Annotated in this window: 41 protein-coding genes and 2 rRNA genes (2 of these 43 running past the window's edge); 19 read left to right on the forward strand and 24 right to left on the reverse strand. The window is 45.6% G+C overall.

Translation table 11 applies throughout. From position 1 onward, the window contains the following. Both ACO6V5_RS19970 and rrf read left to right on the forward strand, forming a co-directional pair. Nucleotides 1-1,725, forward strand: a 23S ribosomal RNA gene (locus ACO6V5_RS19970) (it extends 1,742 nt beyond the left edge of the window). 185 nt (nucleotides 1,726-1,910) lie between these two features. Next, nucleotides 1,911-2,026, forward strand: a 5S ribosomal RNA gene (rrf, locus tag ACO6V5_RS19975). A gap of 403 nt (nucleotides 2,027-2,429) precedes the next feature. Here the strand turns inward: rrf and ACO6V5_RS19980 are convergent. Further along, entirely contained in the window at nucleotides 2,430-3,200 is a 771-nt protein-coding gene (locus ACO6V5_RS19980) for a siderophore-interacting protein (RefSeq protein WP_422136028.1), read from the reverse strand. Between the two features lie 244 nt (nucleotides 3,201-3,444). Between ACO6V5_RS19980 and ACO6V5_RS19985 the strand changes: the two genes are divergently transcribed. The 6 genes from ACO6V5_RS19985 (at nucleotide 3,445) to ACO6V5_RS20010 (ending at nucleotide 9,516) form a co-directional block, all read left to right on the forward strand. Then, a complete protein-coding gene (locus ACO6V5_RS19985; protein WP_422136027.1) occupies nucleotides 3,445-4,122 on the forward strand; it encodes a hypothetical protein in 678 nt (225 codons plus the stop codon). 153 nt (nucleotides 4,123-4,275) lie between these two features. Further along, on the forward strand, nucleotides 4,276-5,499 hold the full coding sequence (locus ACO6V5_RS19990) for an NAD(P)/FAD-dependent oxidoreductase (protein WP_422136026.1): 1,224 nt from the start codon (nucleotides 4,276-4,278) through the stop codon (nucleotides 5,497-5,499). Nucleotides 5,500-5,663: 164 nt separating this feature from the next. Continuing rightward, on the forward strand, nucleotides 5,664-6,014 hold the full coding sequence (locus ACO6V5_RS19995; RefSeq protein WP_422136025.1) for a hypothetical protein: 351 nt from the start codon (nucleotides 5,664-5,666) through the stop codon (nucleotides 6,012-6,014). A gap of 109 nt (nucleotides 6,015-6,123) precedes the next feature. Then, complete coding sequence (locus tag ACO6V5_RS20000; RefSeq protein WP_422136024.1) at nucleotides 6,124-6,996, forward strand: SdiA-regulated domain-containing protein; 873 nt, start codon at nucleotides 6,124-6,126, stop codon at nucleotides 6,994-6,996. Nucleotides 6,997-7,035: 39 nt separating this feature from the next. Beyond that, nucleotides 7,036-7,794: a tRNA pseudouridine(65) synthase TruC gene (gene truC / locus ACO6V5_RS20005; RefSeq protein WP_422136023.1), complete on the forward strand. Its 759-nt coding sequence runs from the start codon at nucleotides 7,036-7,038 to the stop codon at nucleotides 7,792-7,794. Nucleotides 7,795-7,866: 72 nt separating this feature from the next. Beyond that, nucleotides 7,867-9,516, forward strand: coding sequence for a hypothetical protein (locus ACO6V5_RS20010; protein ID WP_422411245.1), 1,650 nt, complete (start codon nucleotides 7,867-7,869; stop codon nucleotides 9,514-9,516). Nucleotides 9,517-9,571: 55 nt separating this feature from the next. Here the strand turns inward: ACO6V5_RS20010 and ACO6V5_RS20015 are convergent, their stop codons facing one another. Further along, nucleotides 9,572-10,102 carry a cytochrome b gene (locus ACO6V5_RS20015; protein ID WP_422136021.1) on the reverse strand — a complete coding sequence of 177 codons (531 nt, stop codon included), beginning with the start codon at nucleotides 10,100-10,102 and terminating at the stop codon, nucleotides 9,572-9,574. Between the two features lie 394 nt (nucleotides 10,103-10,496). Between ACO6V5_RS20015 and ACO6V5_RS20020 the strand changes: the two genes are divergently transcribed. After that, nucleotides 10,497-10,808, forward strand: coding sequence for an RING finger protein (locus ACO6V5_RS20020; protein WP_422442036.1), 312 nt, complete (start codon nucleotides 10,497-10,499; stop codon nucleotides 10,806-10,808). A gap of 195 nt (nucleotides 10,809-11,003) precedes the next feature. Here the strand turns inward: ACO6V5_RS20020 and can are convergent, their stop codons facing one another. Next, complete coding sequence (can, locus tag ACO6V5_RS20025; protein ID WP_422136019.1) at nucleotides 11,004-11,663, reverse strand: carbonate dehydratase; 660 nt, start codon at nucleotides 11,661-11,663, stop codon at nucleotides 11,004-11,006. A gap of 341 nt (nucleotides 11,664-12,004) precedes the next feature. Continuing rightward, nucleotides 12,005-12,511, reverse strand: coding sequence for a DUF29 domain-containing protein (locus tag ACO6V5_RS20030; RefSeq protein ID WP_422136018.1), 507 nt, complete (start codon nucleotides 12,509-12,511; stop codon nucleotides 12,005-12,007). Between the two features lie 93 nt (nucleotides 12,512-12,604). Here ACO6V5_RS20030 and ACO6V5_RS20035 point away from each other — a divergent pair, with 93 nt between their 5' ends. Then, entirely contained in the window at nucleotides 12,605-12,784 is a 180-nt protein-coding gene (locus ACO6V5_RS20035) for a hypothetical protein (RefSeq protein ID WP_422442035.1), read from the forward strand. A 47-nt stretch (nucleotides 12,785-12,831) separates the two neighbouring features. Here ACO6V5_RS20035 and pyrF read toward each other — a convergent pair whose 3' ends face one another. Both pyrF and ACO6V5_RS20045 read right to left on the reverse strand, forming a co-directional pair. Next, the gene (gene pyrF, locus ACO6V5_RS20040) at nucleotides 12,832-13,644 is read right to left on the reverse strand and encodes an orotidine-5'-phosphate decarboxylase (RefSeq protein WP_422442033.1); all 813 of its coding nucleotides are present in this window, start codon (nucleotides 13,642-13,644) and stop codon (nucleotides 12,832-12,834) included. A 183-nt stretch (nucleotides 13,645-13,827) separates the two neighbouring features. After that, nucleotides 13,828-14,331: a hypothetical protein gene (locus tag ACO6V5_RS20045; RefSeq protein WP_422136016.1), complete on the reverse strand. Its 504-nt coding sequence runs from the start codon at nucleotides 14,329-14,331 to the stop codon at nucleotides 13,828-13,830. Nucleotides 14,332-14,504: 173 nt separating this feature from the next. On the opposite strand from ACO6V5_RS20045, the gene ACO6V5_RS20050 reads away from it, so the two are divergent. From ACO6V5_RS20050 to ACO6V5_RS20060, 3 genes are all read left to right on the forward strand, one after another. Next, nucleotides 14,505-15,008, forward strand: a complete 504-nt coding sequence (locus ACO6V5_RS20050) for a YbjN domain-containing protein (protein ID WP_422492142.1) — start codon at nucleotides 14,505-14,507, stop codon at nucleotides 15,006-15,008. 107 nt (nucleotides 15,009-15,115) lie between these two features. Beyond that, nucleotides 15,116-16,015: a DMT family transporter gene (locus ACO6V5_RS20055; RefSeq protein WP_422136014.1), complete on the forward strand. Its 900-nt coding sequence runs from the start codon at nucleotides 15,116-15,118 to the stop codon at nucleotides 16,013-16,015. 38 nt (nucleotides 16,016-16,053) lie between these two features. After that, complete coding sequence (locus ACO6V5_RS20060; protein WP_422136013.1) at nucleotides 16,054-16,515, forward strand: nucleoside deaminase; 462 nt, start codon at nucleotides 16,054-16,056, stop codon at nucleotides 16,513-16,515. 63 nt (nucleotides 16,516-16,578) lie between these two features. Here ACO6V5_RS20060 and ACO6V5_RS20065 read toward each other — a convergent pair whose 3' ends face one another. Then, nucleotides 16,579-17,529 carry a LysR substrate-binding domain-containing protein gene (locus tag ACO6V5_RS20065; protein ID WP_422136012.1) on the reverse strand — a complete coding sequence of 317 codons (951 nt, stop codon included), beginning with the start codon at nucleotides 17,527-17,529 and terminating at the stop codon, nucleotides 16,579-16,581. Between the two features lie 527 nt (nucleotides 17,530-18,056). Between ACO6V5_RS20065 and deoC the strand changes: the two genes are divergently transcribed. Continuing rightward, nucleotides 18,057-18,815: a deoxyribose-phosphate aldolase gene (deoC, locus tag ACO6V5_RS20070; protein ID WP_422411252.1), complete on the forward strand. Its 759-nt coding sequence runs from the start codon at nucleotides 18,057-18,059 to the stop codon at nucleotides 18,813-18,815. A 43-nt stretch (nucleotides 18,816-18,858) separates the two neighbouring features. Here the strand turns inward: deoC and ACO6V5_RS20075 are convergent, their stop codons facing one another. The 7 genes from ACO6V5_RS20075 to ACO6V5_RS20105 all read right to left on the reverse strand — a co-directional run bounded on the left by ACO6V5_RS20075 (nucleotide 18,859) and on the right by ACO6V5_RS20105 (nucleotide 31,359). Next, the gene (locus ACO6V5_RS20075; protein WP_422411254.1) at nucleotides 18,859-20,826 is read right to left on the reverse strand and encodes a hypothetical protein; all 1,968 of its coding nucleotides are present in this window, start codon (nucleotides 20,824-20,826) and stop codon (nucleotides 18,859-18,861) included. Nucleotides 20,827-20,989: 163 nt separating this feature from the next. Further along, nucleotides 20,990-22,891, reverse strand: a complete 1,902-nt coding sequence (locus tag ACO6V5_RS20080; protein WP_422411256.1) for a hypothetical protein — start codon at nucleotides 22,889-22,891, stop codon at nucleotides 20,990-20,992. Between the two features lie 301 nt (nucleotides 22,892-23,192). Next, nucleotides 23,193-25,013 carry a hypothetical protein gene (locus ACO6V5_RS20085; protein WP_422411258.1) on the reverse strand — a complete coding sequence of 607 codons (1,821 nt, stop codon included), beginning with the start codon at nucleotides 25,011-25,013 and terminating at the stop codon, nucleotides 23,193-23,195. 341 nt (nucleotides 25,014-25,354) lie between these two features. After that, the gene (locus tag ACO6V5_RS20090; protein WP_422442031.1) at nucleotides 25,355-27,133 is read right to left on the reverse strand and encodes a hypothetical protein; all 1,779 of its coding nucleotides are present in this window, start codon (nucleotides 27,131-27,133) and stop codon (nucleotides 25,355-25,357) included. Further along, complete coding sequence (locus tag ACO6V5_RS20095) at nucleotides 27,099-27,320, reverse strand: hypothetical protein (RefSeq protein ID WP_422136005.1); 222 nt, start codon at nucleotides 27,318-27,320, stop codon at nucleotides 27,099-27,101. Before ACO6V5_RS20095 ends, ACO6V5_RS20090 begins: the two co-directional genes overlap by 35 nt. A gap of 32 nt (nucleotides 27,321-27,352) precedes the next feature. Then, nucleotides 27,353-28,861: a hypothetical protein gene (locus ACO6V5_RS20100; protein ID WP_422492144.1), complete on the reverse strand. Its 1,509-nt coding sequence runs from the start codon at nucleotides 28,859-28,861 to the stop codon at nucleotides 27,353-27,355. Nucleotides 28,862-29,514: 653 nt separating this feature from the next. After that, complete coding sequence (locus ACO6V5_RS20105) at nucleotides 29,515-31,359, reverse strand: hypothetical protein (RefSeq protein ID WP_422411264.1); 1,845 nt, start codon at nucleotides 31,357-31,359, stop codon at nucleotides 29,515-29,517. Between the two features lie 415 nt (nucleotides 31,360-31,774). Between ACO6V5_RS20105 and ACO6V5_RS20110 the strand changes: the two genes are divergently transcribed. Then, a complete protein-coding gene (locus tag ACO6V5_RS20110) occupies nucleotides 31,775-32,992 on the forward strand; it encodes a phosphopentomutase (protein WP_422136002.1) in 1,218 nt (405 codons plus the stop codon). A gap of 72 nt (nucleotides 32,993-33,064) precedes the next feature. Further along, nucleotides 33,065-33,775, forward strand: coding sequence for a purine-nucleoside phosphorylase (deoD, locus tag ACO6V5_RS20115; protein ID WP_422411267.1), 711 nt, complete (start codon nucleotides 33,065-33,067; stop codon nucleotides 33,773-33,775). A 114-nt stretch (nucleotides 33,776-33,889) separates the two neighbouring features. Here deoD and ACO6V5_RS20120 read toward each other — a convergent pair whose 3' ends face one another. Together ACO6V5_RS20120 and ACO6V5_RS20125 are read right to left on the reverse strand one after the other, a co-directional pair. After that, nucleotides 33,890-34,291 carry a hypothetical protein gene (locus ACO6V5_RS20120; RefSeq protein WP_422136000.1) on the reverse strand — a complete coding sequence of 134 codons (402 nt, stop codon included), beginning with the start codon at nucleotides 34,289-34,291 and terminating at the stop codon, nucleotides 33,890-33,892. A gap of 165 nt (nucleotides 34,292-34,456) precedes the next feature. Beyond that, nucleotides 34,457-35,197, reverse strand: coding sequence for a TrmB family transcriptional regulator (locus tag ACO6V5_RS20125; RefSeq protein WP_422135999.1), 741 nt, complete (start codon nucleotides 35,195-35,197; stop codon nucleotides 34,457-34,459). Nucleotides 35,198-35,526: 329 nt separating this feature from the next. On the opposite strand from ACO6V5_RS20125, the gene glmU reads away from it, so the two are divergent. After that, nucleotides 35,527-36,903 (forward strand): bifunctional UDP-N-acetylglucosamine diphosphorylase/glucosamine-1-phosphate N-acetyltransferase GlmU, encoded by a 1,377-nt coding sequence (gene glmU / locus ACO6V5_RS20130; RefSeq protein ID WP_422135998.1) that lies wholly within the window; start codon nucleotides 35,527-35,529, stop codon nucleotides 36,901-36,903. 35 nt (nucleotides 36,904-36,938) lie between these two features. Further along, nucleotides 36,939-38,771 (forward strand): glutamine--fructose-6-phosphate transaminase (isomerizing), encoded by a 1,833-nt coding sequence (gene glmS, locus ACO6V5_RS20135; protein ID WP_422411270.1) that lies wholly within the window; start codon nucleotides 36,939-36,941, stop codon nucleotides 38,769-38,771. Nucleotides 38,772-39,071: 300 nt separating this feature from the next. Here glmS and ACO6V5_RS20140 read toward each other — a convergent pair whose 3' ends face one another. Both ACO6V5_RS20140 and ACO6V5_RS20145 read right to left on the reverse strand, forming a co-directional pair. Beyond that, nucleotides 39,072-41,912: a hypothetical protein gene (locus ACO6V5_RS20140; protein ID WP_422442027.1), complete on the reverse strand. Its 2,841-nt coding sequence runs from the start codon at nucleotides 41,910-41,912 to the stop codon at nucleotides 39,072-39,074. Between the two features lie 624 nt (nucleotides 41,913-42,536). Beyond that, entirely contained in the window at nucleotides 42,537-45,380 is a 2,844-nt protein-coding gene (locus ACO6V5_RS20145) for a hypothetical protein (RefSeq protein ID WP_422412590.1), read from the reverse strand. A gap of 1,306 nt (nucleotides 45,381-46,686) precedes the next feature. Here ACO6V5_RS20145 and ACO6V5_RS20150 point away from each other — a divergent pair. Further along, nucleotides 46,687-48,846, forward strand: a complete 2,160-nt coding sequence (locus ACO6V5_RS20150; protein WP_422412588.1) for a hypothetical protein — start codon at nucleotides 46,687-46,689, stop codon at nucleotides 48,844-48,846. Nucleotides 48,847-48,958: 112 nt separating this feature from the next. On the opposite strand, the gene ACO6V5_RS20155 is transcribed toward ACO6V5_RS20150, so the two are convergent. The 6 genes from ACO6V5_RS20155 to ACO6V5_RS20180 all read right to left on the reverse strand — a co-directional run. Next, a complete protein-coding gene (locus ACO6V5_RS20155; protein WP_422139357.1) occupies nucleotides 48,959-50,623 on the reverse strand; it encodes an F-box/WD repeat-containing protein in 1,665 nt (554 codons plus the stop codon). 116 nt (nucleotides 50,624-50,739) lie between these two features. Beyond that, nucleotides 50,740-52,401, reverse strand: a complete 1,662-nt coding sequence (locus tag ACO6V5_RS20160) for an F-box/WD repeat-containing protein (RefSeq protein WP_422135991.1) — start codon at nucleotides 52,399-52,401, stop codon at nucleotides 50,740-50,742. 293 nt (nucleotides 52,402-52,694) lie between these two features. Further along, nucleotides 52,695-53,444, reverse strand: coding sequence for an SDR family NAD(P)-dependent oxidoreductase (locus ACO6V5_RS20165; protein ID WP_422412586.1), 750 nt, complete (start codon nucleotides 53,442-53,444; stop codon nucleotides 52,695-52,697). A 72-nt stretch (nucleotides 53,445-53,516) separates the two neighbouring features. Then, nucleotides 53,517-55,178, reverse strand: a complete 1,662-nt coding sequence (locus ACO6V5_RS20170; protein ID WP_422412584.1) for an F-box/WD repeat-containing protein — start codon at nucleotides 55,176-55,178, stop codon at nucleotides 53,517-53,519. Nucleotides 55,179-55,403: 225 nt separating this feature from the next. Further along, the gene (locus ACO6V5_RS20175) at nucleotides 55,404-57,152 is read right to left on the reverse strand and encodes an F-box/WD repeat-containing protein (RefSeq protein WP_422412582.1); all 1,749 of its coding nucleotides are present in this window, start codon (nucleotides 57,150-57,152) and stop codon (nucleotides 55,404-55,406) included. Nucleotides 57,153-57,435: 283 nt separating this feature from the next. Further along, nucleotides 57,436-57,671: the final stretch of an F-box-like domain-containing protein gene (locus ACO6V5_RS20180; protein WP_422412580.1), read on the reverse strand. Its footprint extends 1,555 nt past the window's final position; 236 of the gene's 1,791 nt are visible here — the last part of the coding sequence; its start codon lies off the right edge, out of view; its stop codon occupies nucleotides 57,436-57,438.

Genomic DNA, 57,671 nt, shown 5'->3' on the forward strand with positions numbered 1-57,671 from the left:
CAACTGAACCGGTAGAGGAGCGTTGTGTAAGCGGTTGAAGGTTCACCGGGAGGTGGGCTGGACGTATCACAAGTGCGAATGCTGACATGAGTAACGATAAAGGGAGTGAGAGGCTCCCTCGCCGGAAGACCAAGGGTTCCTGCGCAACGCTAATCGGCGCAGGGTGAGTCGGCCCCTAAGGTGAGGTCGAAAGACGTAATCGATGGGAAACAGGTTAATATTCCTGTACCCCTTTTGACTGCGATGGAGTGACGGAGAAGGCTAGGCCAGCAGGGCGATGGTTGTCCCTGTTTAAGGTCGTAGGCTGTGGACTCAGGCAAATCCGGGTTCATAAAGCCGAGAACTGATGACGAACCCACCAAGGTGGGGAAGTGGTTGATGCCAGGCTTCCAGGAAAAACTTCTAAGCTTCAGGTCAAGAGGGACCGTACCCGAAACCGACACAGGTGGTCAGGTAGAGAATACCAAGGCGCTTGAGAGAACCTGGGTGAAGGAACTAGGCAAAATGGCACCGTAACTTCGGGAGAAGGTGCGCCGGCTTTGGTGATCGGGCTTGCCCCGTAAGCTGAGGCTGGTCGAAGATACCAGGTGGCTGCGACTGTTTATTAAAAACACAGCACTGTGCTAACACGTAAGTGGACGTATACGGTGTGACGCCTGCCCGGTGCCGGAAGGTTAATTGATGCTGTTATCGCAAGAGAAGCGGTTGATCGAAGCCCCGGTAAACGGCGGCCGTAACTATAACGGTCCTAAGGTAGCGAAATTCCTTGTCGGGTAAGTTCCGACCTGCACGAATGGCGTAACGATGGCCACGCTGTCTCCACCCAGGACTCAGTGAAATTGAAATCGCTGTTAAGATGCAGTGTATCCGCGGCTAGACGGAAAGACCCCGTGAACCTTTACTACAGCTTCACAGTGGATCTTGATGTTGCTTGTGTAGGATAGGTGGGAGGCTTTGAAGTGTGGACGCCAGTCTGCATGGAGCCAACCTTGAAATACCACCCTGGCAATATTGAGGTTCTAACCCAGGTCCTTTAGCAGGATCGGGGACATTGTGTGGTGGGTAGTTTGACTGGGGCGGTCTCCTCCCAAAGAGTAACGGAGGAGCACGAAGGTTGGCTAAGCACGGTCGGACATCGTGCGGTTAGTGTAATGGTACAAGCCAGCTTGACTGCGAGAGGTACATCTCGAGCAGGTACGAAAGTAGGTCATAGTGATCCGGTGGTTCTGAATGGAAGGGCCATCGCTCAACGGATAAAAGGTACTCCGGGGATAACAGGCTGATACCGCCCAAGAGTTCACATCGACGGCGGTGTTTGGCACCTCGATGTCGGCTCATCACATCCTGGGGCTGAAGCCGGTCCCAAGGGTATGGCTGTTCGCCATTTAAAGTGGTACGCGAGCTGGGTTTAGAACGTCGTGAGACAGTTCGGTCCCTATCTGCCGTGGACGTTGGAAGTTTGAGGAGAGCTGCTCCTAGTACGAGAGGACCGGAGTGGACGAACCACTGGTGTTCGGGTTGTGTCGCCAGACGCATTGCCCGGTAGCTAAGTTCGGACGGGATAACCGCTGAAAGCATCTAAGCGGGAAGCCCCCTTCAAGATGAGACTTCCCTGGCCGCAAGGCCCATAAGAGACGTTAAAGACTATGACGTTGATAGGCGGGGTGTGTAAGCGTTGTGAGGCGTTGAGCTAACCCGTACTAATGACTCGAGAGGCTTGACCATATAACGCCAAAGCGATCTAGCAAGCTTGAAGCTTGAAGCCGTACACAGTGAACGAGAGTGTTGAGCAAGAATAGACGACACAGCTTAAAAGAGATTTGGATTCCAGAGCCTTAGTTTTCGAGAAACAGCTTCAAGCCTCCAGCTTAAAGCTTCCAGCTCGAGAGCCAACGGCTCGACCAGTTTTGCCTGGTGACCATAGAGCGTTGGAACCACCCGATCCCATCCCGAACTCGGAAGTGAAACGACACATCGCCGATGGTAGTGTGGGGCTTCCCCATGTGAGAGTAGGTCATCGCCAGGCATTGAATAAAGCAAAACCCCGGTTGAGAGATTGACCGGGGTTTTTGTTTTGTGGGCAAAGGAGTGTGGCAGAACAGAAGTGAAACGACACATGCCTGGGCGGCCCCACCTGGGCGGCCCCACCTAGGCGGCCCCACCTAGGCGGCCCCACCTAGGCGGCCCCACCGATGATAGTTTGGGGCTTACCCATGTGAGAGTAGTTCATCGCCAGGCATTGAATAAAGCAAAACCCCGGTTGAGAGATCGACTGGGGTTTTTGTATTGTGGCAAAAAAGCGGCAAGAGCACAGGTGTTGATAGTTCTCGGGCGAATTGTCTTCCAGTGCATTCAGACTTTCCTATCCATCAAAGACTGTCCATTAAAGAAAGTGGCTGAACGACAGATCTCTGGCGTGGAGGCCCTTGTCACTCAGTCAGTCTCTCTCTCTTTTGTACCTTATGAGCTTCATCTGGAAGGCCAAGCTGCCAGTAACTGCTGATATAACGTGAAGAGCGGGGGGCCAGGGATTCTCGATTCACCCAGTTTCTGATCTCCAGCACAGAGTTCAGTTCACTGGCAGCCCATAGATAGGGATTTCCTGGCTGGCGAGGCAGGTTGGCCAGAGCGTCTCTTAAAAGCTCCTTTTGTTGGCCTGGATGAGGGTTTATAACCCAGATAATTTCCATGCCTTCAGGGATCGACGATGCTTCAAGGGCCATGGCTTGCTGGTCATCCTGGTGAGGAATTTCCACAACGACGAAGCCTTTTGCATCGGCAGGTAGAATCTCTATGTTTGCACGAATGGCTGGAAGTGCGGTCAGGTCTCCGGTCATAACAAACCAGTCCGCTTCGAGGTCGACCAGTTTGGTAGGTCCCGGTCCAGATACTAAAACTGGATCGCCAATATTGGCACCCTCCAGCCAGCGTGCGGCAGGCCCCTGATCGCGGTCATGGGAATGCACTGCGAAATCAATCGTCAAATGTCGTGCAAGCTGATCAGAGGAAACCACGGTGTAACTTCTCTGGAGTGGCTTCTCGGGCATTGCAGGGTTATCAAATACCAGCTTTACGTAGGCGCTGGCTTGATCCGATGGAAAATCAGAAAGAGATTCTCCGGTCAGGATAACCCGCGTCATATGAGGGCTCAGGGATTCAATACTCTTTACAGATAGCTCTCTTGCAGGAGATCTTGCCATATAACTGTTCAACTGATTTTAGGTTTTTAGTTGAGAATCATTATCAACTCAGCATGGGGTAATTTCAAGTAATGCTCAGCGACTTCTTATATTGCTTGTTTTCAGGTTGAAATGAGCGGGTAAGAGGCGAAGTCGGTACTTAACCTCTGCGCTCAGAAGAAAAAGCATAAAGATCCGCAAATATAAGGATTGATAATTTGTCATTTCCTGAAAAAATAGCTGGATTTTTCTAGAGGTTAAACAATTGATCACCCAAGATTTGTTCCTGAAGGCCCTTAACAATAATAAAGCGGTTCGTCCTCAAGATATTGAACTGCTGGCAGCATGGTTTTCTCTGCCCGGACGCGCTGCCAGTGCTGAGCAGGTGATTACATTGACGGGGGCCAAACGTGCGTCCATGATCGTTAACAACCTGGGCAAGCGTATTGCCGGGTTTCTGGAAGTAGATGCTGGCTCTGGTGCTTCCGTTATTGCCCTGGATGAGGAAAACGGAGCGGGCAAAGCTGTATGGGTTATGCGAGAAGAGCTGTCTCAAGCTTTGGTGGCTCAAGGTTTTGTCACTTCTGAAGACGTTCATGCAGAAGTTGCTGTTGAGTCTGTAAGAACCAAAGAGGCAGTTAAGGTTGAAGTCAAAGTGGCTCCGGTGTTATCAGAGCCAGAAGTGGTTGTTGAAGTGGCCGATAGTCCGTTGGCTGAAGCTCTGGTTGAATTTGATGTTCAATCTATCCGTAAAGCCTACCCAAGTACTCCTGCAAGCCAGCGTTTGCTCAAGCCTGCTATGGTGAATGCTCTGGTGGCTACTCGTCCAGTCAATACCCGCGCGTACCAGCGTATGATTCCTGCTGAGTTGCGTAAGAGTGTCAGTAGCCAGGAAGCCAAAATGTTTCTTAATAATGTGTTGGCCATTCTGAAAACTCATTGAAGCTGTGTCTCAGGCCCGGATTAAAGAAACGAAGGAAAGGGCAAACCGTTGCAGGCAGTCGGTTTATGCTCTCTGGTTTCTTACGGGCCTGTTTAGCTCCCGGCAGGAGCAACGCTAAAGGCTTCCCCTATCTGTTTTTGGGATCTAATAAATATGCCCCTGACCAGAGCTCTGCAGTCTGACTATGATGCCATTATTATCGGTGCCGGTGCATCGGGTCTTATGTGTGCGCTCACAGCTGGCTATCGTGGTCGTAATGTTCTTGTATTGGATCACGCCAACAAAATTGGCAAGAAAATTATTATTTCAGGAGGTGGACGTTGTAATTTCACCAACCTCTATATCGAACCTGCCCATTATCTTTCGCATAACTCGCACTTCTGTAAGTCAGCACTGGCACGCTACACCCAGTGGGATTTTCAGGCGCTTGTAGATAAGTATCAGGTGGCCTGGCATGAAAAAACGCTGGGGCAGCTTTTCTGTGACAATCGTTCAAAGGATATCGTCGATCTTTTGGTCAGCGAGTGTCAGGATGCAGGCGTCACCATTCGAGCCAAAGCCCGTGTTGAATCCATAAAGTCCAATAAAGCTTCGGGTTTCGTGTTGGCAACCAACATCGGCGAACTCTCCTGTCAGTCACTGGTAGTGGCAACCGGTGGTTTATCATTTCCGACAATGGGAGCCACAGGGTTTGGTTACCAGATAGCGGAACAGTTCGGCCATAAACTGATTGAACAAAAGCCTGCACTGGTGCCTTTTACGATGAACCAGGCCTGGCTTAAGCACTTTCTAGAGCTTTCCGGCGTAAGCTCAGAAGTGATCGCCAGCTGCAATGGACGGTCTTTCCGGGAAAATATTCTGTTCACTCATCGTGGTGTCAGCGGGCCGGTCATTTTACAGATTTCATCCTATTGGAATCCGGGAGATACGGTTTCCATTAATTGGATTCCCGGTGCAGATATTCATAGTTGGCTTCAGTCCTGTGCCATGCAGAGACCCAGGGCACAGACGGCAACCATCTTGTCTGAACATATGACTAAAAGGTTGTCTCAAGTCCTATGCGGTCAAGGTCATCTGAGATTATTAACCGACAATGGTCAAAAGCTGATGGCACATTACACAGCGGCTGATCTTGAGGACCTGACCCATGCACTGGAAAACTGGGAATTGAAACCCTCTGGAACAGAAGGTTATAAAAAAGCAGAAGTCACCCTGGGTGGTGTGGACACTGCGAAAGTCTCTTCGAAAACATTTGAGAGCCGAATCCAGCCGGGGCTTTTCTTTATCGGTGAAGTTCTGGATGTTACCGGTCATCTGGGAGGCTTTAACTTCCAATGGGCCTGGGCTTCAGGTCATTGTGCAGGGCAGTATGTTTAGTTTACATGGTTTGATTTTCTCCATCCGCCAAGAGCATAATGCATCGTCCGTGAAGCACTGTTGACGTTAATGCCTCATAAGACATTCTCCTTGGACGGAAATTGCAGCTGACCTTGTCGAAATGGCTCCAGAATCCGATGAAGCTGCATTTTATGGTAAAAGTCATGAAGTTTATCAATCGTTGTGTTGTAACCCTGAAGCCCAGACAGCCTTTTATTGAATGGGCGAAAGGGCTGGGGACAGAATTGCCAGAAGACTGGAGCCTGGAAGGTGGCTCCTACCTGCTGGATGAACAGGAAACAGAGGAGGGCCTGGAAGCAGCAGTAGCCAACCACGCCCGGGACATGATGGAAAATGAGCTCTCCGCCTGGGAAGAAGATCCGGGCCGCTGGCCCTGTCAGAGAGATGCCAACGCCCTGAAAAGCTGGTTTGATGTTCATGTTTCAGTAGCAGGTTTTGATCTGGGTACCGAAGGCCTTATGAGAGCTGACTTGTCTGATCTTGGGGGGATGTGACGGCGCTCTGCCGGTCTCCATAAAGCCCCCTCTGAAATTGACCTATTCCCTCATTATGAAGAACTTCAGAAAACTCTCCCTCGGAATCATTGTCATTTTGATTGTGGCCGTGATTGCTATTAAATATTTCGATATCGATGACAAACTTTACAATGAATACCTGTCACATACGGTATCCAGTGAACAGTGGGCAAATGCCATTGCGTTGAGTGATTATAAATTGGTGGCCGGACCTGTGAAACTCGTTGATGCAGGTGATCAGGTATCCGGAGTGACGTGGAGTCCTGTTACCGATTCCCTTTATGTTGTATCCGGAGGAGGTTCTTCGATCCATGTCCTGGAGTACGACCAAAATGGAAACCTCAAGAGAAAGCTGAAATCCAATCTTAATGCTGATGTAGAAGGTATTGCCTGGGCTGACGGCGATCGTTTTATTGTTGTCAACGAACGTCAGCAGGAATTGTTGCTGGTAGACATTAAACCGGATTCGAATGAGATCGATTTCTCCAGTGCGTCCACTTTTACCTTTGGCATAGGAGAAGGAGGCAACAAAGGCTTTGAAGGTATTGCCTGGGACCCAGAGACAAAATCGATCTATGTCCTCAAAGAGAGAGACCCCATCCGGATTTTTCGTATTAATGGTTTCACCGAGCAGGGTAAAGATAGAAAGCTGGTGATTCGTGAGCAGGAAGAAATGGAAGAAAGCCTGAGGTTTTTCAATCAGGACCTGTCAGGGATGCACTTCGATACGGTTTCAAGGCATTTTGTTGTGCTCAGTGATCAGTCCGATTCTTTGACAGAACTGGACGAAAATGGAGAGGCCGTCAGTGTTATGGTGCTTGAGAAGGGCTGGCATGGATTGAAGAATACGATTGAGCAGCCAGAAGGGGTTACTATGGACAGACAGGGAACGGTGTTTATTGTCGGGGAGCCTGACGACCTTTACATATTCAGGAAGAGTACCTTGTCTGAACGAAAGTAGCCTCCTTTGATATTGAGCTTTGCTGTTGGGATGTCGTGCATGTCAGAAGAGAGCCAGGAAACACTGGAAATCATTTATCAGGATCACTGGCTGGTAGCGGTAAATAAACCGTCGGGTCTGCTGGTGCATCGCTCCATGATTGACCGGAATGAAACCCGGTTCGCTTTGCAGATCGTCAGAAATCAGGTGGGTCAGCATGTTTACCCACTGCATCGTCTGGATAAACCGACTTCCGGTGTTTTAGTGTTTGCCCTGTCGCCTGAGGTTGCCCGGCAGGTTGGAAAACAATTTGAGGAAGGGCTGGTCGAGAAAACCTATCTGGCAGTCGTCAGGGGTTATGCGCCAGAGTCTGGCGTGATTGATCATCCTCTGAAAGAAGAGCTGGATAAAATGACAGACCGCAAGGCCCGGCAGGACAAACCGGCTCAGGAGGCGGTCACTGTTTATGAAAGACTCGCGACCGTTGAGCTGCCTCTTGCCATAGAAAGATACCCAACCAGTCGCTACTCCCTGGTAAGAGCCTGGCCTAAAACGGGCAGGAAACATCAGATTCGTCGGCATATGAAGCATATAGCCCACCCGATCATTGGCGATGCCAAACATGGGAAGGGCGTTCATAATCGATACTTTGCCAAACACTTTTCAGCGGGTAGATTGCTACTGGCCTGTACTGATCTTGAATTAACTCATCCCCTTACCCGTGAACGACTGCTTTTGTCTGCTTCGCTGGATGCTGTCTTCTCTGATCTGATGACTCGCTTTGGTTGGAACAGATCACTTCGTCGGAAAGTTGAGTGAATTTCCTGATTTCCCATGACGAATGTCAATTAACTATCTAGTCTGCCTGAACGGTTTGTTTCAGGAGGCTTTATGCTCAGAGCGGGTTTGAGTATATTTTTTTTTTCATTGTTGTTGTTTGGAGCGTTCTACAGTCACGGATTCGATGACTATAAGAAAGATAGAATAGTAACGGATAAATCAGGTCGCCAAAGGTGCAAGCAGTGCGACCTTAATCTTGATGCCTGTGATTGTCGATGTTATCAGTGTGGCAAGCGGTTCAGGGAAAAAAGGCTGATTGCCCAGGCCGCAATAAGAAAAAAAGGGCAGTCTAATGCCAAGAGTGCCAGAGGCAAAGACCCTAAATCCAGAGAGGTGTATTTATCCACTGAGAATACTTGCCAGTGTGAAAGACCTTTGGTCCGTGAGGCTGCGTCAGCTTCTGTTCCGAGGCTTGGTCCCAGGAAAAGGATGGCTGCTTTTGATGGGCCTTCAACCAGCCAGATGACTCCGGTAGAGCCGTCCTTGAGTGGTTTTTCCAGCGAAATGCTACCTCTTATTGTTGCTGTTAATGTTCCAGATCCTGCTCCTGTATCTGATGAGAAAAATCAGCTTGATTGTGAATGGATGAACCGGCAGTGTGATTTTAGCGTTATCCAGTTGCAGACTTTGCCTGTCGATGAAACTCTCTGTCAGCAGAAAGCCTTTTCAGCTTCATCTTTCAATGTCTGTTATCTGGAGACCGGCATGGATAAGATCGTCCTCGAGAATTCAAATAGCGGGGTACTTAAATTTCAGCAGCTATTGACTCAGGTGAAGGCTGCCATCCAACAGGATGTAATTGCAGGGCTGATCTCTGTTGGTTGGATGAGTGAATACACTCGACCCCTTGGCACAATCGAGGCTTTGAAAGATCGGGGATATTTTCTGACGCTTCCTGATTCTCAGGGAGGCTATTCCTTCGCTCTTATTATTATTGAACAGAGTTTGGCTTTTGTATTTCTTCTGAATCAGGATGGTGAAGTGGTGGGCTATGCCAGTAATAAACACAGTCTCTTTGTTTTTGCGATCAACTGCTATCTGGATAAGTCGAGAGGAGGCCAGCTTTATCAAGTTCACTTGCCTGATGATGATGTGTTCAACCTCATGGTGGAGAATGCCATTAAGGCTTTTAATTGCCTGGATAAAGAAGCTGTGGAAGCCTTGCAGGCATTTGATGATGACGATGAGGTTGAAGTGTTGCTGGTTTCTGATAACTCAACGGGGCATGACGTTGCTATTCGGCAATGTTTCATGAATCAAATGTCTGGAGGTCTGCAAAAGATTCCGTTACCTCGGAAGTTAGACGAATCCCAGCTTCCGGATTTATACCCCTTGTTGAGTTTAATGGAAATGGATCAAGCGATGATGGCCCTTAATATTGACCTCGAGGTTAATGAGCTTAAGGAGTTCAACTCAATTCAAATGATAATGGACAATGCCATCGGAGAGGGCACCTTTGTCATGGTGATTCAGGAGCCCAATGAATCAACATTTGCTGTTTTTATCTCGGTTAATGGTGCCATTATGACACTGAGAATGTTGTGTTTTTCTGACGGTCTTGGAGAGCGAGCCTCGTTGAAAGCTTCCAGTGGCTTGGTTTGTGAATGGAATGAAGCATTACAGGTTCTTATGCATACTCTGAGAACAGGTTATAACCTCAAGTTTTATCGAATAAGGCCATCTGACGACACTAACAGTTAATTTCATTGGCATAGAGTCTGGAAAAGGGCTCCCGAACGAGCCCTTATTGGCAAATTTACAACATTCTGCCCAGCACATCGTGTTCAGGCTTATCCATGAACCGGTGTTTGAATGCTCCCACCACGTGAAGGGCTATGATGGCCAGAAATGCATAGGGAATATAGGAATGGATTGTATGAAGGGTTCCTGCCAGCTCTTTGTTGTCTTCCATAAATTCGGGCAGTTGGATGCCAAAGAAGAAAACATCACGCCCTCCTGCATCCGACATGGTAAGACCGCTCAGAGGTACAAGAATCATCAGGGCATAGAGCGAATAATGGGTGATTTTGGCCAATACCTTCTCACGGTTGGGCAATCCTTTGGGTAGCTCGGGTACTTTGCTGAACAATCGTATCAGAATACGAATCGCAACCAGCAGCAGTACTAGGATGCCGAAAGACTTGTGCCAAGGGTAGATGTCGTATTTATAGCTGACGTCCTTGGATAGACCTGCCATGTACCAGCCACTGGCAATGATACTCAGGATGGTAATGGCCATCAGCCAGTGAAGCAGTCTCATCAGTAACGGATATTTTGCAGGTGTCATAGATTTATCCTCTGGAGTGAAAAGCGCGTGCGGCTTAGAGTTCGTTATCTTATTCAAGGCTGCTATGAGTGAAGAATAAACTTCACCCACAAGGATGCATTTATTCTTACTTTAAACGGTGATCCTGTCACCTGGTTCCGGCAAATTATGTTTTTTCGCACAGATTGTCTGCGCAAAGATCCTCGCGTGACTCCACTCACCTTAAGCTGGTGGTTGTCATCAACGGGCATCTTTACCGACAGTCAGATGTAGCTTCTTCCACAGGGGATTTACACCCCATTAGCTCATGCCCATGCCGGGCGTAAAAAAAATAAACAAACACAGGGAACTAAATGGATAGACAATGATCCAAGGTCACAATTCATTTGAAAAACAGCAGATAGGAGTAAGAGATATGAACGGAATCACACCACCCGGCAGCCCAAATAATCAGGCACCTTATCAAAAGGAGACCGATAATTGCCCTGTTTGTCTCACACCTTTTGCCGGAAGGGCAGTCACAGTTCTTGAACCATGCAGCCATATGTTTCACGAAGACTGCCTGGAGACTTGGCTATCGCAAAATACAACCTGTCCTTATTGCAGAACCATTGTCAGGGAAAGGGAAGTACAACCCTTTACTGATGTGATAGTGGAAAATTTATCGAGAAGTCGTGGTAGTGTGTTGTTCCATCCAGATGGGCGACCGATAGCGCGGCTCTTGTAAATCGCTGATTCCGTTTTGTTTGAGGGCGCCTCAACATCATCACCTGCTGCCAAAACAAGTGCTCTGGCCCGAGAGATGAAAAAAAACGACAGCAGCAACAGCGGTGCAGTAAAGAGTGTCTGTCTGATAATTCTATCCTTCCGATTTGGTTTTCACAGAGGAAGGATAGATCTAGAAAATGAAAGGGTACCTATATCATCCATCAGCTGCACTGGTGATCTGCCTGATGGCATCGCTGTAAAGTCCATGCAGGCTTTCAGGATCAGAGACACAAAGTCCCAGGTCCCTCAGAAGGCCGTCTTTCAGCCCATAGATCCAGCTATGAACCGTCAGGTCCTGTCCCCGCAGCCAGGCATCCCTGACGATGGGGGTCTGGCAAACATTCAGAGCCTGTTCTACAACATTCAGCTCATACATGCGCTCAAAGACTTCTTCCTGGCTGCCCAGAGTGTCCAGGAAAGTCTGGTGTTTGTGCTGTACATCCTGAATATGACGCAGCCAGTTATCAATCAGGCCGAGTTTGCCGTTCTTTACCGCTGCCTGAACGCCGCCGCAGCCGTAATGGCCGGTCACTATAATGTGCTCAACCTTCAGGTACTCAACGGCGAACTGGATGACAGAGAGACAGTTGAGATCGGTGTGAATGACCTGATTGGCCACATTTCGATGTACAAACAGCTCACCAGGCACCATACCGGTTATCTGATTGGCAGGCACCCGGCTGTCAGAGCAGCCTATCCACAGGTATTTGGGAGCTTGTTGCTGAGAAAGTTGTTCAAAAAAGTCAGGTTCCTTTTCCCGAACAGCATCTGACCATTCACGGTTTTGGTCGAACAGCTTCTTGAGTCTGCGCATGGGAAGCTTCCTCATCAGAAATAACGCACAAGTATACAGCTGAAGAAATAGAAGCCAATAACAGTAGGGTTTTAATGGCGTACCGAACAGCTGCATCTCCGTTGCAATTCCTCGCAACAGCTCTGCTGTTTTAAGGTTACTGTGAAGGCAAGCGGCTGAATAGGCAACTGTCGGGCTCCTAGGAGGCCGACCGAGAATAGACTGCCCTACTGCGGCGGCAGCAAATTGGTCTAAAAATCCGCTTTTGTTCGTCAAATAGCTCGCTATTCTCCTCACAAAACCGAATTTTCATCCTCAATTTTCTGCCGTCCTCGCTACGGGCGCTATTCTCGGTCGGCCTCCTAGCGCTGTGGATGGTCGGGAAGAAAGTCATCAACCATGATGTCATCGAATGTCCACGGGCAACTGTCGGGGAAGCTGGTGTTATCTAATTGATGATTTTCCCGCAGGTACTTATTCATTTCACGAATGGCAGCCTGTTTGGCATCAGGGTAGCTGTCTATTAAGGCATCATCCTGTTCGTGCTTCAGGGACGGGTTTTTACGGATTAACCGGCTGATTGTCATACGTGACTGCGAAATACTCTCGTACCAGCTTCTGAACTCTTTGGGTTCGTATAGGTTGGGGTTAATCACAAAGGTTTGGTATTGATATTTGAGCAGATGCAGCACCAGAATGACCAGATGGGATTCCAGTGTATTGCGCTCGCTTCTGCCCATTTCGTCTACTTCTTCTATAAGGTTATCAAGATCAAGCCGGTCGAACTCACGGTTTTGCAAATGTTGTTTTTGCTGTTTTTTCCAGTGATAGAAGTCGGACTGGTAAAGTGTTTTCTGATCATTATCCATGACATGATTCCCCGTTAATCACAGCCAGTATAGGATAGCTTATACAAGGATTGTTATGTCATTCCCTTCACAGCACTTCAGCGCTAACCTCAGGTGCGAGAAACGCTGAACCTATTGCCGGGACGCACCGGAGCCGCCGGTGATGCCGTTGTCCTGCGTCGTGATCTGGTTCAGTCGGAATTGGCGGGCAGTCAGACCAATACCGGGAACTGCCTGCATCGACCGGCAAGATCAGTGGGCCGTCTTCACAGCCCTGGGTGGGCTTGCTCTTGAAAACTAAAGAAAGATATCCGTTCAGGGTATCTTCGGGTAGTCATTGTTTAACGGTACTGATTCACCTGATCTCTGAGTTCAATGGCAGCAGCTCTGGCTGCTTCGGCAAAGTTTTCATCACTGCCAGCGTAAATGATGCCACGGGAAGAGTTTACAATGATGCCCTCACCCTGACTGTTGAGACCATTTTTAACGGTGGCTTCTACGTCTCCACCCTGGGCGCCCAGACCCGGAACCAGGAATGTCATATCACCGGTAATGGCGCGGATACGCTTGAGTTCTTCAGGGTTGGTAGCACCGACAACCAGCAGCAGGTTGTTATGGCTGTTCCACTCTTCTTTGGCCATACGGGCAATCACTTCGTAAAGGAAGTCGTCACCGACCTTCAGGTTCTGGATCGCCGCAGCTCCGGGGTTAGAGGTTCGACAAAGGATGATGGTGCCCTTGTCTTCATAACGGCTGAAAGGCGCAATGGTGTCGATGCCCATGTAGGGGTTGACAGTGATCGCATCTGCGCCGAAGCGATCAAAGGCTTCTGCCGCATACTGATCAGCCGTGCTGCCAATATCGCCTCGCTTTGAGTCGAGAATGACCGGGATATCCGGGTAATTATCCTTGATGTATTCGATGGTCTGGGCCAGTTCGTCTTCTGCACCACGGGCATGATAATGGGCAGCCTGGGGTTTGTAAGCACACACTAAGTCGGCAGTGGCATCAATAATAAAGCGGTTAAATTCCAGAATAGGTTGCTCAAGCGCCTGAATGTGGGCGGGAAACTTCTCGGGTAGAGGGTCCAGGCCTACGCAGAGTAGAGAGTTGTTCTTACGCATAGCCGCCTGAACCTGATCCAGAAAACGCATAGCAAAGCCTTATGTAGCAGTGATCGATGTCTGGGCGGGCAGTCTAACAGATAACGCTCGGGTTTTGTTGCGCCAATTGATGTTGCGGCAATTGACATCCACCCCCGCCCAATGAGGCTGTTTGACGCGAATTGAAGAAAAGAAATTTGCCGGAGGAGCTGAAATGTTCCTCCGTGCCTTCTTTTATCTGGCCTTTTGAAATAGCTGTGCCATCAGACCAGAGTTTATCATCTGTTCTGCAGCACTCTTCAGAGTTCCCGAAGTCCCGTATCTTCTGAACGCCCGGTAAACCGTTGTGCAGGCCATCAGGTGCTTAACGGTTTGTTTGATGGCTGTTGTCAGTAAAGGAACGGTATACAAGGCCATCAATAGAGGGTGAGAGAGTGCCAGCATGATCACCAGGGGAGAGCCAGAAATGGCACCGACAGTTTGAAACCCCCTGACGGTTCGGCGAACGTACTTCCGGGTATCAATCGTGCTCTTCATGGTCCGGTTTTTATTGAGTCTGTGACAACCTGCTTCAACCGCTTTGCTGACCAGTTTTCCCATCAGATAGCCTGCGACAGCACCGGGTGTGGTTACCATGGTGGTCAGCAATTGAACTGCCTCAGCAATGCCTGTGATCGGGCTTGCAGAAGCGTATAAGGCTGTTTGGATACCGGCACTGATTCTTCCTGATCCCTGCATAATCTGTACTCCTTGTGGTGTTATTTCATGTTGTAGGCTCAGTATGCAGGGATTTGCTGCCAAAATGACTGACAGAGCGGTTAGTTATGCTTGCACATTTTCATCCAGTGAAGTTGGAATGCCTCAGAGTCTGGTCAAACTGACCATTTCATAGCTTGACGAGAGTTCATAAAATGGTTGGTAAAACAGAGATAGTGTTGATGCAGAAGTTAGTAATACCAGACCGGCAACAGGTAGAGATCTGGCTTGATCAGGCCGGTCATGAATTCTGGGCGTGCGATCGGTGCGACGGATTGCACATATCATCCCTTCAGTCTCTGGATGGCGTACTTGATAGCCGTTTGTTTATCGAGCCATTTGGTATTCTTTTTTCAACTGAGCTGGATTTGAAAGCCGACTCTGCATTTTTAGTACAGGCCGATATGACGCGTCTCAATCTCGGCTTACCGACGCTCAAACTGTTTCTGGAGATGCTGGAGTCAGGCCATCTTTTGCTGGTGGCTTCCGATGTCCTGATGACCTCCAAAGGTGTCTGTTACAGTCAGTTTTCCGAATTTCTGGCAATGACCCTGGAGGCTAAGAGCTGGTTGTATCGGGAGTGCCAGAGCATGCACTATATTCTGTCTGAACAGGAACATTGTCTTCCCCCGGTAGAAGGAAAGTTTTCGTTCCACTAAACGTTTAGCTGCCTCATATCAGAAAATAAAACGGTCACTGCTCTGGCGAAATGTTCCAATTGGCCTAATGTCATACAGTCAACATTCTGATGCGGGAATTTCAGAACGTGTCCAATGCCACTCTTTTCTGTATCTGCTCTCTGGTGTGGGGCTCGACCTGGTATGCCGTTAGCTGGCAGCTAGGGACCGTAGACTCCATGTGGTCAGTGGCTTACCGGTTTCTCTTGGGCGCTCTGTTGTTATGGCTGATTTGCCGGTTCAGGGGCGGCTTTTCAGGCTTTACCCGCCAACAGCATCTCAGGTTCTTTTTCCAGGGAACCTTCCTTTGCGGTATTTCCTACTGGCTGGTCTACGAAAGTGAAAAGTTCATCAGCAGCGGGCTTTCAGCATTGATTTGTACGGGGATTCTTTATTCAAATGTGGTCATTGCCCGGTTCTGGTTGGGGCACACCGTTAAACGTTCTGTTCTTGTAGGCGGGGCATTGGGTAGTGTCGGTGTGTTCATGGTGTTTTTTCCCCATATCATAAAGATTGACGCAAACTCTGAGGAGCTTAAGGGCCTGGCATTGGCATTGGGTGCAGTAGTGATGTTTTCCTTGGGCAGTGTCTCCTGTGAGGTCAATGAGAAAGACGGCTTGTCAGTCGCACCTATGACAGTGTTTGCCATGTTTTATGGTGGGTTGGAAATGGGTGGGTTGGCCTTGCTCCGCGGCGTACCACCCACGTTTGACTTCAGTCCGGGTTATTTGGTTTCCCTGGTTTATCTGGTGGTTTTTGGTTCGGTTGTGGCCATGACCTCTTATATCGCCCTGATTCAGCGCATAGGTTCTGACCGAACCGCTTATGTCGATATTATCTATCCCATCATAGCCCTCTTGATCTCAACCGTTCTGGAGGGATACCAATGGAAACCGGTTTCTGTGTTGGGCGTAGGGATTATTTTGCTGGGGAATCTTCTGGCCATGGGCAACCGCTTTGACCGGCGCAGAACCGAGACTTCCTGCTAACATAAGAATACTTTTCTCCAACATCTATGGGGTTTCCCATGAGTGAGCACAAGCCTTTCATCTATAGAGCTATAGAGTTATCCACTCAGGCCCTGGACAAAGGGGAAGCGCCTTTTGGTGCGGTGCTGGTGCATAACGGCAAAATCGTTCTGGAGTCTGAATGTACTACCGAAGCAGAAAGTGATCAGACCCGGCACGCAGAATTGAACCTGGTAAGTCATGCCTGCAGACAGATACCGAGAGAACAGTTATGTGAATGCACACTCTACAGCAGCACAGAGCCTTGCCCAATGTGTGCCGGAGCAATATATTGGGCCGGAATCCCAAAAGTGGTATATGGATGCAGCATGGAAGCGCTGGACCAGATTGCCGGTCACTCCACCCAAATGGGTTGCAGAAACATTTTTGATCGTTGCTATGGCAACATAGAAGTCATTGGTCCTATAGAAGAAGAGCTTGCCTGCGAACCACATATGAAATGCTGGCCCCATCCTTCTTGAAAACCTGCTTATTATTGAATTTTGTGCTGGCATTCAAGTACAGAGTTGACTGACATTTCTGACTCAGGGAACGTGATAGCCCATAGGCTTCATAATGTCATACTGAAGCCAGACTTTGTTCAGCCAATTTTCTTCACCCAGCCAGTCCAGAACCCAGCGGATACCATTGCCCATGGCTTCCTTATTCCAGGCAAGATAGCAGCTGTCGTTCATGGGAATATCCAGAACATCCTTGCGAACCAGTAATTCTTGTTCAATGTAGGGCTGAACAAAGTGGCTGGGCATGATGGTGATGCCCAACCCTTTCAGCAGGCACTCAATAGCCATACGGAAACTGGGAACCAGGAGGATTTGCTGATCTTCAAGCAGCAGGTTGTAGCCCTGTCGAAAGACTCTGGAAGTATCCTGAATGCAGATCGAACTGTAAGTTTTCAGCATGTCCTGACTAATCGGATCGGAAACATTGGCCAATGGGTGCTCTGGAGACATCACCAGATCCCATGCCAGCGATCCCATAGACTTCCATTCAAAGCGGTCGTTAGTAGCAATATTGTCTGGAATGGTTTTAGGAGCACCAATGACCAGCTGGCAACGGTTGTGGAAGAGAGCATCCCATGAGCCGTTATGAACTTCAGTATTGATCACCAGGTTGGTCTCGGGACGAACTGCCTGAAGATCGCGAATCAGATCGTAAACCATGCCCTGGTTAACAACGTTATCCAGGGCAATCCTGATTTCATGTTCCCAGCCTGAAGCCATCTGGCGGGTTGTTTTTTCCAACTCCTCCAGCTGAGTCAGCAGTTTGCCTGTCTGCTGGATAAAGTGCTCACCTGCCGGAGTCAGCTCGACCCGCTTGCTATCCCTGAGAAAAAGTTGCACATCCAGCCGTTCTTCCAGCTTCCGGACGGTGTAGCTGATGGCTGAAGGCACTTTATGCAGGTGCTTGGCCGCTGCAGTAAAGTTTCTGAAGTGGGCCACGGCCCTGACAATTTCGAGGGATTCCGTTGGGATCATGAGGAGAATACTACTATCTACTGACGTTCAGATGTTAATAGAGTATCTCTAAGGTTGTCAGAAAGGGAGTCTAAATAAGAGTTTTTTATCGTAATGTTCTCGCCTCCAGTGATATAAGATGACTCTCAGGACAGGACTCACCTACATCAGCATTCAAAAAAGCCGAATGCTCGTCCAAAAATACTTGCTGTATCTGTTGGCAGGAATTCTCTAAAATAATTTTCACTTCGAGCAACCTCAGGTTATGAGGAGTCGTGTACTGCACTGTTGCCTGTTCCCGCAGTACAGAAACTCTTGCACGAAGTGTCGAGTGTGCAGTCCACGCTGCAAACTCAGGTGGATGATCAGCAAAAAAACCTCTGCGTCTTTGGTGTAGGGGGTTTTTTGTTTTTGACAGCTTTTCCCACATGGTTCGGTGGTGTTCTTAAGGGAATTGAAGATAAACTACGACTGACGACAGGCTCCATTCAGGCACTTTTCTATTCTTTTTTGTCACCTCCAAAACTCTTTAGCCAGAGGACCGAACCTTGACCGATCTCACTGCTATCAGTCGTCAGGCTCTGCAATTGATGGATCTTACTTCCCTGAACGATAACGATACGCCGGAAGTGATTATTGATCTTTGCCACACAGCTAAAACACCTGCAGGCAATACTGCGGCAGTCTGTGTTTACCCAAGATTTGTTCCCATCGCCAAAAAGACGCTGAAAGAGCTGGGTCTGAACGATGTAACGGTTGCCACTGTCAGCAACTTTCCAGAAGGCAGTGATGATATTGAACTGGCAGTCACTGAAACTAGGGCAGCTGTCGCTTATGGTGCGGATGAAGTGGATGTTGTTTTCCCTTATAGCGCCTTTATGAACGGTGATGAAGCCATTGGAGCTGAGCTGGTTCGCCGCTGCAAAGAAGTCTGTGCAGACAAAGTGATACTCAAGGTGATTATTGAGAGCGGCAAACTGAAGGACCCAGCCCTGATTCGTCGAGGCAGTGAGATCTGCATTGAAGCCGGTGCTGATTTCATCAAAACCTCTACTGGCAAAGTGCCTGTCAATGCTACACCTGAATCTGCCCGTATCATGCTGGAAGCCATTCGTGACAGTGGCAAACAGAACGTAGGGTTTAAACCTGCGGGCGGCATCCGAACTGCACAGGACGCTGCAGAGCACCTGGCTATTGCCGTTGACATTATGGGGAAGGAATGGATCGACCGAAACCACTACCGCTTCGGAGCCAGCAGTTTGCTTGGAAGTCTGCTGGTGACCCTCGGTCTGAAAGAACGGGAATAAGTCTAAAAATAAGTTTCGCCAAGACTACCCTATATCAGCATCGCTACTGCCAGAATCCATTACTGTCAGAGTCACTGCTTTCAGAGTCACTTCTGCCAGAGCCGCTTCTGCCAGAGCCGCTTCTGCGAGAGCCGCTTCTGCCAGAGTCACTGCTGTCAGAGTCACTGCTATCGGAGTCACTGCTGTCAGAGTCACTGCTATCGGAGTCACTGCTATCGGAGTCACTGCTATCGGAGTCACTGCTATCGGAGTCACTACTGTCAGAGTTAATAGGTGTCTCCATAGCAAAATTATATTTAGAGCTGAGCAAATCGATGAAATCTTGCAAGTATAATATGCGTTCTTCCAGAAGTTTTCTCTGCCTTTTGTCATTGCTGGGCTCTTTTACTTCTTGTTCATTCGCTGCCTTGTCATGTTTGACTACATCAGCCTGCTGATTTGCATGGATGATAATGCTCGCTGAAAGAAATTCCAGCATCTTGTGTGATTGTTTCAGCAGGTTATTAAATTCTGTGTAGAGGTTTATCAAAATGCCGCGATAATCATTTTGATTAACTAATTTTTTTTGTAATTGGTGTTCTATGTAATTTTCTAAGGCTAGAAGCAATTCTTGAAATAATTCAGGGTTTTCATTTTTTGGGTTATCTTTTGCACCGATTAATATTTTTTGGAAAATTTCAAATAATTTATCTTCTTTATCTTCTTTATCTTCTTTATCTTCTTTATCTTCTTTGTCTTCAGAGTCAGTAATGGTTCGACCCAAGTCTAGTTTGCCAAAGTAAATCGATATGCTATCAATATTTGCATTTGAGAATTGTCTAACGAGATACTCAAGAACTGAGAATTTTTTAACGAAAGAGTCTAGAATCAGGCTTATGGAGTGAATAAAACTGATGGACTGATCATTCGAGACAACTAATCCGGTTTTTTTTTCACCATATTCATTTGTCAGGTTTAATATTCGTTTAGCTGATTTTATATTACGTCGATAAAACGGTATTTTGTTACGATTAATGCCATCGTTGAGTAGGGTAGTAGCGGCTATTAGCAATAAATTGACTGGTTCCTCGGATTGATCAGCTTTTGAGAGTTGATTCAATTGCCGCAAAAAATTAAGACGCATTTCTCCCAATAATTTCAGACCAGAGAAGACCGAATTAGCTTCTTTAACATTTGCTTTTAAACAACCGTGATTTTCTATGGGTTCTTTTTCGCCTAAAATGTCATCTTTTATGACCTCTATACCAGATAAGCCGATGGCATGAAGCAGGAATGAGCCAAAAAAGAAATGGCCCCCAGGAGGGGGGGAGCTAATGGCTGTATAGTAACTCAATATCAGCACCGCTAAGCACTGTTGATCTTTTGGTTTGGTCATATCGACGAATGATTCGGTATTATGGATTTTGGTTAGAATTGCCAACATTTCAAGCTGTACGAAGTCAACCACAATGTGGTGAGTTTTTATCAATTGCTGAAGCATGCTTAAGATTGTGAGGCTTTCATTGGGGGGGGCTAATGGGACGTAGCTCAACATAGTGTTTAAGATGTCTTCATCAATGCCTGTATTCAATTCATGGATAATGGCGGTAATTTGTGCATGGTTCATTGGTGGCAGCGGAATTTCCATCAAAGGCTGCGGTTGCTGTGCCCCAGCTCCCTCGGATTCTTCTGAATGCTCAGCCATTTTTTCGACTTGCTCATTTTCATGGTTCATTGCGAAGATGAGTTCGGTTGTATTCGAGTTGAGAAAAAAAGGAGAGGTTTTTCCTAAATAAGCATTATGGTTAATCAAATCGTTCAGGTAATTAGAGGTTTTTGTCGTTTTTTCTTCAATAAATCTCTCATCCACGGGTGTGAATAAAGTATGTGCTGCCATCAGTTTTGAATAAGGGCTAACCATAATGATAAAGCTAAGACAAGCAGCAACCGACCGTTTGGCCCTGTCACGATGGAAAAGTATCGGTTTTTTTGCTGTTTCAGGAAATTCAGAAATGAAGTTACTTGTTAACATCTGCTTTCTCTAACTTATAAATTCCCTGATAAAGTAGTCCACGGAATGCAGCATTGGCCAACTTGAGCACTTTTTAATGCTACACCACAATCTACCTGCATAATGCTGGAAGCTGCAGTCCATAAGGCCATTAGCACTTGGTCTGAAAGAACAGAGAAGAAGATTAAAAATAAACTTCGTCAAGACTTTCAAGAGCACCTCTCTCAGCATCACTACTTTCAGGGTCATCCATGACCGCATCACAACTTTCAGAGTCGCTACTACCCGGGACACTTATGCCAGAGTCAGTTCTGCCAGAGTCACTTCTGTCAGATTCACTGATGTGAGAATCATTACTGTCAGAGTCATCACTGTCAGAATCATTGCTGTCAGAGTCATTGCTTTCAGAGTTATGAGGGGTCTTCATAGCAAAATCATACTTAGACCTGAGCATATCGACGAAATCTCGCAAGTATGATATCCGCTCTTCCAGGTGTTTCTTTTGCCTCTCTTTTTGTTCTGTTGCTGCCTTGCCATGGTTGCATTCATCATTATGCCGATTAGCATTGATGAAAATATTGCACTCAAGGCATGTCAGCATTCTGTTTGATTGTACCAGAAGGTGGTCAAATCCTGTGCAGAGCGTTACCATTATGACCTGGTAATCATTTTGATCAGTAAACGTTTTTGGTAATTTTTGTTCTATGTATTTTTCTATGGCCAGAAGCAATTCTTGAAATAATTCAGGATTTTCATTTCCCGGGTTGTCTTTAGCGTCGCTTAGGATCTTTTTGAATATTTCAAATAATTGTTGTTCTTTGCCTTCATTGTCGGTAATGGTTTGATCCCAGTTTGACTGGTAGAAATAATCCGTCATGTTGTTAATACATTCACTTGCAGATTGTATAACGTAAGGATCAAGCATCAGGCTTATGGCATTAATAAAATTGATGAACTGACTATTAGAGGCAACTAATTCGGGTTTTTTTTCACCATATTCTACGATCAGTCTTAACATCCGGATAGCTGATATCATATTACGCTGATAAACCGGCATTCCGTTATCAATCATGCCATAGTTGAGCAGAGTAGAAGCAACTAATAGCCGGTAACTGGCTGGTGTCTCGAATTCTACAATTTTTGAGTTATCTTTCAATTGTTGCAAAAAATCAAAGCGCATTCCTTCCAGCACTCCCTTGCCAATGAAGATCGAAGCTGACTCTTTAACATTTGCTTTTAAAACTTCGTAATCTTTTATGGGTTCTTTTATACCTAAAAGATCACCTTTTATGGCATCGAGTTTCTCGATACCAGACAGGGCGGCAGCGTGAAGCAGGAATGAGTTAAAAAAAATGTTAGCCACTTTAGGGGAAACTGCATTTGAATTGATGGCGGTATAATAAGTCACCAACAATATCGCGAGCCTGAATTTGTCTACTGGCTTGGTAATATCGACAGGTGATTGAGTGCCCTGGATAGAATATAGAACTTCTATTATGTCATCCTGCTTATGGTCCGTCACAACACCGAGAGCTTTTGTCACGTGCTCAATCATGTCTGCAACGGTCAGGCTCTCATTGGGAGGTGTTATCGGTAGGTAGCTCAACATAGCGTTCATGATTTGCCTGCGTTCTTCAGTGCTTGTATTCAACGTTTGGATTATGTCGGTAATTTGTGCATGGGTCATTGGTGGCAGCGGAATTTCCATTATAGGCTGCGGCTGCAGTGCTCCAGCCCCCTCCGATTCTTCTGAATGCTCATCCGTTATTTCGACTTGCTCATTTTCATGGTTCATTGCAAAGATGAGTTGGGTGGTATCCGGATTGAGAAAAAAAGGAGTGGTGCTTCCTAAATAAGCGTTATGGTTAATCAAATCGTTCAGGTAATTTGACGCTTTTGTCGTTTTTTCTCTAACAAATCTCTCATCCACTGGTGTCAATAAAGTATGTACTGCCAGCAGTTTTGAATAGGGGTAGACCATAAAGATAAGGCCAAGGCAAGCAACAACCGACCGATAGGCCCTGCCACGATGGAAGAATATCGATTGTTTTGTTGTTTTGGGTAATCGAGAAGTGGAGTTACTCATCAACCTCTGCCTTCTTTGGGTAATGAATGCCCTGATAAAGTAGTCTATGGATTGCAGCAGTACTCAATTTGAGTGCCTGTGAATGTCAAACCTTAATCTGTCTGCATCATACTGGAAGCGATTTGTGACAGTGGCAAAGAGAGCGTAGGATTTAAACTCACGGGCCGGGACGCCGCAGGACACCTGACGATTGCCACTGAGCTTATGAGGCAGGAACGGATCTATACCACCTGCACCTGGGAGCCGGCAATTTGCTGGGAAGGCTTCTGGTAGCAATCGGTTTTAAAGAACAGGAAGAAAATTAAAAATAAAATCCGTCAAGTCTCTCAAGACCGCTTCTGTCAGCATCACTACTTTCATCATCACCTAAGTTAGCATCACTACTTTCAGCATCATTTCTTTCAGAAGCCTCAATGTCGGTATCACTATTTTCAGCGTGACTGTTTTCAGTATCACTGCTTTCAGAGTCACTACTGCCGTAGTCAATACTGGCATAGTCAATATTGCTATAGTTATTATTTTCGTAGTCACTGCTGTCGTAGTCATTGGGAGTAATGATAACAGATTCATATTTAGACCAGAGCAACTCAACGAAATCCTGTAAGAATAATATCCTTTCTTTCAGGTGTTTTCTCTGCCACTCTTGTTTGCTGAGTTCTTCTTGTCTCTTTAGTGCTTTGTCATACTTAGCTTCATTAGTCTGCTGATTGGCATTGATGACAATAGTCGCCTCAAGAAATTCCAGTATCTTGTCTGACTGTTCCAGTAGATCTTCAAATCCTGTGCAGAGGGTTGCCAATATAACCAGGTAATCATTTTGATCCACGAACGTTTTTTGTAATTGTTGCGCCATGTATTTTTCAATGGCCAGAAGCAATTCTTGAAATAAATCAGGACTTTGATTTTCCGGGTTGTTTTTTGCGTCGGCTAATACTTTTTCGAATATTTGAAATAATTCCTGTTCTTTGCCTCTGGAATCAGTAATGGTTTGCCCCCAGTTTGATTGACTAAAATAACTCGAAATCTTGCCAACATGTTCATATGAGGATTGTATAAGGAAAGGATCAAGAATCAGGTTTATGGCATCAATGAGACTCACAAATTGGCTATTTGAGGCAACTAATTCAGGTCTTTTTTTGTAATATTCTTTTACCAGACTGTACATGCGTCTGGCTGATTTGACATTACGCCAATAAATGGGGATTTCGATCTTATTAACGTCATAGTTCAGCAAAGTGGACGCGGCTATTAGCACTGAATCGACTGATGTCCAGGATATTTCAGCTTCTGAGAGATCCTTCATATGTTGCAAAAACTGAAGGTGCATTTCATCCAGCACCTCCAGGCCAACCAGGAACTTGGCAGATTCTTTAGCATTTTCTTGTAAAGCTTTGTGGCCCAGTATTGGTTTTTCTGCACCTAAAAGGTCACCTATTCTGGCATGGAGACTTCTTATACCAGACAAGCCAGCGGCGTGAAGCAGGAATGAGTAAAAGAAGAAATAAGCCGCCTGAGGAGATGCCCCATTTGAATGGATGGCAGTATAGTAACTCACCAACAACATCGCGAGACTCTTTTGATCTTCTGGTTTGGTGATATCGACAGAAGATTCGGTACCCAGGATGTGAGTCAGAACTTTTATCATCACATTCTGGTCGTCGGTCATTATTACATTGAGGCTTTTTATCACTTGCCGAATCATGCTTACAATGGTCAGACTCTCATTGGGGAGGGTTGTCGGGACGTAGCTCAAGATAGTGTTCAGAGTGCCTTCTTCAAGGCCTTCATTTAAACCTTCGATAATGGCAGTAATTTGAGCATGGGTCATGGGCGGAAGGGGAATATGCATTAAAGGCTGCGGCTGCGACGCTACAGCCCCCTCTAATTCTTCTGAATGCTCATCCATTCCTTCGGCTCGCTCATTTGCATAGTTCATGGCAAAGATAAGCTGGGTCGAATTCGGATTTAGAACAGATGGAGGGATTTTTCCTATGTAAGCATTATGGTTAATCAAGTCATCCAGGAAGCCAAAGGATTTTGTTGTTTTGTCTTCGATAAATCTGTCGTCTACTGTCGTTAATAATGTACTTTCTGCCAGCAGTTTTGAACAGGAGCAAGTCATAATGATGAGGCCCAGGAACGCGGTAATTGAGTGATTAGTCTTGTCAGGGTGGAAAAAAATCGATCGCTTTGCTGATCCAGGTAATCGAGAAATTGAGTTGCTCATCAACATCTGATTTCACCAGTTTATTAATGACTTGAAAAAGTAGTCTAAGGATCGCTTCTGCGCCAAATTTTAAGTACCTTCCCCGGAACGTGGCAACTGCTCCTGCGTTGATCTGGTTCCTGCACCTTCATCCTCAATTTTCTGCTGACCTCGCTAAGGGGTCGCCGAGACGGGGTCGCCTAGACGGGGTCGCCCAGACGGGGTCGCCCAGACGGGCGCTATTCTCGGTCAGGCTTCTAGTGAGGCGTTACCACTCTCAAAATCTTGATTTCAGAGTCATCGCTTTGAGAGTCACTGGTATCAGAATCATAAGGATTCTTCATGGCAAAGTCGTAGTAAAACCTGAACCAATCGACAAAATCAATAAAGTAATCTATGCGTTCTTTCAGGTGTTTTCTCGTCTTCCCATCTTTGTTGAGCTCTATGCCTTTTTTCCCCTTTGCTGCTCCTCTATGCACGGCATCATCAGCCTGTTCATTGGCATTGGTGTCAATAGTTGGCTCAAGCATTGACAGCTTCATGCGTGCATGACCCAGCAGGTCCGCAAATCCTGTGCCGAGGGTTACCATTATGACTTGGTAATCATTTTCATCAGCAAACATGTTTTTCAATTGATGTGATATGTATTTTTTTATGGCTACAAACAATTCTTTAAATAATTCAGGATTCTCATTGCCCGGATTGTCTTTTGCGTCGGTTAATATATTTCTGAATATTTCAAATAATTTCTGTTCTTTGCTCATTATGCCTCTAACCTCAGTAGAGGTTTGATACGACTTTGATTTACTAAGATAACTCGATATATTGTGAATAAGTGCAGTTGCAGATTGTAAAGTGAAAGGATCAAGAGTCAGTCTTATGGCATTAAGCAAATTAATGAACTGACTATTCAAGGCAACCAGTTCAGGTTTATTTTCACCATATTCCTTTATTAATATCAACATTCGTTCTGCTGAATTTATATGGCACTCATAAAGTGATTCTTCGTTCTCATTAACGTCATAGTTGAGTAGACTGGAAGCAGCTATTAGCTGTAAATCGTCGGCTGATGTTCCGAATCTATCAGCTTCCAGAGGGTTCTCCATTTGTTCCAAAAAATCAAAGCGCATCTCTTCCAGCGCCACCAGTGCAGAGAAGATTGAAGCAGACTCTTTGAGTTTGGCTTTTAAAATTTCGTGAGCTTCTATTGGCTCATCTGTACCTAATAGATCACCTTTTTTGGCATCAAGTCTTTCGATACCAGACAACTGAGTGGCGTGAAGCAGGAATGAGTTAAAAAAAACATTAGCTGCTCGAGGGGATGCTCCATTTGAATGGATAGCTGTATAGTAAGCCAGCATCAACGTCGCGAGTCTCCGTCGATCTTGTGGTTTGGTGATATCGACAGGTGATGTGGTACCCTGGATAGAAGATAGAACAGTTACCATGACATTCTGGTTATCCTGAACCGTAATGTTGAGAGTTTTTATCAATTGCTGCAACATAATTAGAATTGTCAGGTCCCCATTGGGAGGGGTCGCCGGAACATAGCTCAACATAGTGTTTAGGGTGGCTTGATTAAAGCCTGTATTCAAGCCCTCGATAATAGTAGCGACTTCTGCAAGGGTCATTGGTGGGAGAGGTATCTGCATTAAATGCTGCGGTTGTTGTGCTCCAGCTCCCTCCGATGCTTCTGAATCCTCATCCATTTTTTCACCTTGCTGATTTTCATGATTCATGGCGAAGATAAGATGAGTTGTATTCGGGCTGAGAGCAGAAGGAGGGTTTTTCCCTATATAAGTATTATGGTTAATCAAATCCTCCAGGAAGCCAGACTCTTTTGTCATTTTTCCTATAATAAATTTCTCCTCCACCGGTGTAGAAAAAGGATTTCCTGCCAGCAATTTTGAACAGGGGCAAGCCATAGCGACGAGGCTGAGGGTAGCTGCAACCCACTGATTGGTGTTGTTACGACGGAAAAGTATCAATCGCTTTACTGTCTCAGGTAATCGAGAAACGGAGTGACTCATCAACATCGGCCTTCTCTATTTTATAAGTGCCCTGATAAAGTAGTCCATGGATTGCAGCAGTACTCAATTTTACGAACAGGTCAGATCCGGTCACGCCGTCTTCAATATAGGTTTGTGCCTGAGCATGGAATGACCGCCTGAAACCAATACCGCTTCCGAGTCGAACGTTCTCCGGGAAACCTGATGGTGGCACTCGGTCTGAAAGCAGGGAAGATGAATAAAAAATTAAACGCCGTCAAGACTTGCTCTGTCGGCATCACTACTTTCAGTATCAAGAATTTCAGTATCACTACTGTCAGTATCACTACTGTCAGAGCTATAAGGGGTCTTCATGATAAAATCATAGTTAAGCCTGAACCAATCAACGAAATTATCCAAGTAATTTATCCGTTCTTTCAGGTGTTTTAACTTCTTCTCTTCTTCGCAGAGTTCATTTCCCTTTTGTGCCTTTGCTGCCCCGTTATATTTGGCTGCATTAGCCTGTTCATTGGCATCGGTGACAATAGTTGCCTCAAAAAATAGCAACATCTTGTGTGATTGTTCCAGCAGGTCCTCAAATCCTGTTCCGAGGGTTACCATCATGGCCTGGTAATCATTTGGATCAATAAAGGTATTTTGTGATTGTTGCGATATGTATTCTGCTACGACCAGAAGCAAGTCTTTAAATAATGCGGGGTTTTCATTCCCCGGGTTGTCTTTTGCGTCGGATAGTACCTTTTTGAATATTTTAAACAATGTCTGCTCTTTGCCTTCTTTGCCTGCAGACTCAGTAATGGTTTGATTCCTATTAGAGTTACTGAGAAAACTCGTCAGGCTGTCAACATACTCACTTGCAGATTGTATATCGAAAGGATCAAGAGTCAGGCTTATGGCATGAATGAAACACAGGATTTGATTATTCGAGGTAATTAATTCAGGTTTTTTTTTATCATATTCTCTTATCAGCCTTAACATTCGTTTATACGATCTTATATTACGCTCACAGATAAACATTTCATTTATATTAACTGCATGATTGAGCAGTGAGAAAGCGGCTATCAGCAGTGGATTAACTGATGTCCCGGGTTCATCAGCTTCTAAGGAATCCTCCAATTCTTGCGAAAACGCAAGGCGCATTTTTTCCAGTGATTTCAGAGCAGTGAAGACTGAAGCAGATTCTTTAATATTCCCGTTTAAGACTTCGTGATCTTCTATGGGTTTTTTTGTGCCTAAAAGGTCATCTTTTTTGGTATAAAGTCTCTCAATACCAGACAAGCAAGCAGCGTGAAGCAGGAATGAGTTAAAAAAAACACGAGCTTCCTGACGGTTAGCTCCACTTGAATTGATGGCCGTATAGTAAGCGACCATCAACATCGCGAGGCTCTGTTGTTGTTGTAGTTTGGTTATGTCAACAGGAGATTGGGTGCTCTGGATAGAATATAGAGCATTTATTACCTCATCCTGGTTATAGTTAGGCAAAATGTTGAGTGTTTGTGTGATTTTTTGAATCATGCTTGCAAGGGTCAGGTTCTCATTGGGGAGTGTTACCGGTACGTAGCTCAACATAGTGTTCAGGGGAGGCAGGGAGTCTTCATCAAGGTCTGAATTCAGGACCTGAATCATAGTAGTAATTTGTGCATGGTTCATTAGCGGGAGCGGAATGTGCATTAAAGGCTGTGGTTGCTGTGCTCCGGCTCCTTCTGATTCTTCTGAATGCTCATCCTTTTTTTGGTCTCGTTCATTTTCATGGTTCATGGCAAAGATAAGATGGGTCGAATTTGGATTGAGAACAAAGGGAGTGGTTCTTCCCATGTAGGCATTATGGTTAATCAGGTGATCCAGAAAGCCAGACGATTTTGTGCTTTTATCTTCAAAAAATCTCTCCTCCACTGTCGTTGATAAAGTATTTTCTGCCATCAGTTTTGAATAGGAGAAGACCATAATGATGAGGCCAATGGAAGCAGCAACCGACTGATTAGCCTTGTCACGACGGAAAATTGTCGATTGTTTTGCCGTTTCAGGTAATCGCGAAATCGAGTTAACCATCAACATTTTTCTTCTTCAGATAATGTATGCTCTGACAAAATAGTCCACGGATAGCAGCAGTGCACAATTTCAAGGGTACGATAGTCCAATACTGAACAGCCAGCTCCGTTTTGCAGATACAAGGAATTATGAAGACATAGGGCTTTGTGATTCAATGGCTGTTCATCAAGACTTTTGCATAAGACAAGGCGGCCAGGCCGCAGGCTGGAATTCCGTGGGTGAGGCGATTAGCAAAAATGCTGAAAAACAACAAGCCATTGCCACTGGCATGGCAGAAATTTACCGACCGAAACCGCAGCCACTTCGGAGCTGGCAGAACGCTGGGAAGCCTGGTGGCACTCGGTCAGTATGAGGATTAGAGCTTAACTTCCTTCAAGACTGCCTCTTTCATCACCATTACTACTTTTATCAGCATCATTACTGCTTCCGTCAGCATCATTACTGCTTCCGTCAGCATCATTACTGCTTCCGTCGGCATCATTACTACTTCTGTCAGCATCATTACTCTCAGAGTCTCCAACGTGGGAGTTATTGCTGTGAGAGTCATAAGGCAACGTCATGTCAAAATCATAGTTAGATCTGAGCCAAATGACGAAATCTTGCAAGTAGTTAATCCTTTGCCCCAAATGTTTCCTCTTCTTCTCTACTTCGCTGAGCTTCTGTCCTTCTTGTCCTTCTGCTGCCTTGTCATCTTTGGCTCCATCAATCTGCTTATCAAATATTTCCAACATATCATTTGATTGTTCCAGAAGGTCGGCAAATCCTGTGCCGAGAGTTACCATTACGACTTTGTAATCATTTTCAGTGAACGTTTTTTGTAATTGCTTTTCTATGTATTCTCGCAGGGCGTGAAGTAATTTTTTAAATAATTCAGGCCTTTCATTTCCGGGGTTATCTTTTGCGTCGCCTACTACCTCTTTGAATACTTCAAATATGCTCCGCTCTTTGCCTTCAGAGTCAGTAATAAGATGATCCCAATTTAGTGCAGAAAAATAATGCGACAGGTTGTTAACATGCGAACCTGTGAATTGGATAACGAAAGGATCAAGAAGCATGCTTATAGCATGAATCAAAGTCATAAACTGACTGTTCCAGGCAACCAGCTCAGGGTTGCTTTCACCATGTACCCCTATTAGTTTCAACATTCGCTCGTGTGATTTTTTATTACGTTTATAAAGCGGTATCCCGTTCTTATCAACACGATAGTTGAGTAGACTGGTAGCGGCTGTGAGCTTTGGATCAAGAAGTGCGTCAGTTTTTTCAACCTCTGCGTAATTATCGAGCTGTAGCAAAAAATCACGGCGCGCTTCTTCCAATAATTTAAGGGTAGAAAAGACTGAGCCGGATTCTTTAACATTTGCTTTTAAAACTTCGGAATCCTCTATGGGTTCTTTTGAACCTAAAAGGTCTTCTTTTTTGGCATGGAGTCTCCCGATACAGGACAAGCCGACAGCGTGAAGCAAAAATGAGCTAAAAAAAGCCTGAGTGGTTTGAGGAGATGTTCCATTTGAATTAAGGGCTGTATAGTAACTCACTATCAACATCGCGAGGCTCTGTTGCTGTTGTGGTTTGGTTAAATCAACAGGAGATTCGCTGCCATGGATATCATACAGAGCGCTAATCAAACCATTCTGGACTTCGTTGACATTTATACTGAGTGTTTCTATCAAATGCTGAATCATGTTCGCAATTGTCTGGCCGTGAACGGGAGGGGTCTCCGGGATGCCCTCCAGCATAACGTTCACGGTGTTGACATTAAGGCCTGTATTCATACCTTGAATAATGTTGGAAACTTGGGAAGGGCTCATTAGCGGGAGTGCAATCTCGATTAATGACTGCTGTTGTGGTGCTGCAGCTGCCTCCGGCTCTAACGAGTTCTCATCTTTTTTTTCGTCTTGCTCATTTTCATAGTTCATGGCAAAGACAAGATGGGTCATATCCGTGCTGAGAGCAGCTGGAGGGACTTCCCCCAAAATTGAGTAATGGTTAATGTAGTTGTCCAGCAAGCTGGAATCTTTTGTCGTTTTATGGCCAACAGATATCTCCCCCCCCGGCGTTGGTAGAGGACTGTCTGCCAGCAGTTTTGAACATGGGCAGGCCATAGTGATGAGGCCAAGGACAGCAGCAACCCACTGACTAGCCCTGTCAGGACGGAAATGTACCGATTGTTTTCCTGTTCCGGGAAATCGAGAAATGGAGTTACTCATCAACATCTGCCTTCTTTAATTTATGGATGCCCCTGATAAAGTAGTCTACGAATCGCAGCAGTGCTCAATTTTAACCGACAGGCGGCCCCGGCCTGATCGTCCAGCCAACTCGGTTTTCTGGAAGTTACCGGGAGCGCAGGGCTTCGTGCTCCTCATGATGCACCTCATGACACCCATTTCTGCGTGAGTCACGAGGAGGGGGATTGTCAAATGACTGTGGTTGTTTTGCTCCAGTGCCTTCCGAAGTTTCTGAATGTCCTGATAGAGTAGTCCCCGAATTGCAGTAGCGTATGAAAGTGCATACAGCTCAGTTAATTTCCTGACCTTCAATGGATTAGGTACTAATCACTGTGCTGCTCTGTATCTTTCTGAGTAATAATTAGGGGACTCGCAAGGAGTTGGTAAGGTATCTCATATGAAACGAGCAATTGTCCTGGTGATGGATTCGTTCGGGATTGGCGCCAGTGCTGATGCCGATCAGTTTGGTGATGCAGGCTCCAATACGATTGGCCACATCGCCAGGACCTGCGCACAGGGCGAGGCAGACATTGGTCGACGGGGTATACTTGAATTGCCAATGCTGGCCAGTCTTGGTCTGTTGCACGCGGCTAAAGATTCCTCAGGAGCTTTTCCCGCTGGCATGAACACCAATGTAAAGCTGATCGGTGCCCACGGTTACGCCAGGGAAATTTCCAGTGGCAAGGATACTCCCAGTGGCCATTGGGAAATGATGGGCGCTCCGGTGTTGTTTGACTGGGGCTACTTCAAAGACGTGGAAAACAGCTTTCCACAGGCGCTGCTGGATCAACTGGTCGAGAAAGCCAGCCTGCCCGGTGTTATTGGTAATTGTCACGCCTCAGGAACTACCATTCTGGAAATTCTTGGTGAAGAACACATGCGCACTGGCAAGCCTATTGTTTATACATCGACTGACAGCGTTTTTCAGATTGCCTGCCATGAAGAGACTTTTGGTCTGGAAAGACTCTATGAAGTCTGCAAAATCGCCCGTGAGCTGCTCGACCCTTACAATATTGGCCGTGTCATTGCCCGTCCCTTCACAGGTGATGATGCCGGTGACTTCCAGAGAACAGGAAATCGTCGGGACTACTCGGTTCTGCCTCCGGCTCCCACGCTGCTGGATAAGCTGGTGGGCAGCGGTGGCGAAGTGGTCAGTGTCGGAAAGATAGCGGATATCTTCGCCCATCAGGGCATTACCAGAACCTTGAAAGCGACCGGCATTCCTGCTTTGTTTGAAACCACTATGCAGGCGCTGGAGTCAGCCGGAGATCGCTCCCTGATCTTCACCAACTTCGTCGATTTTGATTCATCCTTTGGCCATCGTCGTGATGTGGCGGGTTATGCCCGGGCTCTGGAGGAGCTGGACGCTATGATACCGAGACTGCTCAACGCCATGCAAAAAGACGATGTGCTGATCATCAGTGCTGACCATGGCTGCGATCCCACCTGGCACGGTACCGACCATACCAGGGAACACATACCGGTACTGGTCTATGGCAAAAAGGTTCCACCGGTTTCTCTGGGTGAACGGGAAACCTTCGCAGATATCGGTCAGAGTCTGGCCAGTTTCTTTGATCTGGAGTCCATGGATTACGGGACCAGCTTTCTGCCATAAACAGAGCTGACTGTTAACAGCTACCCTGCTGCCCCATGGCCCGCTTTTTGAAAAGCCCTCAAGAGGAATAAAATGACCCCTCATATTCATGCCAAACCCGGTGCTTTTGCCGACGTCTGCCTGATGCCCGGTGACCCACTGCGTGCCAGGTATATTGCCGAGAACTTTCTGGAAGGTGCTGAACTGGTAAACGACGTCCGTAATATGTTTGGTTACACCGGAGCATATAAAGGTCGTCGTGTATCCGTGATGGGTTCCGGGATGGGCATTCCTTCGGCCTCCATCTACTACAAGGAACTGATTACTGAGTACGGTGTAGACAAGCTGATTCGTATTGGTTCCTGTGGTGCTATCTCTGCCGATGTGAAGCTGCGCGACATAGTGATTGGTATGGGGGCGTGCACCGATTCCAAGGTGAACCGTATCCGCTTTAATAACCATGACTTTGCAGCTATTGCAGACTTTGGCCTGCTGGAGAATGCGGTTAAGAGTGCCCGTGACAAAAAAATGCCGGTAAAAGTAGGCAACATTTTCACTTCGGATCTTTTCTACAGCCCGGAGACACATATATTCGACATCATGGAAAAGCACGGCATTCTGGGTGTTGAAATGGAAACCGCAGGCCTTTATGGCGTATGTGCTGAGTACGGTGCCAAAGGTCTGGCTATCTGCACTGTCAGCGATCACATTCGCAAGGGTGAGGCCATGTCTCCCGAGGACAGGCAGATATCCTTGAACGAAATGATTGTGTTGGCTCTGGACTCTGTGCTGTCGGGAGACTGATTCTCGTTGTTCCAGTCCGTGTTCCATAAAAAACCATCAGCAACCGTGTGGCTACTGATGGTTTGTTAACAATTCATCCAGGCTCTGGTTTAAGTCGCCAATGGATGCACATCCTCACCTACGGCTGGTATGCCAGCCAGGAAAGCCGCGCAGGAAAGCCTGATGTTCGCTGCAACGCGTTATTGCCTTAATTGTATTCTCCAGATCAAAAACAATGCCCAGAGCAGTGGGTATAGCCAGCATCGGGCCCGTAGAAAGGGCAACGATTGTCTTGGAGGCGAAACCACCCAATACTCTGGCGCGCTCAGCCGATTCTTCAGAGTATTGATTGACAGACTGGGGCTCAAAAGCTGTTCTGAACAACGTGTTGGAGAGCTTGGCTCCGCCAACGATAGCAGAACCACCCACGGCACCCACAGCGCGTCCACCAAAATGGCCAATAACTCTGCCGGGCACACCGGCGAGTCTGGATGTAAGAATACAGATCCCTTTTAAAATTTCTCCCGATGTTATCATAGTCATTCCTCCTTGATATATGACCCCGCTGGTGAGCAGGGTTTCGTGAGCATCATAAGGATTCTTCCAGATGGGGTGGAGAATTACACTGACAGGGCTGTCAGGTAGACTAACAGGCAGTGGAACTGCCATACAGAAGCCCAGATATTAATGTTTTCCATACCTTTACAAAGTGTTCCACAGCGTATCAAAGATGATTTGCTGAGTGTTGGCGATCTCAATAGAATCGATCACAACAGCAACGGGGTAGTCCATCGAGGCCAGGGAGATCATGGCGACTTTTGGGGGGTAAATAGCAATATAGCTGGCATCAATTTTACCGGTGGCATTGATCCATTTGCGCTCAGAAAGCTCGGCATCCTCGCCACCTTCACCAATGGCAATGACCCGGACATTAATACCCTTGCGGATACGCTGCTGGGTATAGTTTGGAAATGGGCGATAGAGATGCTGCCGGATCGGTTTGGATGAGAAAATGGAGTAGTTTTTATCATTTTTTTTGGCGACCGTGTTCAGTATATCCTTAAGAACGAACTCGATACCGCTGTCTCCCTCATAAAAGCGGACGTTTCCGGTATTGAAGTCAGGTTTAAGCTGATTCAGTTGCGGGATCAGCTTTTGTTTCATCTCTTCAATGCTCTGTTCCAGAGACTGCTTTCTCTCTTCTGCCAGATCCAGCAGCTTTTCAGGAGGCTCTGCACAGAAAACCCGTCTTTTTCCTTTCGGGAAGTAACTGACAATACCCTTACCCGCCAGGCCTTTCAGGGTCTCATAAGTGGTGCCGCGATTAATATCCGCTTCGGCCGCAATATCACGGATAGAGGCGGTTCCCAGCTTCAACAGGGCCAGATAAAGCTTGATTTCCTTCTGGTCGAGCCCCAGCTGTTTCAATGTGTCCAGGTTCATATTGTCAATTTTCCAATGACAAACACAGTTGTGTTTCAGTCTGTATAGGATAAGCTAAATTGAATACCGCAGAAAAGTGTCACTTTTTCTTATGACATGGGTTGTAGGAAAAGGGCACCTGTTTCTGATGTTTCCTGCTGTTATTTGCCCTGACTGCTGTCTTCATGCGTTCATTGAAAAGTAATGAGCTCAGGCTAAGAGATTCAAAGATTTTTCCGGGGGCGGTGAACCATGTCGTTTTGCCGTGGTTTTTTGCTTTTTATTTTTTCCCCGGCAGGTAACGCAGAGAGAACTCTGAATGATCAAGAGACTATTGTTAAGAGCTAATCATGAGAGCTGATATCGTCATTCTTGCTGCTGGTCAAGGCAGCCGTATGAAATCTAACCTTCCCAAGGTTCTTCATCCCATTGCCGGTAAACCGATGCTGGAGCATGTCATTCTCAGTGCCCTGCAAACCCAGCAAGTGATTGGCAAGGGTGAAATTCATGTCGTGATTGGTCACGGTGCAGACAAGGTAAAAAGTGCCCTGGGACACTATGACCTGAATTGGGTTGAGCAAACAGAGCAGCTTGGGACAGGTCATGCTGTTCAGCAGGTTGTACCAGGTTGCGAAGGTGCTGATGTCGTGCTGGTGCTCTATGGTGATGTGCCGCTGATACATTCCTCTACGCTGCAATCCCTGCTGGCCGCCAGTAACGGTGAGCGTCTGGGTCTGCTGACCATCAATCTGGCTAACCCATCAGGCTATGGTCGTATTGTCCGGGATGATACTGGCAGTGTGCTGGCTATTGTTGAAGATAAAGACGCAACGCCTGAACAGCTGGCTATAAACGAGGTGAACACCGGTATCATGGCCATTCCCGGCAGCAAGCTGGGTGAGTGGGTCATGGGACTGGATAACAACAATGCCCAGCAGGAATATTATTTGACGGATGTCGTGTCTAAAGCCGTGTCTGAAGAGACCCCCGTGGTGCACGTTCAACCGCAAAAGGCTACCGAAGTCGAGGGAGTCAACAGCCGGGTTCAGCTGACAGAACTGGAGCGGGCTTTCCAGCAACAGCTGGCTAACGCCATGATGACCGGCGGTGTCACCATTATTGACCCTGCCCGGCTGGATATTCGTGGTGATGTCAAAACCGGCAAGGATATCCTGCTGGATGTCAACGTGATTCTGGAAGGAGAAGTCGAGATTGCCGATAACGTAGTCATTGAGGCTGGCTGTATCATCCGCAATTCCAGAATTGGTGAAGGTGCTGTCATCAAAGCGCACTCGATTCTTGAGGATGCAGAGGTAGCCGCTCACTGTGAAGTAGGTCCTTTTGCACGACTGCGTCCGGGTACTCAACTGGCAGAAAATGCCAAAGTGGGCAACTTTGTCGAAATCAAAAAGGCATCCATCGGTGAGGGCAGCAAGGTCAATCATCTGACCTATATAGGCGACGCTGAAATAGGTGCGGGTGTCAACGTCGGAGCGGGTACCGTGACCTGTAACTATGATGGGATTAACAAACACAAAACCGTCATTGAAAATAATGCTTTCATCGGTACCAACAGTTCACTGGTTGCACCGGTTACTGTTGGTAAAGGTGCCACTACAGCGGCGGGTTCAGTGATTACCCGGAACCTGGACGAAGACCAACTTGGGGTAGCCCGGAGTCGTCAGAAAAACATTGACGGCTGGCAGCGTCCCACCAAAAAGAACTGAATATCAGGCAGAACACAAATCAAAGGTAGAAAATTATGTGTGGCATTGTCGGTGCTGTAGCGCAGAGGGATGTGGCGCCCATTCTGTTAGAAGGTTTACGTCGTCTGGAATATCGCGGATATGACTCTGCAGGTGTCGCCATCATCGCTGCCAGTGGTGAACTTCAACGACTTCGCAGAACCGGAAAGGTCTCCGAATTGAGCGAAGCGATCAATGAGTCTCAGGTGCCTGGTGGCACAGGTATTGCGCATACACGCTGGGCGACCCATGGAGAGCCCAATGAGCGCAACGCTCATCCCCATGTCTCTGGCGAAGATATCGCTGTGGTTCATAACGGTATTATTGAGAACCACGAGTTACTGAGGAACTATCTGGAGCAAGAGGGCTACACCTTTGTCTCTGACACAGACACAGAAGTTATTGCCCATCTGGTCAGCCACGAACTGAAAAGTACTGACAGCCTGATCGCCGCCGTTCAGGCAGCTGTGCCCCGGCTGGAAGGTGCTTATGGCATGGTCGTTATGGATCGCAAAGACCCGGAGCGGCTGGTGGTTGCCCGTTCTGGCAGCCCACTGGTCATTGGTCTGGGACTGGGTGAAAACTTCATTGCCTCCGATCAGTTGGCGCTGTTTCCGGTGACTCGTCGTTTTATTTTCCTGGAAGAAGGTGATGTGGCTGAAGTGACCCGTACAGAGGTGTCTGTCTTTGATACGGATGGCAAAAGCATTACCCGTGCCGCCAGAGAAAGTAATCTTGAGCACGATGCCGGTGACAAGGGGCCATACCGGCACTACATGCTCAAAGAAATTCATGAGCAACCCGATGCCATTGCCAACACACTGGAAGGCCGACTGGGTGAGACAAAGTTGAACCTCGACATACTGGGTAAAAACGGTATCGAACTCCTCAATAAAACCAAAGCTATCCAGATTGTTGCCTGTGGCACCAGTTACCATGCCGGCATGGTAGCCCGTTACTGGTTTGAGGAGCTGGCCGGAATCCCCTGTCGTGTAGAAATTGCCTCAGAGTTCCGCTATCGCAAATTCTTTGTGCCTGAAGACTGTCTGTTCGTCACACTTTCCCAGTCAGGAGAAACGGCCGATACTCTGGCAGCTCTGAAACTGGCTAAAGAGATGGGTTACATGGCTTCCCTGAGTATTTGTAATGTTCCGGGTTCGTCCATGGTTCGTGAATCTGATATGGCCTTGATGACCCGGGCCGGAGCTGAGATCGGCGTCGCCTCAACCAAAGCCTTCACGACTCAGCTGGCCGCCCTGCTGATGCTGGTAACGGCCATTGGTCGCCACACCGGAATGACCGAAGAACAGGAGGCTGAAGTCGTCAAAGCCCTGAGAGAATTGCCTCATATCATCAGCAGTACGCTGGAAATGAGCAGTGAAATTGAAGCGGTCGCTGAAGATTTTGCCGACAAACATCACAGCCTTTTCCTGGGGCGCGGCACTCAATACCCGATTGCCATGGAAGGTGCGCTGAAGCTGAAAGAAATCTCCTACATCCATGCAGAAGCCTATGCGGCGGGTGAATTGAAACACGGTCCATTGGCTCTGATTGATAACGATATGCCCGTAATTGTGGTGGCACCCAACAACGACCTGTTGGAAAAGCTGAAATCCAATATGGAAGAAGTACGCGCCAGAGGTGGCCAGCTGTTTGTCTTTGCAGACCGCCATGCCCGTCTGGTGGCAGGCGACGGAATTAAGGTATTGCCATTAGAGACAGCACCGGAAGTCGTTGCTCCCATTCTCTACACTGTACCTCTGCAACTGTTGTCCTACTACGTAGCCATTATCAAGGGAACGGATGTCGATCAGCCTCGTAACCTGGCCAAGTCTGTGACGGTGGAGTAGTCTGGACTGTTGCCCGTTTTGTTGTTGTCGGTGGACATTAAAGTTTGGTAAATCACATTCCCCCCGTGTCAGGATAGATGTCGCCTCTTTTGATTCATGACTCTCAGTAACCGAGAGTATTGAGAAAGAGGCTGTTATATCGGACTGAGTGTGCTGTTCATGGATCAGCATATTTCACCGGCTGTCTACACCAGCGGTGGTCAGGCCGGTGATTATGTTTATCGGCCCTGACCTGGCTTCTACTGCCGGTGGGTTAGTATTAGCTGACTTTTCTGCCACCGATACAATTGACGATGAGTCTCAATTTTTAAACAGAACGGCGTAATTCGGATTAGAGTTCAATTTTTTTTCAAACTTGCCAACATCTATAGCAGGTTCATCTTGATTGTCTTTGATATTCACTAACTCACGAAATGTTCCAAGACCAAGTTCATCAATTAACAGATCAACGATTTCATAATTTATTCTATAAAAGGAAAATAATTTGTGCAGAGGTGTGCAGCCATTGTTGTCTTTTAGTTTGAGTAACTCAACCAGATCAATGCGATCTGTTTTTGTCCGGCATAGGCGCTGCAGAATATTTTTTTGTGTTGATCCAGCCCTCGAGCGACGTATTCCTCCTTCTGCATTCAAGAGTACATGTAAAGGGGTTGAGCCATCGTTTTCCGAATGACTTTGCAAAAACGAGGTTAATCCATAGATTTTATCCAGCCATTCAACGGTATCAATCATATTTTTCTTATCTACGTAATTTTCATTAATAAGATTGCTCCTGAAAATAATATGCAATAAATTTTCACCAGTCTTCGGATCTGTTTTTTCAAGAAAGGCTTTGCCTGAACCCTCCGGTCTTTCCACGATTGGCTCAAGGATATCTTTAAAAACAAGCAAGTACAAATTATTACTCCCACCCAGTTCAGGCAAAAGCAATTCTCTTATCTGCTCCAGTGTCATCATTTTAATGATCCTCTGAAATATCGGCCTACTCAACATCATTTCTTTTTTGGCACTTTCACTTTCAAAAAAAAACGTCCCCCAGAGATAACGTTCATCAGGGCTATTGATCTCAAGCCAAGCAGTAGTAAACCGTTCCAGGATCTGAATCAATGGGCTTTGCTCTCCGTTCAACGGACTTAAAGCCCACTTGACAAAAGCATCTTTATCACCCCTATTCTCCTGTACCATAAGTAACGGCAAATGATTTTTCCCGGGGTATTTTTTTGTATAGAAGCTATGTTCAAATATATATGTAATAGCGTCTGTACATTGAGATGGGGTTGTTTTGCTGAAATCAGCTTCTGTAAGCTTCTTACCCTGCTTGTAGAGGTTAGCTAAAAAATATTTATAATGATCTTTAGACACATCCTTTATTAATTGTGAATCCCTGATTTGGCTTAGGTAATAAGAGGCATCTTTCATGCGATCAGCTTTTGATGCAATCTTATATAATTCAGCCGCGAGTAGATCCCGTTCGGTTCCGCTGTCGGTATCTGTCAGCATTTTGTTGAACCATTGCAGACTAACTCCTTTTTCCAAAATGTGCTGGAACAGGTTTTTTTGGTGTTTTGACCTGTAAAGTAAGAGTTTAATTCGTAATTGCGGGTCAGTAATCTGTGTCCAGAGATATTCAGCCAGTGACATATTTTCTTTGTTCAAGGCAACTACTATTGGATTTCGCTCTTGCTGTCTGAGTGCTCGATCGCTACTCACGGCAGATTGCTCCCAAATATTTGCATCACCAATAACCAGTTGATTCCGTTCGCTGGAATGCATATCACGTATTATGTCTTTCACCTCATCACTGTGAAAAATTTGATTGTGGACTAACAGCTGTTGAAATACGGAATCGCCTTTTGCATTGGGCAAAGACAATACTTTAAATCTCAATAATGCAGATTGGATTAACTTGACAATACGCATAACAGTAACTGAATGATTTATTTCAAAGCACTTGTGCAACAGTGACTTGCCCGTTTCCACTTCCCATTTACAAAGTTCAAAAAGCTGGTTATCACTAAGTTTTGCCGCAATTAATTTTAAAAATTCCCAGCTGTGTACGTTTTTACAGGCCGTCAGAAAAACAGACTCATTCTTTTTGCCGGCAAATCTGAGCGCATCCAAAAAATCTTGATCATGCAGAAAATCTGACAGATAATTTAAACGCTCCCAGTATTTCTTATTACTTAGAGCCTTTCCTAGCACGTAATTCCCAAAATTAACAAACATGAACTGTAACAAGCTTTCATCAATATCGGGACCACCCTTCAGGAGTTTTTCTATCAATTCCCTGTTTTGTGTGAGAGCGGTATAAAACAGATATGTACTTTGATTATAAAGGCAGGCATATGCAATAGGAGGAGCATGATTATTTACCTTAAGGGTTACCATTTCCAGAAGTGTTTCCCTACCTAATTTCTGCTCCAGCTGCTTGAATAGTGACTCTTCTATAACGGAGCTGGCATAATGCAATAGTGTCAGACCATTATCGACAGACTTTAAAAGCGTAATCCGCAACTCTTCCGTACTCAGCCGGTCAAATAAACACTTGAAAAAAACTTTGTTTGCCTCGGATTCCCTGGCTGCTTGCAAAAGTAAACTGGCGTGATTCTTGGTATAATGTTTAGTTAGAAAAGATCTAGGGGCTTCAGCCATCAAAAGGCTTTTGATCTGATCTTCTCTAAGTGCATATAATTGTTTCTCAAGTGTTGGATGGTCATTTTCTTGCAAAGATTCATAGATTTGCCCGAAACAATCAAACCAAGGCCTTATTGTTTCGGTGTTATTGCTTTCAGAATGGGGTCTATAATCAAGCCCGGTAGCCGGTATTTTAACAATCTCTTCTGCAGGCATGCATGCAGCACTTGAACTTTGCAGCTTGGCCAGTCGGGTATCTGCCAAGGATAAGTCCAGCATATCCACCTTCCTTTCTAAGCCTGTTTCTGCATAAGGCTTTGATGAAGTCATACCTTCTGGTTTAGTATTTGGAACTAACTGCTCATTTTTGAAGGGTAAAACTTTAGATTCTGGCATTTTTTTAGAGATTTTACCGCTCTGTGAATGATCGTCTGTAGAATTTGTCATCCTTTTTCGAGCAGTTTCATCTAAGACGAACTGAGAATTGGTTGATTTAATAGTATCCATAAGAATTATCTCCTTTTCTTGTGTATAAAATAACTAGATATAGCAATCGAGCCTTGTAACCACGCTATTGTTCGGCAATCTGTGTACCAACGTGGCATTGGTGCTCCTCGCAATACCAGCTATTACTGTTCGTTTCCTTGACATGCTCATTACGGCAGTTAGAAAGCAGGACAATAGTATTTGACAGTTACAATGGCTTTTAGTTCCCTGGAATTGAATTCAGCAGCATTTTTATGTAAGTGCTCATTTGAGGACGTCTTCAAAAATCACAACCTGACTGCCAGACTTTCTCCTGCAAACAACGCAGGAGATGCGAAACATGAATCAACCGACAAGAAGCGCTTGAAATTGCAATCGCTTTGCTTTTTGGGTTGCTGAACTGACGGAGTTTTTCAAGATAGATGTCGCCTCTTTTGATTCATGACTCTCAATAACCGAGAGTATTGAGAAAGAGGCTGTTATATCGGATTGAGTGTGCTGTTCATGGATCAGCATACTTCACCGGCTGTCTACACCAGCGGTGGTCAGGCCGGTGATTATGTTTATCGGCCCTGACCTGGCTTCTACTGCCGGTGGGTTAGTATTAGCTGACTTTTCTGCCACCGATACAATTGACGATGAGTCTCAATTTTTAAACAGAACGGCGTATTTTGGATCAGAGTTCAATTTTTTTTCAAACTTGCCAACATCTATAGCAGGTTCATCTTGATTGTCTTTGATATTCACTAACTCACGAAATGTTCCAAGACCAAGTTCATCAATTAACAGATCAACGATTTCATAATTTATTCTATAAAAGGAAAATAATTTGTGCAGAGGTGTGCAGCCATTGTTGTCTTTTAGTTTGAGCAACTCAACCAGATGAATGCGATCTGTTTTTGTCCGGCATAGGCGCTGCAGAATATTTTTTTGTGTTGATCCAGCCCTCGAGCGACGTATTCCTCCTTCTGCATTCAAGAGTACATGTAAAGGGGTTGAGCCATCGTTTTCCGAATGACTTTGCAAAAACGAGGTTAATCCATAGATTTTATCCAGCCATTCAACTGTATCAATCATATTTTTCTTATCTACGTAATTTTCATTAATAAGATTGCTCCTGAAAATAATATGCAATAAATTTTCACCAGTCTTCGGATCTGTTTTTTCAAGAAAGGCTTTGCCTGAACCGTCCGGTCTTTCCACGATTGGCTCAAGGATATCTTTATAAACAAGCAAGTATAAATTATTACTCCCACCCAGTTCAGGCAAAAGCCACTCTCTTATCTGCTCCAGTGTCATCATTTTAATGATCTTCTGAAATATCGGCCTACTCAACATGATTTCTTTTTTGGCACTTTTACTTTCTAAAAAAAGCTTCCCCCAGAGATAACTTTTATCAGGGCTATTGATCACAAGACAAGCAGTAGTAAACCGTTCCAGGATCTTAATCAATGGGCTTTGCTTTCCGTTCAACGGACTTAAAGCCCACTTGACAAAAGCATCTTTATCACCCCTATTCTCCTGTACCATAAGCAACGGCAAATGATTTTTCCCAGGGTATTCTTTTGTATAGAAGCTATGTTCAAATATATATGTAATAGCGTCTGTACATTGAGATGGGGTTGTTTTGCTGAAATCAGCTTCTGTAAGCTTCTTACCCTGCTTGTAGAGGTTAGCTAAAAAATATTTATAATGATCTTTAGACACATCCTTTGTTAATTGTGAATCCCTGATTTGGCTTAGATAATAAGAGGCATCTTTCATGCGATCAGCTTTTGATGCAATCTTATATAATTCAGCCGCGAGTAGATCCCGTTCGGTTCCGCTGTCGGTATCTGTCAGCATTTTGTTGAACCATTGCAGACTAACTCCTTTTTCCAAAATGTGCTGGAACAGGTTTTTTTGGTGTTTTGACCTGTAAAGTAAGAGTTTAATTCGTAATTGCGGGTCAGTAATCTGTGTCCAGAGATATTCAGCCAGTGACATATTTTCTTTGTTCAAGGCAACTACTATTGGATTTCGCTCTTGCTGTCTGAGTGCTCGATCGCTACTCACGGCAGATTGCTCCCAAATATTTGAATCACCAATAACCAGTTGATTCCGTTCGCTAGAATCCATATCACGTAATATGTCTTTCACATCATTATTACTGTAAAAAAAATCATTTTCGACTAACAGCCGTTGAAATACGGAATCACCTTCTGCATTGGGCAACGACAATACTTTAAATCTCAATAATGCAGATTGGATTAAATGGACAATTCGCATAACAGTAACTGAATGATTTATTTCAAAGCACTTGTGCAACAGTGACTTGCCCGTTTCCACTTCCCATTTACAAAGCTCAAAAAGCTTGTTATCACTAAGTTTTGCCGCAATTAATTTATAAAATTCCCAGCTGTTTACGTTTTTACAGGCCGTCAGAAAAACAGACTCATTCTTTTTGCCAGCAAATCTGACTGCATCCAAAAATTCTTGACCAATCAGAAAATCTGACAGATAACTTAGGCGCTCCCAGTATTCCTCATTATTTAGACCCTTTCCTAGCACGTAATTCCCAAAATTAACAAACATGAACTGTAACAAGCTTTCATCAATATCGGGACCACCCTTCAGGAGTTTTTCTATCAATTCCCTGTTTTGTGTGAGAGCGGTATTAAACAGATATGTACTTTGATTATAAAGGCAGGCATATGCAATAGGAGGAGCATGATTATTTACCTTAAGGGTTACCATTTCCAGAAGTGTTTCCCTACCTAATTTCTGCTCCAGCTGCTTGAATAGTGACTCTTCTATAACGGAGCTGGCATAATGCAATAGTGTCAGACCATCATCGACAGACTTTAAAAGCATAATCCGCAATTCTTCCGTACTCAGCCGGTCAAATAAACACTTGAAAAAAACTTTGTTTGCTTTGGATTCCCTGGCTGCTTGCAACAGTAAACTGGCGTGATTCTGGGTATAATGTTTAGTTAGAAAAGATCTAGGGGCTTCAGCCATCAAAAGGCTTTCGATCTGATCTTCTCTAAGTGCATATAATTGTTTCTCAAGTGTTAGATGGTCATTTTCTTGCAAAGATTCATAGATTTGCCCGAAACAATCAGACCAAGGCCTTATTGTTTCGGTGTTATTGCTTGCAGAATGGGGTTTATAATCAAGCTCGGTAGCCGGTATTTTAACAATCTCTTCTGCAGGCATGCATGCAGCACTTGAACTTTGCAGCTGGGCCAGTCGGGTATCTGCCAAGGATAAGTCCAGCATATCCACCTTCCTTTCTAAGCCTGTTTCTGCATAAGGCTTTGATGAAGTCATACCTTCTGGATTAGTATTTGGAACTAACTGCTCATTTTTGAAGGGTAAAACTTTAGATTCTGGCATTTTTTTAGAGATTTTAACGCTCTGTGAATGATCGTCTGTAGAGTTTGTCATCCTTTTTAGAGCAGTTTCATCTGAGACGAACTGAGAATTGGTTGATTTAATAGTATCCATAGGAATTATCTCCTTTTCTTGTGTATAAAATAACTAGATATAGCAATCGAGCCTTGTAACTACGCTATTGTGTCCGCAATCTGTGTACCAATGTGGCATTGGTGCTCCTCGCAATACCAGCTATTACTTTTCGCTTCCTTGACATGCTCATAACGGTAGTTAGAAAGCGGATAACGGTATTTGACAGTTACAATGGCTTTTAGTTCCCTGGAATTGAATCCAGCAGCGTTTTTATGTAAGCGCTCATTTGAGGACGTCTTCAAAAATCACAACCTGACTGCCAGTCTTTCTCCTGCAAACAACGCAGGAGATGCGAAACATGAATCAACCGACAAGAAGCGCTTGAAATTGCAATCGCTTTGCTTTTTGGGTTGCTGAACTGAAATATTATGACTATCGTGTTTTTTCTCTACTTGTTTGGATTTATTCATGGGATTGTCCTCTTGCTGTATAGAAAAAAGTTAGAGGCAAGCGGATGAAATTGGCAATGGCTATCACAATGATAAAAAAGCTGTATTCAAATTATTGCAGTGCTGGACGCTAACAGTTTTTAATCAATATCTGATAATAAGGCCGCGTTACCCATGCCTATGGTCAGGCTTTTTCTGGTCGCGACTCAGGACGTAATTTCTAATTATTATTTCATGATCTACCACGGAGTTAAGGTTGATGAAAATCATTGTGTATAACAAGAAAAATAGTGAACTTTGGACTTCAGCCTTCAGGAATGCTTTTCCTGATGCAGACGCACGTCATAAAATTAATTATGAAAAAATTAAGCACTTCTGCTTTTTTACAGCTACCCTTCGAAATCATATAAATTTCAGAGAAATCTGAAAGCAGCAGAATTTAAACAGATAAAAAACACAACCCGTAGACTGGTACGAAACTCCGTCGTATTTCTGAGAAATCTCCTTGACCAGTTGTTCAGTATTATATCGCTATGTGTTGATTCATGACCTTAGTTCAATGCTGGGTTTGTGAAGCGTTGCTAGCACATTGCAGCGAATCAAATGCTAATCCGTTTCAATCTGTCTAAAACATCAAGAGGGGACTTTCTTTAGCTGTTAGCTGAAGTTGACTAAACATAAATAGTAAATTCGGAGCCATTTAAAAAATGAATAATTTAGCCAGATGTATTGCATTAATTTTAATTTTGACTGCACTTCCATTCGCTGCAAGTGGAAATACTGAAACACTCATTACAGTCAATCAAAATCCGGTAGGTACTACTCTTTCGAGTCAGAGAATACCTCATTTATTAAAAGCTCAGACCCACCTTCTGCTACACCAGGATTCTTACACAATGGCACAGCAGATACTGGCCACACTGAGAACTTCTGCGTCTCTTGTGGGGGTCGCATTTTTACCCTACTACATAGCCGCCGTCGGCGAGGTTGTTCTCAGGCAGCCGTCAGCAGGCAGTCACTCTTATATAACCGATTTTTTCGCAGTATCTGCAATGACATTGGAGTCTCAGATCAGGGCATTTTTTATACTGATCAACCTGAAATTTTATTTTAACTATCTGACCAGTACGCTATCTGAATATGTGGATAGAGAAAACAAAATCCTTGCCTGTGACGCACAACTTCCCCGCAAAGGCATTATGCCTGTCTATCCTGAGCACCCCTGGCTGGCCAGTCATTATTATCAGCAGGTTGTATTCCCCGAAGATCAAAAGCCTTTCCTGGAAATCAATGTTCTGAATAATACCGGAAACAGTGCTGAAATTGATACGCCTGAAGATATTCCGGAATGGGTCAACTTATATCAAACGCTTTCTGACAACCGTATGGATAAACTGACTATCCAAATTCAGGGGATCAATAATAACCTGTTAAAACTTATGATGAGTGGCGATCAGGTTTCTGAGGAAATAAACTTGCTTATTGACGCTGAAGCGGATGTTCAATGGGACTTAGAGACAATCACAACCCTCTGCACACACTTTCAAGAGGATAAGGTTTACAGCCTCTTTCATGGACAAACCTTAAAGGCTGTTAACCGGGCCATTGAAAACACAATGTCAGGCAATACCGCTGAAAGGGAGGTTTTTTCCCCACCTTTAACCGATGTTTTAAAAAGTCAAAAAGGCGCTGCGGTAATCGGCCTGAGTAGTAGCCAGAATAACCCGGTATCACGACTGGTTTACTCTGATCATGATCTTTTTACCCATCATCCGGGCTTTTTATTGCTCACTGACTCAAGTCAACATTCAGAGAATCTGTTTTCACTGGCTCTCAGTACGACATCAGATAGACTGGCTACGGGGATTTCGTCGCAAAAAATCTGGAGGCAAGATCATATCAATGACCTGATGTCATTACTCCAAATGGGAACCGGGCACTTGTTCTATCACTCCACGAATACCTATCTGGCAAGGTCGTCTAACTTTGGCGCAACCCCATCACCTCAACAGAGCAACTCCTTTAAAAACAGCCTGTCAAATGTTCGGGAGTCGACGACACAATTATCGAAACGCTCGGCAGTGCCTGTTTTTTTTAGATCATTGACACATAATTTCAAAGAGATGGCAGAAGCAGGCAAATCGCCTCTGCGCAACAGACAGCACAGGCAGGATGTTTCAGAAGCTGGAGTAGATAGTGGCATAATCGCTGGTAGCCATGTCGCCACTCCACTGGTTTCAGGGGAAAGGACAGTTAATAAACATATAAAATATGGTGATAAATTTATAATGGTAAACCATTTATTTGATGAAGATCTTTTAAAAATGGTCAACGAAGAAGTAGACAAAGATCGCCGATTGTTTGATGCCGATTTTCTGAAAAGCGAGATTGATAAATCCACCGCTTATGAATTTGAAATACCAAAGAATGATGTTTTTGATCGTATCTTAGTCAGCTTTCAGCGCGCTAACATACGGCATTCAACGCTTTTGCATTCCAGGAACCAAAACTTAATTAGTCATTTTGATGAAAATGGCAAGATAAAAGAAAAAGAAGCGTTCAAGAAAAATATTATTCATACTCGTTCAGAAGCTGTTAAAGAGCTATGCTGTCAGGCATTGGAAAAAATGGCTGATTCATTAGATTGGTCAGGTAAAAAAGTTGAAAATATAAAGTTTTGGATAATTCGCTATCCCTCAATCAATGCTGACAGCTTTGAAGGGTTCTTCTTCACTCCCCGGAACGTTGTGGATATGCCTTGGCATCGCGACAAAGGGCTGGCAAGTCTGGTCGTACAGTTGAATGACAACGATTGTGAGATTGAATATTCAGGCGGTGGGCTTAATATTGGCCAGTCTTCAAGCCCTGAGTTTGCTGTTGACTCGCCAGATGAAGGTACGAAAGAAACACATCGTTATAAAAGAAATTGCGGTTTTATCTTTACTAACAGGAAGGGGTTGGTTCACCAATGTGAAGATATAGACTTTAAAAGCAGTAATGGTCAGAAAAAAGTGGCAGAAAAACGCATAATGGCTGTATTAGCTGATGACTGGTAACCACAAAAGCTGTATGGCGAAATCACCCGCACCTTTAATCAGTAATGGCGAGTCTCAGCGAACCTATCTTGTTGTGGCAGGAGCCGGCTGTGAGGTCAGGCTCATTCGATCATCAATCCTTCTTCCGAAGTTCAGTGATTTCCACTTGGTTAAGGTCACTGAAGGTCAATATATATCGGCCATCGGCGCTGATGTTGGCTGATCTGGACGCTATCTCATGTTGAACAGTGGCTTTTTTTACCCATGATCCATCGGGCCCAAGACTATAAATGTTCGCCATATTGTCATCACTGGCGGTTGTTATAACATGGCATCCATCGCCACTAAAGGCGGCTCGTTGAACCGGACCTTTGTGGTGAATGGTGGCTTTTTTTACCCAGGATTCAGTGGCCTCCAGACCATAGATTTTTGCTGTGTGATCGTCACTGGTGGTCACCAGGTGGCGTCCATCGGCGCTGAAGTCGGCTGACTTGACTGACTCATTGTGTAAAATGGTGGTCTCTCTTACCCATAATCCAGGGGCCCTCTGGCCATAGACCTCTGCCGTACCATCTCTGCTGGCGGTCACCATATGACTGCCATCGGCGCTGAAGTTGGCTGAGTAGGCCTCCTCATAGTGAGAAATCCTGACTATTTCTTTCCATGACCCATTGGCCTGTAGGACACAGATTTTTGCCGTACCATCTTTACTGGTGGTTGCCATATGGCGACCATCGGCGCTGAAAGTGGCTGAGGTGACAAAATAATTATGGGAAATGGTAGACTTTATTTCCCAGAATCCGTCGTCTCCCTGACCGTAGATTGTCGTATTGTTATTTGTATCGACAATCAACACATAACGGCCATCGTAGCTTAAACTGGTTGACCTGGCTGGACAATTATGCTTGATAGATTCTTTTTCTTCCCATGATCCATCGTCTTTCTGACTACAGATTTTCATTATGGCATCATAACCGTTAGTCACCACATGGCGACCATTAGCACTAAAGGCCGCCCACTTGACTGAAATTTTATGGAGAATGTTGGCTTTTATTTCCCATGATCCATCGTCCTCCAGACCATAGATTTTCACTGTGCAATCCTTACTGGCGGTCACCACATGACGGCCATCGGAACTGAAGGCGGCTGATCTGACCGCTTTGTTATGGTTAATAGTGGCTTTTAGTTTCCATGATCCATCGTTCTCCCGGCCATGGATTTCCACCACTTCAGCGACAGTGGCAATCAGTGCATGGCGACAATCAGCGCTGAAGGTGGCCGACATGACAGTGTGACATTTGCTCATTTCGGCTGTTTTCACCAGGTAAAATTCTTCACATTGAGACATCAGTCTACTGTTGTTGAAAAGAAGCAGAGCAGGAAAATAAGCCTTATATTGATGTTTTATGAGTGACTCGACAGTGTCCTCATTGGCAAACGGCTTCAACCAATCACGGAGCTGTTGTTCATCTTTCGTCGATGCGATGGTCTTTAGTTGATCCTGGCGTGGTGAAGGAAACCGGCGGTACCAGGCTCTTTCCAGAACTTTCTCTCTTTCAACAAAATCGCGAAGACATTTGCATACTCTTGCTAAACGGGTAATCTCTCGAAAACTCAAATAGCGAATAATCATAGATCTTGTTTCGTTGGGCAAATAGAAGAATGAAGATTGATTTTGGTTATATACACTAACGCCCCTGCCGGCACTGACACCTGTTGGTGTTTCCTCCAGTGAAAGCTGTTCAGGTGTTGGTGAGAGTGATCCGTTAATGCCGGAATGGCTTTCAATGGGCTCCATGCCTGATTTCTCCGTAGCTCTATAGTTGGTATTCATCCTTGCCTGGAAAGGACATTCGAAATTGATTCGATCTATTAGAGTCGGTTTGGTTATGGAAGTTCAAAATATTGAACAGCTTATTCCTTCTTCCTTAGTTCAGTCATTTTCGTCGTGATATATTCATCGACGGTCAACACATGTCGGCTATCGGCGCTGATGATGGCGAATCTGAGCTTCTCCTTGTGTCGAATAGTGGCTTTTTTTACCCATGATCCATTGGCCCCTGGTCCATAAATTTTTGCCTTTTTGTCACCTATGGCGGTCGTTACGACATGGCAACCATCAGCACTAAAGGCGGCTGGTCGAACCCAGCCTTTGTGGGCAATGGTGGCTTTTTTTTTCCATGATCCGGAGATCTCCCGGCCATAGATTTTTGCCCTGTGATCTTTACTGGTGGTCACCAGGTGGCGGCCATCGGGACTAAAGTTAGCTGAGATGACTGATTGTTTGTGTTTAATGGTGGCCTCTTTTACCCACGACCCGGGGGTCTCTTGACCATAGATTTTTGCCGTACCATCTTCACTGGCGGTCACCAGATAGCTGCCATCTGTGCTGAAGGTGGCTGAGTAGACCACATCATCATGAGAAATTTTGACTATCTCTTTCCATGATCCATCGGCCTGCAGGGCACAGATTTTGGCCGAACAATCTTCACTGGCGGTTACCAGATGACGTTCATCGCCGCTGAAGGTGGCTGAGTAGACAATACCCTCATGAGTAATGGTGCCTTTTACTTTCCATGATCCATCTTCCTCCTGACCATAGACTGTGGCATTTCTATCAAAACCGTCGACCAGCAAATGACGGCAATCGGCGCTCAAGCTGGCTGAGGTAACCGGACCATTATGTTTGATAGTGGCTATTTCTTCCCATGATCCATCGGTCTTCAGACCATAAATTTTCATCGTCTCATCCATACTGGCAGTCACCAGATGGCGGCCATCAGCACTGAAGTTGGCCGATCTGGCCGAAAATTTATGGGAAATGATGGTCTTTACTTCCCATAAGCCATCGTCTCCCAGACCACAGATTCTCGATGTGCGATCATAACTGGCGGTCACCAGATGCCTGCTATCTGGACTGAAGGAGGCTGATCTGACCCAATTCTCATGGGAAATGGTGGCTTTTGTTTTCCATGATCCATCGGTCTTGCGGCCATAGATTCTCACCTTACCCATACTGGCGGTTACCAAGTGGCAACCATCGGGACTGAAGGCGGTTGTGGTGATCTGGTAATTAAGGTTATTTTTTTTTCTGGTCACCCTGTGAAATTTTTCACATTGAGACATCAGCTTACTGTTGATGAAAAGTAACTGAGCAGGAAAATAACTGCTCTTTCGTTGTTTTATGAGTGACTTGACCGTGCCTTTATTCGCTAATGGCTGCAACCAATTACTGAGTTGTTTCTTATCTTTTGCTGTAACGATAGTCTTTAGTTGATATTGGTGTGCTGAAGGAAACCGGCGAATCCATGCTCTTTCCAGAGCCTTATTATTTTCAACATGATCACGAAGATATTTGCATACCCTTACTAAACGGGTAATCTCTCGAAGACCCAAATAGCGAATGATCATAGATTTTGTTTCGTCGGGCAAACGGAAGAATGAAGATTGATTTTGGTTATATACAGCAACGTCCCTGTCGGCACTGACACCTGTCGGTGCTCCCTCCAGTCGAGGTCTCTTGGGTGTTGGCGAGAGTGAACCGTCATTGCTGGAAGAGTTGTTCAAAGGGTTCATGCCGGGCTTCTCCAGAGCTCCAATGTCAGTATTTATCCTTGCTTAAAAAGGTCATTCAAAATGGATTCGATCAGTTAGAGTCGGTTTTATAATGAAAGTTCAAAATACTGAGGTCAGTGTAACCAAGAAAAAAAAAGCCCTGATCCGGGAAAATGGCAGGAAGAAATTTTTTTATTAAGAGCCCGGTGCAAAAATTGCCACCGGGCTTTCGATATAACGCTATTTTTTAATTGGTTCTCACCAAAATTAAGCTTAATTACTGTTCATTTAGAAACAGTCCGTGCAAGAAACTATTATTCACTTTGCGCGGTCATTTCAGCAAAAAAAGCTTCTAATTTTTGAGGTTTATCTAAAAAGATAGAATACATTTGATTGGCAAAATCATCAGGAAATACATCACTAACCCCGGCATCTAAACTTTCGAATGTTCTGATTGCCACCTCTTCAGGAGCAGGTTTATCCATCTCAATGCCTTCAGCCAGGCGAGTGTCCGTTGGGCCGGGATAGACCCCTAAAACCCGTATCCCAAACCCGCTTAAATCTGCTCGCAACCCCTGAGTGTAAGAATGCAATGCTGCTTTTGTTGCTGAATAAGGCCCTAAAGATGGGAAATTACTTATGGCAGCAATGGACGAAATATTAATTATGGCCGCTTGATTAGACGCTTTTAATTTCGGCAGTAAAGCATGGGTCAGCGCCATTGGACCCAATAAATTTACTTCCATTTCTTTGCGTGCCACCTCAAGGGCTCCGGGCTCGGTGGTGTGGATTCCTGTGGCAATCCCCGCATTGTTAATAAGAATATCCAGCTCTGGTACGGATTCCCTCACGTTGGTCACATGCGCGTTATTCGTTACATCCAACTGGATGGGCTTAATCACCCGGGGGTCAAGGGCAATGACTGACGGCAAATTATCCAGATCACGAGCAGCGGCGTAAATGGATTTAGCGCCCTGTGCCAATAAAATCTTTACAAAACCTTCTCCAATCCCTCGATTGGCACCTGTTACCAACACGACTTTATTTTTAACTGAAAACGACATAAGACTCTCCTTAACGGTAAAGAATGGGCGACTTTGCAGCGGCAGAATGACCCCTTCAGGCTGATTCGATAATCAATTGCTCCCACGTAGTTCAGTGATTCTAGCCGTGTAATCTTCACTGGCGGTCACTATATATCGGCCATCGGTGCTGAAGGTGGCTGAGGTAATCGGCCTCTTGTGAGAAATGATGGCTTTTATTACCCATGATCCATTGTGTCCCAGACCATAAATTTTCGCCTTTTTGTCGCAACTCGCGGTCACCACGAGGCACCCATCGGGGCTGAAGGTGGCTGACAGGACCCAATCGTCGTGGGTGATGGTAAGTTTTTCTACCCATGACCCATCGGCCCGGAGGCCATAGATTTTCGACGTATTGTCAGCACTGGTGGTCACCACATGGCGGCCATCGGCGCTGAAGTTGGCTGAAGTGGCTGCCCTGATGTGGTTAATGGTGGCTTCTTTTTCCCATGATCCAGAGGCCTTCAGACCATAGATTGTTGCCGTGTTATCTTTACTGGCAGTGACTACATGGAGGCCATCGAGGCTGAAGGAGGCTGAGTAGACTGCACCCTCATGACTAATGGTGGCTTTTTCTTCCCATGAACTATCGTCCTGGAGGCCGTAGATTTTTGCCGTGTGATCTTCACCCGCAGTCACTACATATCGGCCATCGGCGCTGAAACTGGCTGAGAAGACTTTATCCTCATGGGCGATGGTGGTCTTTTCTTCCCATGACCCATTAGCTTTCCGGACATAGATTTTTGCCATGTGATCGATACTTGCGGTCAGGACATGACGGCCATCGCAGCTGAAGCTGGCTGATTTGACCGGACCATCATGTTGAATGGTGGCTTTTATTGACCATGATCCATCGTCGTCCCGACCACAGATTTTTGCCGTGTGATCGTGACTGGCAGTCACCACGTGGCTGCCATCAGCACTGAAGCTCGATGTGTTGATCCAACTATTATGGGAAATGGTGGTTTCTACTTCCCATGAGCCATCATCTCTTTCACTACAGATTTTCGCTGTGTGATCACGGCTGGCGGTCACCAATTGACGGCCATCGGCACTAAAGGTGGCTGATATGACCCAACAATTATGGGAAATGGTCGTTTTTTCTTTCCATGATCCATCGGCCTCCCGGGCACAGATTTTCACATTACTATCCAAACTGGCGGTCACTAGATAGCGGTTATCGGTGCTTAGAGTAGCTGTCTCCACATCGTGACGATGGATAATGGTTGCTTTTTTCACCAGGTGGAATTTTTTACACTGAGACATCAGTTTACTCTTGTTAAAAAGGACCAGAGCATGAAAATAAGCGCTATCTCGATGTTTTACGAGTGACTCGACAGTGTCTTCATTCGCAGACGGCTTCAGCCAGTCACGGAGTTGTTGCTCATCTTTTGCCGTAACGAGGGTCTTTAGTTGATATTGGTATGGTGAAGGAAATCGGCGAATCCATGCTCTTTCCAGAGCTTTATCGTTTTCAACAAGATCGCGAAGATATTTGCATACCGTTACTAAACGGGTAATCTCTCGAAGACCCAAATAGCGAATAACCATAGATTTTGTTTCGTTGGGCAAACAGAAGAATAAAGATTGATTTTGGTCATATACAGTAACGTCCCTTCCTGCACTGACACCCATTGGTGCTTCCTCCGGTTCGGAATGCCTGGGTGTTGGCGGGTTTGAAACGTCGGTGCTTAAATGGCTGTTCATTGGGTCCATGCCCGATTCCTCAACGGCTTCAAAGTCAATATTTATCCTCCCATAGAAAAGGAGGCTCAAAATGGATCAGGTCTGTTAGAGTCGGTTTTGAAATGGAAGTTCAAAATATTGAAGTCAGTGGAATTAAGAAAAAGAAGAGTCCTGGTCCGGGAAAATTCATTCCTGCAAAAAGCATTTCTGTCTGATAGCCGTCTGCAGTCAATGGGTTTTACACTCATTAGCTCATCAAAGTTTCTGCAGTTCAGTGATTCTTACCTTGTGATCATTACTGATGGTCAACACATGTCGGCCATCGGGGCTGAAGGTAGCTGAGGAGATGCTCTCCTCGTGAGAAATGATGGCTTTTTTTAGCCATGTTCCCTCGGGACCCAGACCATAAATTTTTGCCGTTTTGTCATTATCGGCCCACGTCACCAGATGGGTACCATCAGGACTGAAGGTGGCTTCTGAGAAATGACCTTTGTGGCAAATGACGGTTTCTTTCTTCCATGATCCATCTTCCCCCAGGCCATAGATTATTACCTTGTTATCAGTGCCGTTGATCGCCAGATGCTGGCCATCGGGGCTAAGGGTGGCTGAGTGGATGCCCTTCTTGTGAGAAATGGTGGCATTTTTCACCCATGATCCAGCCGCCTTATGGCTATGGGCTTTTGCCGAGTTATCTTCACTGGCGCTTACCAGATGGCGGCTATCGGCGATGAAGCTGGCTGAGTAGATCGCATTATCATGAAAAATTCTGACTTTTCTTTGGGTGATGGTCACCAAATAGCAGCTATCGTGGCTTAATATGGTTGAGAAGACAGTATCGTCATGAGCAATTGTGGCTGTTTCTCTCCATGACCCATCGTCCTGCAGGTCACAGATTTTTGCCGTGCGATCATCAGCGGTGGTGACCAGACGGCGGTTATCGGCGCTGAAGGTGGCTGAGAAGATCTTACCCTCATGGGTAATGGTGGCTTTTACATCCCAGGATCCATCGTCCTCCAGACCATAGATTGTCACTGTGTTATATGAACTGGCGATCAACAAATGACGACTGTCTGAGCTGAAGCTGAACGAAATGATCGTATCATCATGCTTATAAGCGGCTTTTTCTTTCCATAATCCATCGGTCTCCTGACCATGGATTTTCACCAAATTATACTGACTGATGGTCAACAGATAGCGGCCATCGGGGCTGAAGGTGGCTGAAATGATACCACCCTCTTGGGTGGTGGTAGCTTTTACTTCCCATGATCCATCTTTCTCCTGAGCATGGATTTTCGCAGTCTCAGAGTTATCTCCATCGGAAGTCAGAAGATAACAGGTATCAGAGCTGAAGCTGGCCGCAAAGACTGGACCATCAAGGTTAATAGTGTCTTTTGCTTCCCATGATCCATCGGTCTTCCGGTCACAGATTGTCAACGAACCATCGTTACTGGTCATGATAAAGCTGGCATCAGCGCTGAAGCTGGCTGTGTAGACCTCGTCAAAATGGGAGATTTCGTTTTTTTTCACTAACTTGAATTGTTCACAGTCAGACATCAGACTGCTGTTGTTAAAAAGAAGCAGAGCAGGAAAATAAGTACTCAGTCGTTGTTTTACCATTGACTCGACAGTGCCCTGAGGTGCAAAAGGACTCAACCAGTCACGGAGTTGTTGCTCATCTTTTGACTTAACGATGGTCTTTAGTTGATTTTGGTGTGGTGAAGAAAATCGGCGATACCAGGCTTTTTCCAGAAGTTTATGGTTTTCAACAAGATCGCAAAAATATCTGCATACCTCTTTTAGGCGGGTAATCTCTCGAAAGCCCAGGTAGCCGATAATCATAGTTTTTTTTTCGTCGGGCAAACAGAAGAATAAAGATTGATTTTGGTCATATACAGTAACGTCCCTGCCTGCACTGACACCCGTTGGTGCTTCCTCCGGTAAAGGTTGCCCGGGTGTTGGCGGGTTTGAAACGCCGATGCTGGAATGGCTGTTCATGGGATCCATACCCGATTCCTCCCTGGTTCCAGAGTCATTATTTATCCTTGCATAGAAAAAGACATTCAAAATACATTCGATATTTAGAGTTGGTTTTGTAGTGGGAGTTCATAACATTGAGGTCAGTGAAACTAAGAAAACCTGAGCTCAACGCAAACGAACAGGGTCTTGATCACGGGAAATGATAGAAAGAAATTTTTCCATTGAGAGCCCAGTGAAAAAATTGCCAGAGGGCTTTTCATATAACGCTGTTTGCTGATCGGTTCTGAGAAAAAATACATTCATTCGATTATCAATCGTTCTTCCATAGTTCAGTGATTCTCACCTTGTGATCTTTGCTGGCGGTCACCAGGTGTCGGCCATCGGCGCAGAAGGTGGCTGAGATGACTGCACTGTTGTGTACAACGGTGGTTTTTTTTACCCATGTTCCGTCCTTCCCCAGACCATAAATTTGCGCCGTGTTATCCTCACTGGCGGTCACCACAAGGCATCCATCGGCACTGAAAGTGGCTGATCGGATCCAACCTT

Source organism: Endozoicomonas sp. ALD068, assembly GCF_049310145.1.
Classification (GTDB): Bacteria; Pseudomonadota; Gammaproteobacteria; order Pseudomonadales; family Endozoicomonadaceae; genus Endozoicomonas_A.

Excerpts from the sequence above, each read along its gene's own strand:
- ACO6V5_RS19980 (WP_422136028.1), bottom strand. The coding sequence starts at position 3,200 with ATGGCAAGATCTCCTGCAAGAGAGCTATCTGTAAAGAGTATTGAATCC.
- ACO6V5_RS19990 (WP_422136026.1), top strand. The coding sequence starts at position 4,276 with ATGCCCCTGACCAGAGCTCTGCAGTCTGACTATGATGCCATTATTATC.
- ACO6V5_RS19995 (WP_422136025.1), top strand. The coding sequence starts at position 5,664 with ATGAAGTTTATCAATCGTTGTGTTGTAACCCTGAAGCCCAGACAGCCT.
- truC (WP_422136023.1), top strand. The coding sequence starts at position 7,036 with ATGTCAGAAGAGAGCCAGGAAACACTGGAAATCATTTATCAGGATCAC.
- ACO6V5_RS20010 (WP_422411245.1), top strand. The coding sequence starts at position 7,867 with ATGCTCAGAGCGGGTTTGAGTATATTTTTTTTTTCATTGTTGTTGTTT.
- ACO6V5_RS20015 (WP_422136021.1), bottom strand. The coding sequence starts at position 10,102 with ATGACACCTGCAAAATATCCGTTACTGATGAGACTGCTTCACTGGCTG.
- ACO6V5_RS20020 (WP_422442036.1), top strand. The coding sequence starts at position 10,497 with ATGAACGGAATCACACCACCCGGCAGCCCAAATAATCAGGCACCTTAT.
- can (WP_422136019.1), bottom strand. The coding sequence starts at position 11,663 with ATGCGCAGACTCAAGAAGCTGTTCGACCAAAACCGTGAATGGTCAGAT.
- ACO6V5_RS20030 (WP_422136018.1), bottom strand. The coding sequence starts at position 12,511 with ATGGATAATGATCAGAAAACACTTTACCAGTCCGACTTCTATCACTGG.
- pyrF (WP_422442033.1), bottom strand. The coding sequence starts at position 13,644 with ATGCGTTTTCTGGATCAGGTTCAGGCGGCTATGCGTAAGAACAACTCT.
- ACO6V5_RS20045 (WP_422136016.1), bottom strand. The coding sequence starts at position 14,331 with ATGCAGGGATCAGGAAGAATCAGTGCCGGTATCCAAACAGCCTTATAC.
- ACO6V5_RS20050 (WP_422492142.1), top strand. The coding sequence starts at position 14,505 with ATGGTTGGTAAAACAGAGATAGTGTTGATGCAGAAGTTAGTAATACCA.
- ACO6V5_RS20060 (WP_422136013.1), top strand. The coding sequence starts at position 16,054 with ATGAGTGAGCACAAGCCTTTCATCTATAGAGCTATAGAGTTATCCACT.
- ACO6V5_RS20065 (WP_422136012.1), bottom strand. The coding sequence starts at position 17,529 with ATGATCCCAACGGAATCCCTCGAAATTGTCAGGGCCGTGGCCCACTTC.
- ACO6V5_RS20075 (WP_422411254.1), bottom strand. The coding sequence starts at position 20,826 with ATGTTAACAAGTAACTTCATTTCTGAATTTCCTGAAACAGCAAAAAAA.
- ACO6V5_RS20080 (WP_422411256.1), bottom strand. The coding sequence starts at position 22,891 with ATGAGTAACTCCACTTCTCGATTACCCAAAACAACAAAACAATCGATA.
- ACO6V5_RS20085 (WP_422411258.1), bottom strand. The coding sequence starts at position 25,013 with ATGACTTGCTCCTGTTCAAAACTGCTGGCAGAAAGTACATTATTAACG.
- ACO6V5_RS20090 (WP_422442031.1), bottom strand. The coding sequence starts at position 27,133 with ATGTTGATGAGTCACTCCGTTTCTCGATTACCTGAGACAGTAAAGCGA.
- ACO6V5_RS20100 (WP_422492144.1), bottom strand. The coding sequence starts at position 28,861 with ATGAACCATGAAAATGAACGAGACCAAAAAAAGGATGAGCATTCAGAA.
- ACO6V5_RS20105 (WP_422411264.1), bottom strand. The coding sequence starts at position 31,359 with ATGAGTAACTCCATTTCTCGATTTCCCGGAACAGGAAAACAATCGGTA.
- ACO6V5_RS20110 (WP_422136002.1), top strand. The coding sequence starts at position 31,775 with ATGAAACGAGCAATTGTCCTGGTGATGGATTCGTTCGGGATTGGCGCC.
- deoD (WP_422411267.1), top strand. The coding sequence starts at position 33,065 with ATGACCCCTCATATTCATGCCAAACCCGGTGCTTTTGCCGACGTCTGC.
- ACO6V5_RS20120 (WP_422136000.1), bottom strand. The coding sequence starts at position 34,291 with ATGATAACATCGGGAGAAATTTTAAAAGGGATCTGTATTCTTACATCC.
- ACO6V5_RS20125 (WP_422135999.1), bottom strand. The coding sequence starts at position 35,197 with ATGAACCTGGACACATTGAAACAGCTGGGGCTCGACCAGAAGGAAATC.
- glmU (WP_422135998.1), top strand. The coding sequence starts at position 35,527 with ATGAGAGCTGATATCGTCATTCTTGCTGCTGGTCAAGGCAGCCGTATG.
- glmS (WP_422411270.1), top strand. The coding sequence starts at position 36,939 with ATGTGTGGCATTGTCGGTGCTGTAGCGCAGAGGGATGTGGCGCCCATT.
- ACO6V5_RS20140 (WP_422442027.1), bottom strand. The coding sequence starts at position 41,912 with ATGGATACTATTAAATCAACCAATTCTCAGTTCGTCTTAGATGAAACT.
- ACO6V5_RS20145 (WP_422412590.1), bottom strand. The coding sequence starts at position 45,380 with ATGGATACTATTAAATCAACCAATTCTCAGTTCGTCTCAGATGAAACT.
- ACO6V5_RS20150 (WP_422412588.1), top strand. The coding sequence starts at position 46,687 with ATGGCACAGCAGATACTGGCCACACTGAGAACTTCTGCGTCTCTTGTG.
- ACO6V5_RS20155 (WP_422139357.1), bottom strand. The coding sequence starts at position 50,623 with ATGGAGCCCATTGAAAGCCATTCCGGCATTAACGGATCACTCTCACCA.
- ACO6V5_RS20160 (WP_422135991.1), bottom strand. The coding sequence starts at position 52,401 with ATGAACCCTTTGAACAACTCTTCCAGCAATGACGGTTCACTCTCGCCA.
- ACO6V5_RS20165 (WP_422412586.1), bottom strand. The coding sequence starts at position 53,444 with ATGTCGTTTTCAGTTAAAAATAAAGTCGTGTTGGTAACAGGTGCCAAT.
- ACO6V5_RS20170 (WP_422412584.1), bottom strand. The coding sequence starts at position 55,178 with ATGGACCCAATGAACAGCCATTTAAGCACCGACGTTTCAAACCCGCCA.
- ACO6V5_RS20175 (WP_422412582.1), bottom strand. The coding sequence starts at position 57,152 with ATGGATCCCATGAACAGCCATTCCAGCATCGGCGTTTCAAACCCGCCA.